This window comes from Streptomyces sp. OR43, assembly GCF_008042275.1.
Taxonomy (GTDB): Bacteria; Actinomycetota; Actinomycetes; order Streptomycetales; family Streptomycetaceae; genus Streptomyces.
Window position 1 is genome coordinate 4,492,337 of sequence record NZ_RDBK01000043.1, and the last position, 57,671, is coordinate 4,550,007.

The 57,671-nt window shown below is 70.3% G+C and carries 48 protein-coding genes and 5 pseudogenes (1 of these 53 cut by a window edge); 31 read left to right on the forward strand and 22 right to left on the reverse strand.

Annotated elements, in window-relative coordinates; genetic code table 11:
• Window positions 1–154: 154 nt before the first annotated feature.
• Complete coding sequence (locus EAO72_RS39275; protein ID WP_410090560.1) at window positions 155–904, forward strand: glycoside hydrolase family 75 protein; 750 nt, start codon at window positions 155–157, stop codon at window positions 902–904.
• 18 nt (window positions 905–922) lie between these two features.
• On the opposite strand, the gene map is transcribed toward EAO72_RS39275, so the two are convergent.
• A complete protein-coding gene (map, locus tag EAO72_RS39280; protein WP_148021761.1) occupies window positions 923–1,690 on the reverse strand; it encodes a type I methionyl aminopeptidase in 768 nt (255 codons plus the stop codon).
• Window positions 1,691–1,731: 41 nt separating this feature from the next.
• On the opposite strand from map, the gene EAO72_RS39285 reads away from it, so the two are divergent.
• The 3 genes from EAO72_RS39285 to EAO72_RS39295 all read left to right on the forward strand — a co-directional run bounded on the left by EAO72_RS39285 (window position 1,732) and on the right by EAO72_RS39295 (window position 3,956).
• Window positions 1,732–2,001, forward strand: coding sequence for a helix-turn-helix domain-containing protein (locus tag EAO72_RS39285; protein WP_148021762.1), 270 nt, complete (start codon window positions 1,732–1,734; stop codon window positions 1,999–2,001).
• Between the two features lie 37 nt (window positions 2,002–2,038).
• Window positions 2,039–2,419 carry a PPOX class F420-dependent oxidoreductase gene (locus tag EAO72_RS39290; RefSeq protein WP_148021763.1) on the forward strand — a complete coding sequence of 127 codons (381 nt, stop codon included), beginning with the start codon at window positions 2,039–2,041 and terminating at the stop codon, window positions 2,417–2,419.
• 208 nt (window positions 2,420–2,627) lie between these two features.
• On the forward strand, window positions 2,628–3,956 hold the full coding sequence (locus EAO72_RS39295; protein ID WP_187285352.1) for a hypothetical protein: 1,329 nt from the start codon (window positions 2,628–2,630) through the stop codon (window positions 3,954–3,956).
• Between the two features lie 8 nt (window positions 3,957–3,964).
• On the opposite strand, the gene EAO72_RS39300 is transcribed toward EAO72_RS39295, so the two are convergent.
• On the reverse strand, window positions 3,965–4,576 hold the full coding sequence (locus EAO72_RS39300) for a sugar O-acetyltransferase (protein WP_148021764.1): 612 nt from the start codon (window positions 4,574–4,576) through the stop codon (window positions 3,965–3,967).
• A gap of 121 nt (window positions 4,577–4,697) precedes the next feature.
• Here EAO72_RS39300 and EAO72_RS39305 point away from each other — a divergent pair, with 121 nt between their 5' ends.
• Window positions 4,698–5,186 carry a DinB family protein gene (locus tag EAO72_RS39305; protein WP_148021765.1) on the forward strand — a complete coding sequence of 163 codons (489 nt, stop codon included), beginning with the start codon at window positions 4,698–4,700 and terminating at the stop codon, window positions 5,184–5,186.
• A gap of 102 nt (window positions 5,187–5,288) precedes the next feature.
• Here EAO72_RS39305 and EAO72_RS39310 read toward each other — a convergent pair whose 3' ends face one another.
• A complete protein-coding gene (locus EAO72_RS39310; RefSeq protein ID WP_148021766.1) occupies window positions 5,289–5,930 on the reverse strand; it encodes a maleylpyruvate isomerase N-terminal domain-containing protein in 642 nt (213 codons plus the stop codon).
• A gap of 260 nt (window positions 5,931–6,190) precedes the next feature.
• A pseudogene (locus tag EAO72_RS43640) lies at window positions 6,191–6,351 on the reverse strand (transposase); the annotation flags it as partial.
• Between the two features lie 175 nt (window positions 6,352–6,526).
• Between EAO72_RS43640 and EAO72_RS39320 the strand changes: the two are divergent.
• On the forward strand, window positions 6,527–7,369 hold the full coding sequence (locus EAO72_RS39320) for a nitrilase-related carbon-nitrogen hydrolase (RefSeq protein WP_148021768.1): 843 nt from the start codon (window positions 6,527–6,529) through the stop codon (window positions 7,367–7,369).
• Window positions 7,366–8,649, forward strand: coding sequence for an aspartate aminotransferase family protein (locus EAO72_RS39325; protein ID WP_148021769.1), 1,284 nt, complete (start codon window positions 7,366–7,368; stop codon window positions 8,647–8,649). The genes EAO72_RS39320 and EAO72_RS39325 overlap by 4 nt, the downstream gene beginning before the upstream one ends.
• Window positions 8,650–8,708: 59 nt before the next feature.
• Here EAO72_RS39325 and EAO72_RS39330 read toward each other — a convergent pair whose 3' ends face one another.
• Window positions 8,709–9,659, reverse strand: a complete 951-nt coding sequence (locus EAO72_RS39330) for a hypothetical protein (RefSeq protein ID WP_148021770.1) — start codon at window positions 9,657–9,659, stop codon at window positions 8,709–8,711.
• A gap of 365 nt (window positions 9,660–10,024) precedes the next feature.
• Here EAO72_RS39330 and hydA point away from each other — a divergent pair, with 365 nt between their 5' ends.
• The 3 genes from hydA (at window position 10,025) to EAO72_RS39345 (ending at window position 13,922) form a co-directional block, all read left to right on the forward strand.
• On the forward strand, window positions 10,025–11,425 hold the full coding sequence (gene hydA / locus EAO72_RS39335; protein ID WP_148021771.1) for a dihydropyrimidinase: 1,401 nt from the start codon (window positions 10,025–10,027) through the stop codon (window positions 11,423–11,425).
• A gap of 11 nt (window positions 11,426–11,436) precedes the next feature.
• Window positions 11,437–12,453 (forward strand): TIGR03842 family LLM class F420-dependent oxidoreductase, encoded by a 1,017-nt coding sequence (locus EAO72_RS39340; RefSeq protein ID WP_148021772.1) that lies wholly within the window; start codon window positions 11,437–11,439, stop codon window positions 12,451–12,453.
• A gap of 584 nt (window positions 12,454–13,037) precedes the next feature.
• Window positions 13,038–13,922 (forward strand): hypothetical protein, encoded by an 885-nt coding sequence (locus EAO72_RS39345; RefSeq protein WP_148021773.1) that lies wholly within the window; start codon window positions 13,038–13,040, stop codon window positions 13,920–13,922.
• Window positions 13,923–14,154: 232 nt separating this feature from the next.
• Here the strand turns inward: EAO72_RS39345 and EAO72_RS39350 are convergent, their stop codons facing one another.
• A complete protein-coding gene (locus EAO72_RS39350) occupies window positions 14,155–15,138 on the reverse strand; it encodes a GNAT family N-acetyltransferase (protein WP_148021774.1) in 984 nt (327 codons plus the stop codon).
• A 42-nt stretch (window positions 15,139–15,180) separates the two neighbouring features.
• Window positions 15,181–16,184 (reverse strand): annotated as a pseudogene (locus EAO72_RS39355) (transposase).
• Between the two features lie 67 nt (window positions 16,185–16,251).
• On the opposite strand from EAO72_RS39355, the pseudogene EAO72_RS39360 reads away from it, so the two are divergent.
• Window positions 16,252–16,707 (forward strand): annotated as a pseudogene (locus EAO72_RS39360) (LLM class flavin-dependent oxidoreductase); the annotation flags it as partial.
• A 94-nt stretch (window positions 16,708–16,801) separates the two neighbouring features.
• On the opposite strand, the pseudogene EAO72_RS43645 reads toward EAO72_RS39360, so the two are convergent.
• Window positions 16,802–16,936, reverse strand: a pseudogene (locus EAO72_RS43645) (TIGR03842 family LLM class F420-dependent oxidoreductase); the annotation flags it as partial.
• Window positions 16,918–17,154 carry a hypothetical protein gene (locus EAO72_RS42355; RefSeq protein WP_187285354.1) on the reverse strand — a complete coding sequence of 79 codons (237 nt, stop codon included), beginning with the start codon at window positions 17,152–17,154 and terminating at the stop codon, window positions 16,918–16,920. The gene EAO72_RS42355 and the pseudogene EAO72_RS43645, both read right to left, overlap by 19 nt.
• 125 nt (window positions 17,155–17,279) lie before the next feature.
• On the opposite strand from EAO72_RS42355, the gene EAO72_RS39370 reads away from it, so the two are divergent.
• From EAO72_RS39370 to EAO72_RS39380, 3 genes are all read left to right on the forward strand, one after another.
• Complete coding sequence (locus tag EAO72_RS39370; protein ID WP_148021775.1) at window positions 17,280–18,488, forward strand: cytochrome P450; 1,209 nt, start codon at window positions 17,280–17,282, stop codon at window positions 18,486–18,488.
• A gap of 65 nt (window positions 18,489–18,553) precedes the next feature.
• Window positions 18,554–19,762, forward strand: a complete 1,209-nt coding sequence (locus EAO72_RS39375) for an FAD-dependent oxidoreductase (RefSeq protein WP_148021776.1) — start codon at window positions 18,554–18,556, stop codon at window positions 19,760–19,762.
• 160 nt (window positions 19,763–19,922) lie between these two features.
• Entirely contained in the window at window positions 19,923–21,074 is a 1,152-nt protein-coding gene (locus EAO72_RS39380; protein WP_222724145.1) for an epoxide hydrolase family protein, read from the forward strand.
• A gap of 96 nt (window positions 21,075–21,170) precedes the next feature.
• Here the strand turns inward: EAO72_RS39380 and EAO72_RS39385 are convergent, their stop codons facing one another.
• Window positions 21,171–22,664, reverse strand: coding sequence for an MFS transporter (locus EAO72_RS39385; protein ID WP_148021777.1), 1,494 nt, complete (start codon window positions 22,662–22,664; stop codon window positions 21,171–21,173).
• A gap of 166 nt (window positions 22,665–22,830) precedes the next feature.
• On the opposite strand from EAO72_RS39385, the gene EAO72_RS39390 reads away from it, so the two are divergent.
• The gene (locus EAO72_RS39390; protein ID WP_148021778.1) at window positions 22,831–23,799 is read left to right on the forward strand and encodes a helix-turn-helix transcriptional regulator; all 969 of its coding nucleotides are present in this window, start codon (window positions 22,831–22,833) and stop codon (window positions 23,797–23,799) included.
• Window positions 23,800–23,883: 84 nt separating this feature from the next.
• Window positions 23,884–24,954, forward strand: coding sequence for a winged helix DNA-binding domain-containing protein (locus EAO72_RS39395; RefSeq protein WP_261991776.1), 1,071 nt, complete (start codon window positions 23,884–23,886; stop codon window positions 24,952–24,954).
• Window positions 24,955–25,051: 97 nt separating this feature from the next.
• Here the strand turns inward: EAO72_RS39395 and EAO72_RS39400 are convergent, their stop codons facing one another.
• From EAO72_RS39400 to EAO72_RS39420, 5 genes are all read right to left on the reverse strand, one after another.
• Window positions 25,052–25,486: a nuclear transport factor 2 family protein gene (locus EAO72_RS39400; protein WP_148021779.1), complete on the reverse strand. Its 435-nt coding sequence runs from the start codon at window positions 25,484–25,486 to the stop codon at window positions 25,052–25,054.
• A 63-nt stretch (window positions 25,487–25,549) separates the two neighbouring features.
• Window positions 25,550–26,275 (reverse strand): AfsR/SARP family transcriptional regulator, encoded by a 726-nt coding sequence (locus EAO72_RS39405; RefSeq protein ID WP_187285355.1) that lies wholly within the window; start codon window positions 26,273–26,275, stop codon window positions 25,550–25,552.
• 601 nt (window positions 26,276–26,876) lie between these two features.
• Entirely contained in the window at window positions 26,877–27,107 is a 231-nt protein-coding gene (locus tag EAO72_RS39410; protein WP_148021781.1) for a DUF6059 family protein, read from the reverse strand.
• A complete protein-coding gene (gene ccrA, locus EAO72_RS39415) occupies window positions 27,107–28,453 on the reverse strand; it encodes a crotonyl-CoA carboxylase/reductase (protein WP_148022292.1) in 1,347 nt (448 codons plus the stop codon). The genes EAO72_RS39410 and ccrA overlap by 1 nt, the downstream gene beginning before the upstream one ends.
• On the reverse strand, window positions 28,453–29,490 hold the full coding sequence (locus EAO72_RS39420) for a ketoacyl-ACP synthase III family protein (protein ID WP_261991777.1): 1,038 nt from the start codon (window positions 29,488–29,490) through the stop codon (window positions 28,453–28,455). Before EAO72_RS39420 ends, ccrA begins: the two co-directional genes overlap by 1 nt.
• Window positions 29,491–29,678: 188 nt before the next feature.
• Between EAO72_RS39420 and EAO72_RS39425 the strand changes: the two genes are divergently transcribed.
• The 9 genes and pseudogenes from EAO72_RS39425 (at window position 29,679) to EAO72_RS39465 (ending at window position 45,315) form a co-directional block, all read left to right on the forward strand.
• A complete protein-coding gene (locus EAO72_RS39425; RefSeq protein ID WP_222724146.1) occupies window positions 29,679–30,659 on the forward strand; it encodes an acyltransferase domain-containing protein in 981 nt (326 codons plus the stop codon).
• 74 nt (window positions 30,660–30,733) lie between these two features.
• Window positions 30,734–33,619, forward strand: coding sequence for a type I polyketide synthase (locus EAO72_RS39430; RefSeq protein WP_187285357.1), 2,886 nt, complete (start codon window positions 30,734–30,736; stop codon window positions 33,617–33,619).
• Between the two features lie 76 nt (window positions 33,620–33,695).
• A pseudogene (locus EAO72_RS39435) lies at window positions 33,696–39,767 on the forward strand (type I polyketide synthase); the annotation flags it as partial.
• Between the two features lie 82 nt (window positions 39,768–39,849).
• Window positions 39,850–40,629 carry an SDR family NAD(P)-dependent oxidoreductase gene (locus EAO72_RS39440; protein WP_148021786.1) on the forward strand — a complete coding sequence of 260 codons (780 nt, stop codon included), beginning with the start codon at window positions 39,850–39,852 and terminating at the stop codon, window positions 40,627–40,629.
• 70 nt (window positions 40,630–40,699) lie between these two features.
• Window positions 40,700–41,653 (forward strand): aromatase/cyclase, encoded by a 954-nt coding sequence (locus EAO72_RS39445; RefSeq protein ID WP_148021787.1) that lies wholly within the window; start codon window positions 40,700–40,702, stop codon window positions 41,651–41,653.
• A gap of 53 nt (window positions 41,654–41,706) precedes the next feature.
• Window positions 41,707–41,964 (forward strand): acyl carrier protein, encoded by a 258-nt coding sequence (locus tag EAO72_RS39450; RefSeq protein WP_148021788.1) that lies wholly within the window; start codon window positions 41,707–41,709, stop codon window positions 41,962–41,964.
• A 35-nt stretch (window positions 41,965–41,999) separates the two neighbouring features.
• Entirely contained in the window at window positions 42,000–43,205 is a 1,206-nt protein-coding gene (locus tag EAO72_RS39455; RefSeq protein WP_187285358.1) for a 3-hydroxyacyl-CoA dehydrogenase NAD-binding domain-containing protein, read from the forward strand.
• 37 nt (window positions 43,206–43,242) lie between these two features.
• Window positions 43,243–44,400 (forward strand): acyl-CoA dehydrogenase family protein, encoded by a 1,158-nt coding sequence (locus EAO72_RS39460; protein WP_148021790.1) that lies wholly within the window; start codon window positions 43,243–43,245, stop codon window positions 44,398–44,400.
• 297 nt (window positions 44,401–44,697) lie between these two features.
• Window positions 44,698–45,315, forward strand: a complete 618-nt coding sequence (locus EAO72_RS39465) for a response regulator transcription factor (protein WP_148021791.1) — start codon at window positions 44,698–44,700, stop codon at window positions 45,313–45,315.
• 124 nt (window positions 45,316–45,439) lie between these two features.
• Here the strand turns inward: EAO72_RS39465 and EAO72_RS39470 are convergent, their stop codons facing one another.
• Genes EAO72_RS39470 through EAO72_RS39485 form a run of 4 tightly spaced genes read right to left on the reverse strand, consistent with a single transcriptional unit; the run spans window position 45,440 to window position 49,912 of the window.
• Complete coding sequence (locus EAO72_RS39470) at window positions 45,440–46,657, reverse strand: ketosynthase chain-length factor (RefSeq protein WP_148021792.1); 1,218 nt, start codon at window positions 46,655–46,657, stop codon at window positions 45,440–45,442.
• Complete coding sequence (locus tag EAO72_RS39475) at window positions 46,657–47,922, reverse strand: beta-ketoacyl-[acyl-carrier-protein] synthase family protein (RefSeq protein WP_148021793.1); 1,266 nt, start codon at window positions 47,920–47,922, stop codon at window positions 46,657–46,659. The genes EAO72_RS39470 and EAO72_RS39475 overlap by 1 nt, the downstream gene beginning before the upstream one ends.
• Window positions 47,919–48,767 carry an LLM class flavin-dependent oxidoreductase gene (locus EAO72_RS39480; protein WP_148021794.1) on the reverse strand — a complete coding sequence of 283 codons (849 nt, stop codon included), beginning with the start codon at window positions 48,765–48,767 and terminating at the stop codon, window positions 47,919–47,921. Before EAO72_RS39480 ends, EAO72_RS39475 begins: the two co-directional genes overlap by 4 nt.
• A 17-nt stretch (window positions 48,768–48,784) precedes the next feature.
• Window positions 48,785–49,912, reverse strand: coding sequence for an acyl-CoA dehydrogenase family protein (locus EAO72_RS39485; RefSeq protein ID WP_148021795.1), 1,128 nt, complete (start codon window positions 49,910–49,912; stop codon window positions 48,785–48,787).
• Between the two features lie 243 nt (window positions 49,913–50,155).
• On the opposite strand from EAO72_RS39485, the gene EAO72_RS39490 reads away from it, so the two are divergent.
• From EAO72_RS39490 to EAO72_RS39505, 4 genes are all read left to right on the forward strand, one after another.
• A complete protein-coding gene (locus EAO72_RS39490) occupies window positions 50,156–50,623 on the forward strand; it encodes an SRPBCC family protein (protein WP_148021796.1) in 468 nt (155 codons plus the stop codon).
• 37 nt (window positions 50,624–50,660) lie between these two features.
• Complete coding sequence (locus EAO72_RS39495; protein WP_148021797.1) at window positions 50,661–51,194, forward strand: flavin reductase family protein; 534 nt, start codon at window positions 50,661–50,663, stop codon at window positions 51,192–51,194.
• Window positions 51,191–52,114 (forward strand): MBL fold metallo-hydrolase, encoded by a 924-nt coding sequence (locus EAO72_RS39500; RefSeq protein WP_148021798.1) that lies wholly within the window; start codon window positions 51,191–51,193, stop codon window positions 52,112–52,114. The genes EAO72_RS39495 and EAO72_RS39500 overlap by 4 nt, the downstream gene beginning before the upstream one ends.
• A gap of 90 nt (window positions 52,115–52,204) precedes the next feature.
• Window positions 52,205–53,260 (forward strand): 3-oxoacyl-ACP synthase III family protein, encoded by a 1,056-nt coding sequence (locus EAO72_RS39505; RefSeq protein ID WP_148021799.1) that lies wholly within the window; start codon window positions 52,205–52,207, stop codon window positions 53,258–53,260.
• Window positions 53,261–53,346: 86 nt separating this feature from the next.
• Here the strand turns inward: EAO72_RS39505 and EAO72_RS39510 are convergent, their stop codons facing one another.
• Window positions 53,347–54,120, reverse strand: a complete 774-nt coding sequence (locus EAO72_RS39510) for a hypothetical protein (protein WP_148021800.1) — start codon at window positions 54,118–54,120, stop codon at window positions 53,347–53,349.
• A 202-nt stretch (window positions 54,121–54,322) separates the two neighbouring features.
• On the opposite strand from EAO72_RS39510, the gene EAO72_RS39515 reads away from it, so the two are divergent.
• Together EAO72_RS39515 and EAO72_RS39520 are read left to right on the forward strand one after the other, a co-directional pair.
• Window positions 54,323–54,685: a hypothetical protein gene (locus EAO72_RS39515; protein ID WP_148021801.1), complete on the forward strand. Its 363-nt coding sequence runs from the start codon at window positions 54,323–54,325 to the stop codon at window positions 54,683–54,685.
• Between the two features lie 186 nt (window positions 54,686–54,871).
• Window positions 54,872–56,323, forward strand: a complete 1,452-nt coding sequence (locus EAO72_RS39520; RefSeq protein ID WP_148021802.1) for an amidase — start codon at window positions 54,872–54,874, stop codon at window positions 56,321–56,323.
• Here EAO72_RS39520 and EAO72_RS39525 read toward each other — a convergent pair.
• Together EAO72_RS39525 and EAO72_RS39530 are read right to left on the reverse strand one after the other, a co-directional pair.
• Entirely contained in the window at window positions 56,320–57,126 is an 807-nt protein-coding gene (locus tag EAO72_RS39525; RefSeq protein WP_148021803.1) for a class I SAM-dependent methyltransferase, read from the reverse strand. The genes EAO72_RS39520 and EAO72_RS39525 overlap by 4 nt on opposite strands.
• On the reverse strand, window positions 57,123–57,671 hold the 3' portion of the coding sequence (locus EAO72_RS39530) for a carboxymuconolactone decarboxylase family protein (RefSeq protein ID WP_148021804.1). The gene runs 435 nt beyond the window's last position; 549 of the gene's 984 nt are visible here — the last part of the coding sequence; its start codon lies beyond the right edge, outside the window; its stop codon occupies window positions 57,123–57,125. The genes EAO72_RS39525 and EAO72_RS39530 overlap by 4 nt, the downstream gene beginning before the upstream one ends.

Genomic DNA, 57,671 nt, shown 5'->3' on the forward strand with positions numbered 1-57,671 from the left:
GAAGGGCACCCACACGGTGCGTATGCGAACGCTTGCCCTCGCCACGGTCTCCGGCGCCGCGCTGCTCGCGGCCGGATCCCTGACGCCCGCGGCCCGGGGCGGTTCGGTCCTGCGGTCCGACGTGTTCACGCCTGCGCCGACAGCGCGTCCGGTGGTGGTGGACCTCACTCCCGCCGCCTATGCCCGYCCGGCAKCCGCTGCGGCCGGGACCGCCTCGCCCCACTCTGCGGGCGACCCCGCCCCTGCCGCTGACACCGCTGCGGCCGGGACCGCCTCGCCCCACCCTGCCGGCGGCGCCGCTCCTGCCGATGCCGGCGAAGGTGCCGTGGGCGCGGCCGAGTTGCTGGCCAAGGTCGCCGCGTGCAAGCCGGTCTCGAACGGCTCCTACCGTACGGACGAGAGTGCCTCGCCCTCCGTTCCGGTGTGCGGCATGAACGGAGCCGTCTTCTGGAAGGCCGACCTGGACATCGACTGCGACGGCCAGGTGACCAAGGCCTGCAACGTGGACACCGATCCGTGGTTCCAGGGCGACACCGCGTTCCACACCTCCGGCGACCGGCCGCTGAACGCGGAGGAACTCCCGTACGTCGTGGTGCCGAGCCGCAGCTCCCTCTGGGACTTCAGCGACTCGGGGATCAAGGGCGGCGGTGTCGTCGCCGTCGTCCACGCGGGAAAGGTGGAGTACGCCGTCGTCGGCGACACCGGACCCGCCGGGATCATCGGTGAGGCCTCCTACGCCACCGCCGAGGCGCTCGGGATCAACCCGGACCCGAAGGCCGGCGGCGTGGATTCCGGCGTCACGTACATCCTGTTCAAGGACTCCGTCGTCTCGCCGATCGAGAGCCACAGCGCGGCGGTGACCGCCGGGGAAGGCCTTGCTCGGGCGTTCCTCCGCGACAACTGACGAGGGTGGCCCGTTCCCTCAGAGGGCCGTCAGGATCCGGGGGCCGTCGTCCGTGATGGCCACCGTGTGCTCGGCGTGCGCGGCCCGGCTGCCGTCGTTCGTACGCAGCGTCCAGCCGTCCCGGTCCGGGTGGTATCCGTCCCGGCCGCTGCCGATCAGCATCGGCTCGATGGCCAGCACCATGCCGTGCCGCAGCGGCATTCCGCGGCCGGGCCGTCCCTCGTTGGGGACGCCCGGGTCCTCGTGCATGGACCGGCCGATGCCGTGGCCGCCGAATCCGTCCGGGATGCCGTAGCCGGCCGTGCGGCAGACCGTGCCGATCGCGTGCGCGATGTCACCGATCCGGTTGCCGACGACGGCCGCCGCGATGCCCGCCTCCAGCGCCTCGAAGGCCGTGTCGACGAGACGGGTGTCCTCGGGCCGGGCGCGGCCGACGATGAAGCTGATCGCCGAGTCCCCGCACCAGCCGTCAAGCGTCGCGCCCGCGTCGATGCTCACCAGATCGCCGTCACGCAGCCGCAGGTCGTTCGGGATGCCGTGCACGATCGCGTCGTTCACGGAGGCGCAGATCACGCCGGGGAAGGGGGTCGGCGCGAAATGCGGCCGGTAGTTCAGGAACGGCGATCCGGCGCCGGCCTCGCGCAGGACCCCGTGGGCCACTTCGTCGAGTTCGCGGAGTGATACGCCGACGGTCGCCGCCTCCCGCGCGGCCGTCAGCAACTGCGCCACGACGCGGCCGGCCTCGCGCATGGCTTCGATCGATGTGTCTGTCTTGAGCTGCACCATGCCAATTACTATACCGGTCCGAGCGGTATTAGAATGACGGCATGGTTCGAACTCCTCTCACCCCCGAAGAGCGCCTGCGCGGCGAACGGCTCGGCCGGCTGCTCCGTGAGGCGCGCGGTCGCCGCAGCATGGCCGACATCGCAGGATGCGCCGGAATCTCGGCCGAGACGCTGCGCAAGATCGAGACCGGCCGGGCGCCGACTCCGGCCTTCTTCACCGTCGCGGCACTCGCCGGGGCGCTCGGCATGTCCATGGACGAACTCCTTGCGCGGTGCGCCCCGGAGCCGGAGATCGTTCCACTCGCCGGGTAACGGGGCGAAGGGCGGGGGCCCTGAGTAGGGTTGGGGCATGAGCCTCCAGGACTTCGCCCGCAGCGAGTACGTCAGCCTCACCACCTACCGGAAGGACGGCACTCCGGTCGCCACGCCGGTCTGGGCCGCGGCTGACGGGAACGAGCTCTTCGTCTGGACCAAGAGTGACTCGTGGAAGGTCAAGCGGCTGCGCAACGACAGCCGCGTCCGCGTCACCGTCTGTGATGTGCGCGGCCGGATCGCAGAAGGCGCGCCGAGCGCCGAGGGGACCGGCAGGCTGCTCGACGAGCAGGGTACGACCGGTGTGCGCAAGGCCATCGCCCGGAAGTACACCTGGAAGTACTGGCTCCTCGACTACCCGGCGATGATCGTCCGGCTCGGCAAGCGGCCGCAGACCGGGATCGCCATCTCCTTCTGAGCCCGCGGCCGGTGCGTCGGGGGCGCTTGAGTCCCGGCCCGTGCGTCGGGGGCGCTCGAAACCCGGCCGGTGCGTCAGGGGCGCTCGCGTCAACTTCCGCGCTCCTCCCGGACCTTGGTCGAAAAATGCGCGTAGCCGTCCCGTAACACGACTGCGGTCGAATGCCTGCGGACTGGAAGGTTCCAGCCGACGGCGGCCGAGGGCGACGATGACGGTGCATCAGCATGCTGTGTCCATAGGGGAGTTCGCACACCATCTGCGGGAGGTGGCGGCGCTGCTCGATCCCGCGCGGGGTTGGTACGGAGTCTTCTGCCGACGGGACCCCGAGGGGATGCGGGCCTGTCTGTCCGGGGCCGAGATCCCGCCCTGGGACGTCATGGAGTCGCTCTTCGCGGACCTCGCCGCGGTGCGTGGCGCCGCGTTCGCGGAGCGCGCCTCGGTGCGGGCGGCCGAGCTCTACGCCGCCTCCGCCGCCACCCATGACCGCCGCCCCGGCGGGCAGCGTCAGCTCGTGGAGCGCCTGGAGCTGATGCTGCGGGAACAGGCGAACGCGGCCGGGCGGCTGAACGCGGCCCGGACGGGCGGCGAGGCGGGCGGGGCGGACGCGGAGGCGGTCGCCTGGGCCCGCGACGACCACGCCCGGGCGTCGGCCCGCTGCATGGAGCTGCGCAGAAGACTGGCGGCGGTCTCGGCGCCGCCGGACTGGTTCCGCGCGGAAGGGGCACCGGTGCCGGAGTCACCGGACTCCCCGGTCACGGCCCCGCCACAGCAGCCCGTGGGCGTACGTGAGGGCGCCGAACCGTCGCCGGTGCGCCTCGCGGGCGGGCGGTCCCGTACGAAGCCGCGGGGCGCGCGATTCGCCGGGCTGGAGGTCGAGGAGGAGGCCCCGGTGGCCGCTGCCCCCGTCCTGCCGGTCCCGCCCGTGGCGGCCGCCCAGCCACGCGGCGCCCGATTCGGCGGTGCTCCCCGCACGGAGAGCGACCCGTCGCCTGCCCCGGCGGCTCAGGACCAGGCCGCGCTGCAGTCCGTGCGCGCCACGGTCGCGACCCTGGTCCGGCTGCGGACGGAGGGGCTCAGCGGCGAGGCCCACGGCGTGCTCTGCGAGGCGGCGGGCCGGCCCGCGGAACTGTTGCCGGTCCTGGCCGTCGAACTCCACCGGGCGGGGCTCGGCGCGGACTGGTCGACCCTGCTGTGGGAGGTGTCCTCGCTGCCCCCGGCCGAGCTGGCGGCCGCGGCGGACGCACTGGCCGGGGCGGGGCGCCCGGAGGACTGCGAACACCTGCTGCGCCAGGGCGTCGCACGGCCGCCCGCCGAGATCGCCGATGCCGTGATCGCCCTGGACCGGGCCGGCCGCGGCCCCCAGGCGCAGGCGCTGCTCGGCGCCTTCGTCCGCGTACGGACACCGCAGGACGCGGCCAGGATCGCGGAGAGCGACCCGCGCCGCCTCGTCCCGCACCTGCTGGCGGCGGCCCGCACGGTGTCCGGGGCGCGGGAGCGGGACATCGAGCACGCCCTGCGTATCGCGGGTATCGGTTAGACGTCGTTTCAGCTGATCTCGCTTGCGGCGGTGCGTGTGGTGAGGTCCTCGTCCGTGATGTGGCGGACCACCCGGCAAGGTGTTCCGAGTGCCACGGTCATCGGCGGAATGCTGCGGCTGACGACGCTGCCGGCGCCGATGACGGATCCGTATCCGATGCGAACGCCGGGCAGGACCACGACGTTGCTGCCGATCCAGACCTTGTCCTCGATCACGATCGGCTCGGAGTAGCGACCGAAGTCGGCCCGGCGCGCGGGATGCACCGGATGCCCCGTCGTGGCCAGCGTCACGCTGGGAGCGATCATGACCCCGCTGCCTATACGGATGTCCACGTCATCGACGAACGTCAGATTGACGTTCCCGAAGAAGTCGTCGCCGATGTGGACGTTGCTGCCGAACCCGGCGTGGAACGGCGGCAACAGTACGGTGCGTTCACCGACCGAGCCGAGGATCTCGGTGAGCAGCGACCGGCGCCTCTCCGGATTGCCCGGGGGCGTCAGGTTGTACTCGAAGATCTGCTCCGTGCGGCGCAGAGGTGCCTGAAAGGCTGCTTCCGACTCGGTGTAGACGAGCCCCTTGGCGATGCGGGCGAGCACTTCTTCGTTCTGAAGATCCGTCACAGTGGAACACTCCGTTATCAGACTCCTGGGCACTGATTGACGCGCCCCTGACCATTCGTGCCATCGACCCTCAATGCCGGCTGCTGCCTCGGTTGTCAGTGGCTACTGCGACCATGCGCCCATGAACTCAGACGGCACGGAAAAGAAGACGCTGTTGGCCTTCCTCGCAGCACAGCGTGCCAGCGTGCTCGCCATCGTCGACGGGCTTGACGCACAGGCACTGACCACGGTGGTTCTGCCCTCCGGCTGGACACCCCTCGGACTCATAGAACACTTGGGACACGCCGAGAGGCACTGGTTCCAGGAGATCGTGACCGGAGAGGCCGAGCCGTTGCCATGGCCCGATGACCATGCCCCCCTGACGACACCGCGAGAGCCGCAGGTGGTTTTCGCCTTCTATGACGACCAGTGCCGCCGTTCCGATGCCGTGATAGCCCGCACGCCATTGTCCGCACCCCCACAGGGCCGCCATCCCGAACCGCTGGGAGACGAACTCGCCGACCTGCGTGGGATCGTCCTGCATGTCATCGAAGAGACCGCGCGTCACGCCGGGCATCTGGACATCGCCCGCGAACTGCTCGACGGGCGAACAGGACTTGGCCCTCGCTGAGTACCGGGCTCGTGGCCTGGCCCGGAATCCAGCCCTGCTATCGCCACGCGCCCTGGCAGGGCCTCGACGCGCAGCCCTCAAGGCCGGAACGGGCATCCTTGCTCACAGCACGCGCAAGGACTGCTCGGCGTCACGTTCACGCCTGGCGAGCGCGTGGAGCACGGCCTGATCGCCGTGCCGGTCACGGGCAGCTGCGACAAGGACATCGACTGCGACAGCGAGCGTGGCTTCGGGCGTCTGGCTCTGAACGCCCACGCTGAGAACGAGGTCATCCAGGTGCACGGCCAACTCGACGCACCGGGTTTGGAGGTAGCCGTCGAGCAGCATCTCCTCTCCGGGCCGGTGGAGGACGGCCACTCGCCGATCCGCAGGCTCCTGGCCCAGCCGTTGCGCCAGTGTCCGCCATGCGGCGTGCGTCTGCTCAGCCACGGCGGCGGGGCCGGCGGCTGCTGTCACCTCGCTCCGGGCACGCACGCCGACGTTGAGTGCGGAGTCCGGCAAAGACGTGCCGACAAGCCGCGCGTAGTAGCGCACTGGCGATACCGGATCCGCTCCGACCGTCTCGCCGTCGAGAAACCATTCGACCTGCAGGACACTGCGCGCAAGGTGGCCGGCCAGTCCACCCACCGTCATCCCCGGCAGCACGGAGTCCCTGCCCCAGCAGAGTGCCACCTCTTCCGTGGCCAGCAGGTGCACAGCCCGCTCGGCTCCCAGAAGGTATGCATTGCGTATCTCCTCAGTCATGCGAGGCATCCTGCCCGCCCCTGGATCGCGCGCGACAGGGGTGGCCACATGCTGGAATCTGTGACCGGAATATGGACAGGGGTGAGGGGCGGGGTCGAAGCCCCGTCCTTGTCTGCGAGGCACCGGGTCGCGCCGGCCGTGCGCGTCCCATCAAGCATCACCCGGCGGGGTAGTCGCACGCGAACCGATGCTCACCATAGAGCAACGTCCTCCGAGGAAGACCCGGTCCGCGCCGGTCGGCGAACAGGCCCCCCGTCCGTGCTCCACTGGACGAACCGTCGGCAGACCGTCTGCCAGGCCGGGCCGAACACCGGCGGGAGCTGCCTCCGCGTACACCCCGAGGTGGCCACGAAGACGTCCGCCGCCAGAACCTCACGGTCGCCGGCCCGGCGACGGACCCGCCCTGAGGACGTCCTGGGGCCATCCGGCCCAGCCCTGGCAATGGACCGCACGGGTGTGAAACGTGATCGACTCCGCCGGTTCACGGCGATGGTCTTGCCCCGCCGTGTGACGGGGCTTACGTTCTCCTCTACGCCCGTGTCTACGGGCGTAGAAACGCGAAGAGGCTCTCTGACGCCGCGTCGAAGGAGCAGCTCATGTCCCACGTCGTACGCGCCGCACTCGTCCAGGCGACCTGGACCGGCGACACCGAATCCATGATCGCCAAGCACGAGGAACACGCGCGCGAGGCCGCCCGGCAAGGGGCGAAGATCATCGGGTTCCAGGAGGTGTTCAACGCCCCCTACTTCTGCCAGGTGCAGGAGCCCGAGCACTACCGCTGGGCGGAGGCCGTGCCCGAAGGCCCGACCGTGCAGCGGATGCGGGAGCTGGCCCGCGAGACCGGCATGGTGATCGTCGTCCCGGTCTTCGAGGTCGAGCAGTCCGGCTTCTACTACAACACCGCAGCCGTGATCGACGCCGACGGCTCGTACCTCGGCAAGTACCGCAAGCACCACATCCCGCAGGTCAAGGGGTTCTGGGAGAAGTACTACTTCAAGCCCGGAAACGTCGGCTGGCCCGTCTTCGACACGGCGGTCGGCAAGGTCGGCGTCTATATCTGCTACGACCGGCACTTCCCCGAGGGATGGCGGCAACTGGGACTCAACGGAGCCCAGTTGGTCTACAACCCGTCCGCGACCTCGCGCGGCCTCTCCGGCTACCTCTGGCAGCTGGAGCAGCCCGCGTCCGCCGTCGCCAACGAGTACTTCATCGCCGCGATCAACCGCGTCGGCCAGGAGGAGTACGGCGACAACGACTTCTACGGAACCAGCTACTTCGTCGACCCGCGCGGCCAGTTCGTCGGTGAGGTGGCCAGCGACAAGGAGGAGGAACTCCTCGTCCGTGACCTGGACTTCGGCCTTATCGAGGAAGTCCGGCAGCAGTGGGCCTTCTACCGGGACCGCCGCCCCGACGCGTACGAGGGGCTGGTGGAACCGTGAGCGGACTGCACCACCGCCACCTCGCGGTCAGCCCCGACTGGCTGGCGCTCTACTACCGGCACCCGCTGGAGATCACCCACGGCGAGGGCCGCCATGTCTGGGACGCGGACGGCAACCGCTACCTCGACTTCTTCGGCGGCATCCTCACCACGATGACCGCTCACGCGCTGCCCGAGGTCACCAAGGCGGTCAGTGAGCAGGCCGGGCGGATCATCCACTCCTCCACGCTCTATCTGAACCGGCCGATGGTCGAACTGGCCGAGCGCATCGTCACGCTCTCCGGCATCCCGGACGCCCGGGTCTTCTTCACGACCTCCGGCACCGAGGCCAACGACACGGCCCTGCTGCTCGCCACCACGTACCGCAGGTCGAACCAGATCCTGGCGATGCGCAACAGCTATCACGGCCGGTCCTTCTCCGCCGTCTCCATCACCGGCAACAACGCCTGGTCGCCGACGAGTCTGTCGCCGCTCCAGACCCTGTACGTGCACGGGGGCGTCCGCAGCCGCGGACCGTACGCGCACCTGGGCGACGGGGAGTTCATCGCCGCCTGCGTCGCGGACCTGGAGGACCTGCTCGGCCACACCCGGTCGCCCGCCGCGCTGATCGCCGAACCCATCCAGGGCGTGGGCGGGTTCACCTCACCGCCCGACGGCCTGTACGCGGCGTTCCGCGAAGTCCTGAACCGGCACGGCATCCTGTGGATCTCCGACGAGGTGCAGACCGGCTGGGGGCGTTCCGGCGAACACTTCTGGGGCTGGCAGGCGCATGGGAGGAACGGCCCGCCGGACATCCTCACGTTCGCCAAGGGCATCGGCAACGGCATGTCGATCGGCGGAGTCGTCGCCCGCGCCGACGTCATGAACTGCCTGGACGCCAACTCCATTTCGACGTTCGGCGGCTCCCCGGTCACGATGGCCGCCGGCCTCGCCAACCTCTCGTACCTCCTCGAACACGACCTCCAGGGCAACGCCCGCCGCGTCGGCGGACTGCTCATCGAGCGCCTGCGGGCGATCGGCGCGGCCTCGGAGTGCGTGAGGGAGGTGCGCGGGCGCGGCCTGATGATCGGCATCGAGCTCGTGAAACCGGGCACAGACGAGGCGAACCCCGAAGCGGCCGCTGCCGTGCTCGAAGCGGCACGGGAGGGCGGCCTGCTCATCGGGAAGGGCGGTGGCCACGACACCAGCGTGCTGCGCATCGCGCCGCCCCTCTCGCTCTCCATCCCGGAGGCGGAGGAGGGCGCGGGAATCCTCGCCGAGGCGCTGCGCTCGGTGGGATGAGGAAGGTGGTGCGGTGCCCGGCCGGACACCGCACCACCGCGCCTGGCGGGGCGCCCGCGTTAACCGACGCGCTCGAACGTCACGGAACCGCCGAAGTTCTCGTCGTCGGTGCCCCACAGGCCGAGCCGTCCGGGCAGGAAGGCGATGGCCTCGATCTTCCGGTTGTCCTGCCGGGTGAAGCGGCTCAGCGGCGTGAGGGTGTGCCGGGGCTTCATCCGCAGTACCGCGTCGTTGGCCCGGTTCACGGTGAGCCGGCCGGCGTCGTAGACGGCGGAGGCGAACGGCCCGTCGTTGACGTTGGGGTCCGAGGCCGACGACACCAGTACGGTGCCGTCGTCGAGCACCTTCAGGTCGCTGATGTGGCGCACCTCGTCCTGGTCCGGGAACGGTACGGCGAACTCCTGCCGCGCCGAGACCGTGCCGAAGGAGAGGCCGTCCGGCCCGACCCGTACCGAAGCGGCGTGCACGACGGCCTGCTGCGCACCGCTGCCCCGCGTCGCCCACACGGCGAACGTCCGTCCCGACCGGGCGCGGTGCAGCGCGAAACTCTCGTAGTTGTCGCCGTCCTGCCGGCCCGGTACGGCAACGGGATCCTTCTCGGCCGTCGCCCGGCCGTCCGCGACGACCACGTGGTACGCCTCGCCCCTGCTGGCGAGGGCGATGTAGTGGCCGGGGCGGCCCGGCACCGCGTCAAGGGCCTCCAGGTCCGCGGGCAGTACGCCGAGCCAGGGGAGCTCCGCGACGGCGGGAGCCTGTCCGGGCCGCAGGCGTACCGTCGCCAGCCTGCTCTCCCGGTCGCCCTTGTTGTCCCGTACGACGACAGCATCGGCCAGGCCGGGACCCGCGGGTGCCCCCTCGACGAGCGCGATGCCGCTCACGCCGCCCTGGAGCCCGGAGCCGACCCGCTGCCATCCGCCGGGGGCGGAGGGGGAGGCGGCGGTGGCGCTCAGGGGTGCGGCGGCCAGGGACGCGCAGAGCGCCGCCGCGACGATGATTCCGTTTCTGATCATGGAGCGAAGCTAGGCGGCGGCCCGGGGCCCCGGCCGGAGCGCAGCCTCCCGTCGCCCCAGGTTCCCCCGCGAGGGCCCGGCTCATTCGCCCGTACGGGCCGGGCCGGTCCCGTACCGCGGAGCACGCGTATACGAAGCGGGGCCCGCCCCGCCCGGACGGCGGAACGGCCCGCGGACGGCCCGCGGACGGCCCGCGGACGGCCCGCGCGCTGGGCCGGTCGAGTGCCCGACGGGTGAAACAGAAACGTCTTCAGCGGTTAGCGGCAGCGGTATTGCCACAGTAGGTAACCCACTTCTACGTTCTTCATCACGCACTTTGTCTACGTGCGTAGACCGACCCGTTCCGCCACAGTGAGGAGGGGTACATGAGCCGCACCGTCATCCACGGCGGCCTCGTCGTCACCGCGTCCGACGAGATCCACGCCGACGTACTCGTCGAGGGCGGCCGCATCGCGGCGCTCGCCGCGCACGGCACCGAAGCCGCGGCAGGCTGGACCGCCGACCGGACCATCGACGCCACCGGGAAGTACGTCATCCCGGGCGGCGTCGACGCGCACACCCACATGGAGATGCCGTTTGGCGGCACCTACGCGGCCGACACCTTCGAGACCGGCACCCGCGCCGCGGCCTGGGGCGGCACCACCACCATCGTCGACTTCGCCATCCAGTCCGTGGGGCGCTCCCTGCGCGAAGGGCTCGATGCCTGGTACGCCAAGGCGGACGGCAAGTGCGCCATCGACTACGCGTTCCACATGATCCTCGCCGATGTCAACGAGTCGTCGCTCAAGGAGATGGACCTGCTGGTCGCGGAAGGCGTGACCTCGTTCAAGCTCTTCATGGCCTACCCCGGCGTCTTCTACAGCGACGACGGGCAGATCCTCCGCGCCATGCAACGGGCCGAGTCCAACGGTGGCCTGATCATGATGCACGCCGAGAACGGCATCGCCATCGACGTCCTCGTCGAGCAGGCCCTCGCCGCCGGCCGCACCGACCCCCGCTACCACGGGGACGTACGCAAGGTGGCGCTGGAGGCAGAGGCCACGCATCGCGCCGTCCAGCTCGCCCGCGTCGCCGGCGCGCCGCTGTACATCGTGCACGTCTCCGCCGACGAGGCCCTCGCCGAGATCGCCGCCGCCCGCCACAAGGGCCTGCCCGTCTTCGGCGAGACGTGCCCGCAGTACCTCTTCCTGTCCACCGACAACCTCGCCGAGCCGGACTTCGAGGGCGCCAAGTACGTCTGCTCCACGCCGCTTCGGCCCAAGGAGCATCAGGACGCGCTGTGGCGGGGGCTGCGGAACAACGAACTCCAGGTCGTCTCCACCGACCACTGCCCCTTCTGCTTCTCCGGCCAGAAGGAGATGGGCCGCGGCGACTTCTCGAAGATCCCCAACGGGATGCCGGGAGTCGAGAACCGGATGGACCTCCTGCACCAGGCGGTCGTGGACGGCCACATCTCGCGCCGCCGCTGGATCGAGATCGCGTGCGCCTCCCCGGCCCGGATGTTCGGCCTCTACCCGAAGAAGGGCACCATCGCGCCCGGGGCCGACGCCGACATCGTCGTCTACGACCCGGCGGCCCGGCAGACCATCTCCGCCGAGACCCATCACATGAACGTGGACTACTCGGCGTACGAGGGAAGGCAGCTCACCGGCCAGGTGGAGACGGTGCTCTCGCGCGGCGAGGTCGTCATCGACCGCCGCACGTACACCGGCCGCGCCGGCCACGGCATGTACACCCCCCGCGCCACCTGTCAGTACCTCAACTAGGAGCACCTGGCATGGACTTCGGACTCGTCCTGCAGACGGACCCGCCCGCCTCGGCCGTCGTCGGCCTGATGCGACGTGCCGAACGCAACGGCTTCCGCTACGGCTGGACCTTCGACTCGGCGGTGCTCTGGCAGGAGCCCTTCGTCATCTACAGCCGCATCCTCGAACACACCGAACGCCTCGTCGTCGGCCCGATGGTGACCAACCCGGGCACCCGCACCTGGGAGGTGACCGCCTCCACCTTCGCCACCCTCAACGACATGTACGGCAACCGCACCATCTGCGGTATCGGCCGCGGAGACTCCGCGATGCGCGTCGCCGGACGCAGCCCCAACACCCTGGCCCGCCTCGGCAAGGCCATCGACGTCATCCGCGACCTCGCCGAGGGACGGGAGGCGCTCGTCGACGGACAGCCGGTCCGGATTCCCTGGGTCAAGGACGGCAAGCTGCCGGTGTGGATGGCGGCGTACGGTCCTAAGGCCCTGGCCCTCGCCGGGCAGAAGGCCGATGGCTTCATCCTCCAGCTCGCCGACCCGTTCCTGACGGAATGGATGATCAAGGCCGTGCGTCAGGCCGCCACCGATGCCGGCCGCGACCCCGACGCCCTGACGATCTGCGTCGCTGCCCCGGCCTACGTCACGGCCGACGACTCGCCCGAGGCCATGGCGCATGCCCGGGACCAGTGCCGCTGGTTCGGCGGCATGGTCGGCAACCATGTCGCCGACCTGGTCGCCAAGTACGGCGAACACTCCTCGATGGTTCCCGAGGAGCTGACGGTGTACATCAAGGGCCGGCAGGGCTACGACTACTCCCACCACGGCCGCGCCGACAACCCTGACACCGCCTTCGTCCCCGACGAGATCGTCGACCGCTTCTGCCTGCTCGGCCCCGCCGAGGCCCACATCGAGAAGCTCCGCCATCTGCGCGACCTCGGCGTCGACCAGTTCGCCGTCTACAACATGCACGACAACCGCGAGGCCACCATCGACGCCTACGGAACCGACATCATCCCCGCGGCCAACGCCTGACGCGGACCGGCTGGACCTCTGTACGGTCGGCGCGACGTGGTGCCGGCCCACCGAAGAAGGGGCCACCGGTGCGCCCTCGGAAGTCCTCTCGCGGACTTCCGAGGGCCTGCATATCGCGCCCGTGCTGTCGGCGCTGCGATCCGCGCCGGCCGAGCGCTTGGCGAGCCGGAAGCGGCCGCCGCTGGGAGACCAGTGAGCCTGTGGTGACTGCTACACGGCCCCCCAGTCACCCTCCCTTGATCCACAGGACGAGGAGAGTCACGAGGCCGGCACCTACAGCAGAAGCCGCCCCCCGGAGCGCACTCATCGCCAAATCCTGAACGGCCTCGGCCCTCCGGCCGTGCATTGGTCCAGTCGCCGCGCTGGGCTGGTCGGGCGGTAGTGGCCTAGGGTCGTTCACGGTGTTGGTCATCGGTCTCCCTTTCAGAGCCTGGGCAACGCTGCAGGGGTCGCCGTCGGTCATGCCGCCAAGCTCCGGCCGCCGGTGAACCCCTGCCTCGGGCCTTCGACCCTACGAGAGAGAGATCGCCGAAGGGCACCCCAATGGGCCTCATCCGACGCTTGGTTCGGTGTAATTTCCACAGGTGATGATCTCTGGACCGGGCACCATCGATGACCTGGTGCACGATGCCGCTCTTGCAGGACACACGGTCACCAAGCGCCTCGTACACGACTGGGTATCGCTCGGGTTGCTGGACCGTCCGCAGCGACGACGCACGGGCCCTCACGGCTCGGACAAGGCGTTGCACTCAATCCACCAGCGCAAACTCTTTCAGCTTCTCCTCGAAGCGCGAGTGGCCTCCTCGCGAATCCCTCACCTCGCAAGGATTCCTCTGACCATCTGGATGTACGGAGAATCAGGTGCTGTTCCCACCCGGCAGGCCCATCGTGCGCTTGTGACCCATGTAGGAGACCCGAGAGGCAGCAAGCCCCGGGCGTTGGAGGCCGCCCGCTTCCTGATCGCGCCGCTGGACGATTGCCGCCTCGGAACCGCGCACCTTCGACGCGCGTTCCTCCACGCAGTACGCGATGCTCTCTACACTGGCAACTTCGACGGAACCCGCCTCCTCGCCAAAGCCCGGCCCTTGTTCGAACCTCCCGAGCTGCACCGGCAAGTCGTCTACTCCCGCGGTCTTACAGCCGCAGCTGCACCCGAGTCTCTGATCTTCGAGGTGCGAGTCAAAATGCTCGGGGGCAAGGCGATCGCGGACGGGGCAATCAGCCTGGGGGACCTCGAAACCATGCGTGAGTTGTTGCTTTCGATGCCGCCCGCTAGCCGAGAGGGAATGCTCGACGACGACGGGCTGCCGACGGTGCAGGCGATTGAGACTTCCGGCAACAGAATGATGTTCTCGCTGGGAGCGCAAGCACTCAGCAAGCACTGGTCAGAGTCGGCCCCCAGCGCACACCGCGGTTCCGGCACCGGGGAGCAGCGTGCCGCGGCACCGGGTGCCCCAGATTCGCCTTAAAGACGGGGTTTCTGGCCGCGATGCCGGTGACCCACCGATCCTGAGGATCCGGTCCTGACAACACGTCCTCCAGGCCGTCCACGCCTGTGGCGCCTGAGAACGGCTCCGACTCGACGATGTATCCGACGGCTTCAAGCGCTTGGCGGTCTTCCAGTCGCTTCCGGGTCACAGACGGTTCGGCCGAGCTATTGTCAAATCCTGTGGATGACCGGACAGCCCGATGGCCGGTCGATCAAGCAAGCGGCTTGCGGTAGCGGACGTATTCGTTCTGCCGCCGGAACCCCACGCTCTCGTAGAGGTCGTAGGACCGATGTGGATTTGCCGTGCCCGTGAACAGCCGGGCGGTCGTTGCACCCTGTTCGCGAAGGCTTTGCAGCCCGTCCAGCAGCAGGGCCCGGCCGATTCCGAGGCGTCGCTGGTCCGTCCGAATACTCAGCTCTTCTACCTCGCCCACGGTGTGGTCGTGACGGCGGATGGAGCAGAGGGCGACGCCGACCATGTCCTGCCCGTTCCAGGCAGCCCTCCAGCATGCCGGGTCGGCGGTGTCGACGAAGTCCTGGAACGGCCATCTCTGAGTGAAGCCGCTGTCCGCGTACGAATCGACGACCGTCCTCCAGGCTGCACCGTAGTGGCTTGTCCCGATCGGCCCCGTCCGTATCCCGGCCGGCAGTTCGTCGCCCGGCTCGGGCATCTGCTGCAGATCGCCCAGCTCCAGCTCGACCAGACTGAAGACACGTCGGTAGCCGGCTGCACGCAGAAGTGCCGTGGCATCCTGCTCGGAGGTCGTGGCGTTCGCGCCGATCACTGCCGTCCGCGCCGTTCCATGCTGTTTGACGAGCTGGCGGATCCGCGCTTCGGCCCAACTCAGCATGGCTGACCCGATGCCCTGGCCGCGATGCTCGGGCAAGAGGTAGCCGCGGTGCAGGTATAGCCACGTATCGTCCCGCTCCTGCCACCACCGGATCGTCGAGTAGCCGACGACGCTCCCGTCGCACACCACCAGGATCTGGTTCTTGGACGGCTCCTCCAACTTGGCAGAAGCTTCCGCGATCTCGGCCGCTGTCGGGAGCCCTTCCACAACCGAATGGGCATCGACCCGGTCCCGTTCAGCACACCCTCGCCGCACCGCGGCCATGGCGCCGTGGTCTTCGCCGCCGCGATACGGCCGGAACCCGAAGCCGACCGGAAGGTCCTGTCCTGCCGTGCCATCCAACATGACCGGATGATCTCGAACTTCGAGGCAGGCCCGCCACCCTATTCACGCCGCGGTCGTCTGCGGCCGTTCAACGAGCAGGCCGCGTTCGAAACGGGCCCCGGCGCGGACGAGGGCAACGAGGTGGGGTGCATTCACGGCTCGCCGGCGGGCCTGGGCGGCCTCGACGAGCTTGAAGACCATCGCCAGGGCGGCGGCCCGGGACCCGGCACCCTTGGTGACCTTGGTCCGCAGACGGACGGTCGCGAAGGTCGACTCGACGGGGTTGGTTGTCCGCAGGTGGATCCAGTGCTCGGCGGGGAAGTCGTAGAACGCCAACAGTTCGTCCTCGTCATCGACGATCTTCTTGACGGCCTTGGGGAACTTCGCGCTGTACTGCTTGGCGAACGTCATGACCGCGGCGACCGCGTGCTCGCGGTCCTCGGCGTTGTAGATGTCCTGATCAGCTCCTTGGTTCCGTCCGCGCGCACGCCCATGACGACCAGGACTGCGGCCTTCGCCTCCTCTAGCCGGATGCGCAGGTGGATACCGTCGGCCCAGACGTAGACGTAGTCCGTGGCCGACAGATGGTGCTCGCTGAACGCCTGATGGTCGGGCTGCCACTGGGTGGTCAGCCGGGTGACGGTGGCCGGGGACAGGCCAGCCGAGGAGCCAAGGAACTGCTCCAGCGCGGGCACGAAGTCCCCCCTGGACAGGCCGTGGAGGTAGAGGAGCGGCAGCACCTCGCTGATCTTCGGGGACTTGCGGCACCACGGCGGCAGGATCGCAGAGGAGAACCGTTTGCGCTCGCCGGCTGCCTCGTTGATGCGCTTGTCGTTGATGCGTGGAGCCTTCACCTCGATCACCCCGGCCGCGGTGGTGACCTTCCTGGGCTGGTGGTAGCCGTTGCGGGCCACCAGGCGGCGCCCGCTATTGTCTCCCTGGTCGGGCAACTCGGCTATGTAGCAGTTGACTTCAGCCTCCAGGGTGGCGGCCGGCATCCGTCTCGCGCCCTCGCGGACGATGTCGTCGATCAGGGAGCCGGTCAGCCAGGCCGCCCGCCCGCGCAAAGGCTCAGGAGGAGGGCGGCCGCCCGCGTTCAACAAGGATCGTCACAAGAAACGCAATACCGTCGAGCGGGCGGTGAGGGACGCGGCGGCCGAGGCCGGGCGCGATCCGGACTCCGTGACCATCTGCGTCGCCGCGCCCGCCTACGTGGGTGACGACCTCGGCCACGCGCGCGAGCAGTGCCGCTGGTTCGGCGGCATGGTCGGCAACCACGTCGCCGACCTGGTCTCCCGCTACGGCGAGCACTCCGGCCTCGTCCCCGAGGCGCTGACCGCGTACATCGCCGGACGCTCGGGATACGACTACAGCCACCACGGCCGCGCCGGGAACCCCGACACCACCTTCGTCCCCGACGAGATCGTCGACCGCTTCTGCCTGCTCGGCCCGCCCGAGGCGCACATCGAGAAGCTCAAGGCCCTGCGGGACCTCGGCGTCGACCAGTTCGCCGTCTACAACATGCACGACGCCCGCGAGGCGACCATCGACGCCTACGGATCCGAGATCATCCCGGCGCTCACGGACTGAGCGCGCCGCCCTGCGGCCGGTGCCGGAGACGGAAGGACGGCGTCGGCCGCACCGGGGTGCTGCGCCGCGTGGAGGACGTCAGGCCGTATGTAAGCGGGCCGAGCAGGCAGAAGCGGTCGACGATCTCGTCGGGGACGAAGGTGGTGTCGGGGTTCCCGGCGCGGCCGTGGTGGCTGTAGTCGTATCCCGAGCGTCCGGCGATGTACGCGGTCAGCGCCTCGGGGACGAGGACCTGACGGCCACGACCGGCTCGTGCCAGTCGATGTGGTGCTCGGACCTGACGGCCACGACCGGCTCGTGCCAGTCGATGTGGTGCTCGTGCATCCACAGCGTCCTGCGTCCATCGCTGGCGGGCTTCTTGAAAGTGCGGGCGATGAAGTAGTTGCGCACCATGCTCCGGAGCGGGCCGCTCAGATTCCCTTCGATGTTGCGTTTCCCCTGTGCCACGACCGCCTCCACCCGCGTACGGCGGGCGTCCTCGAACCGGCGGAACGCATCGCGTGACCGGCCGCGGCCCACAGCACCGCACGTGGGCGCGGCAGTTGCGCGCCCGACGACGTCAGGAGTGCATCGTGACCACCGACGGTGTCAACGGCAGTGTCGACAGCCCCACATTTCCCTTCGGACGGCGTTGCCCGTTCGACCTGCCGGAGGAGTACGCGAAGCTACGCGAGGAGCAGGTTGTTCCCCAGCTGCCCATGGCTGCGGGCGGTCGGGCGTGGATCGTCACGAGGTACGAGGAAGTACGGTTCGCCTTGTCGGACTTGGGTCTGAGCAGCGACCGAAGGAACGCCAACTACCCCTCACCCATTGCGATTCCCGCCGCCATGCGCACCAACGGATCCATGCTCAGCATGGATCCGCCCGAGCACACCGCCTTCCGCAAGCTGGTGAAGGCGGAGTTCACCTTGCAGCGGGTGCACGGAATGCAACAGCAGGTTCAGCGACTCGTCGACGAGCACCTGGACCGTTTCGTCGAGGGGGGCGGGCCCAAGGACCTCGTGTCCCGGTTCGCGATGCCGCTCACCCTGGCGGTCATCGGGGAGCTCCTCGCGGTGCCTGAGCCGGACCTGGGGCGGCTCTACGACGCCACCCGGGGCATGTTCGACTACGCCCGCACACCTGAGGAACGCAAGGAGGCCATCGACTTCCTCGACACGTATTTCGAGGAGTTCGTCGCCGCCAAATACGAAGCGCCGGGTGACGACATGGTCAGCCGGATCATCGCCAGGAACCCGGATCTCACGCTCACGGAGATGGTGCACCTGACCCGGCTTCTCCTCAACGGCGGCCACGACAGCACGGCCAGCATGATCTCGTTGGGTGTCCTGACGCTGCTCCAGCACCCGCAACACTTCGCGGCATTGCGCGACGCCCCGGAATCGGCCGAGGCCGTCGTCGAAGAACTGCTGCGCTACGTCAACGTCACTGACCTGGCGACCGCACGTGTCGCCGCGACTGATCTGGTCATCGGCGGCAGCAGGATCGCCGCCGGTGACGGCGTCTATCCGTCCACGGCCGCGGCCAACCGCGATCCGGAGGTTTTCGAGGCCCCCGAGGAGTTCCGCCCCGAACGGCCCAGGAACCACAAACACCTGGCGTTCGGCTTCGGCCGCCATCTCTGCCTCGGAGCGGACCTCGCCCGGCTTGAACTGCGGCTCGTCTACACGGCTCTCGCCCGCCGGCTCCCGGCGCTGCGGCTGGCCGTGCCCCCGGAGGAGGTCCAGGTGCTGGACGGCGGATTCGTCTACCGGCCGGCCGCGCTTCCGGTGACCTGGTAGCCACGCGTCCCCACGCGTCCCCACCCGTCCTCCGACCGTCCTCCGACCGAAGAGAGGTACCCAGATTGCCGCGCGCCCTAGTCATCGGCGGTGGCATCGCGGGCCCCGTCACCGCGATGGCACTGCAGAAGGCCGGCTTCGAGACGACCGTCTACGAAGCCTACGAACGGAACGCCGACGGAGTCGGCGCCTTCATGAACATCGCCCCCAACGGACTCAACGCCCTCGAGTGCCTGGATCTCGCCCAGGTGGTGCGCGAGGCGGGCTTCGACACCCCCGCGATGGCGTTCTACCGCCACGACGGCCGCCGGCTCACCGCCGACATCGCCTTTGACCGGGTCCGCGGGACCGGGAACACGACGGTCCAGCGCTCCGACCTCTATGTGGCCCTGCGCAGGGAGACCGAACGGCGCGGCATACCGATCGAGTACGACTCACGCATCGTGGACGCCGAAACCGTCGACGGGACGGTGCGGGCGACCTTCGCCGACGGCCGAAGCGCCGAGGGTGACTTCCTCGTCGGCGCGGACGGTCTCAACTCGCGGGTCCGGACGATCATCGATCCGGCCGCCCCCGACCCCCGCTACGTGGGTGTCCTGAACGCCTGGGGTCTGCTGCCCGACTACCCGACCGACGAAGCGCCCGGTGTCATCCGGATGTTCTTCGGCCGCAAGTGCTTCTTCATGTACACGCAGTCTCCCGGTGGTGAACTGCGCTGGTACGCGAACCCGCCGCGCGAGGTCCGGCCCGACCCTGCTTCGTTCAGGGGCGGACCGGCCTGGCGGGACGAGCTCGCGGGTCTCTTCGAACGGGACAGGATGCCGGTCGCCGACATCATCAGGGCCACTCCGGACGTCCCGGCGCCCTTCCTGAACTGCGACCTTCCAAGTCTGAACCGCTGGCACCGCGACCGGATGATCGTCATCGGTGACGCGGCCCACGCGGCGTCGCCGACCTCGGGGTCGGGGGCGTCGATAGCGATGGAGGACGCGGTCACACTCGCCAAGTGCCTTCGCGACAACGCCGCACCCGACGATGCGTTCCGCCGGTTCGAGGACGCCCGCCGTACGCGGGTGGAGGCGGTCGTGGCACAGGGGAAACGCAACATCGAAGGGAATCTGAGCGGCCCGCTCCGGAGCATGGTGCGCAACTACTTCATCGCCCGCACTTTCAAGAAGCCCGCCAGCGATGGACGCAGGACGCTGTGGATGCACGAGCACCACATCGACTGGCACGAGCCGGTCGTGGCCGTCAGGTCCGAAGCCCGCGCCTGATCCTCCGGACGCGAGGACGGACTCGCAGCTGCGGGGGACGTCGTGGAGTTCGTCCCCCGCAGCTGATGGGCCACCCCGGCCGTACACCCGAACGGGTCAATCTTCCTGACGCACCGGAACTGCGGACAGCAGGTGTCCGCAATGGCGCCATGCTCGAAGAGTGAACGCAATCACCCCCTTTCGTGTAGATATTCCTCAAGCTCTTCTGGACGAACTCGACGACCGGCTGGCCCGCACCCGCTGGCCGGACGAACTGCCGGACGCCGGCTGGTCGTACGGCGTCAACAAGGACTACCTGGCCGCGCTGGTGGAGTACTGGCGCTCCGGCTACGACTGGCGCCGGCACGAGGCCCGGCTCAACCGCTTCCCCCAGTTCACGACCGAGATCGACGGGCAGAACGTGCACTTCCTGCACGTCCGGTCCCCCGAAGCCGAGGCCGTGCCCCTGGTGATGACGCATGGCTGGCCGAGTACGGTCTACGACTTCCAGGAGGTCATCGGTCCGCTGACCGATCCCCGCGCGCACGGCGGTGACCCGGCGGACGCGTTCCATGTGGTCGCCCCCTCCGTTCCCGGGTTCGCCTTCTCCGGACCGACCCGGCAGGCCGGCTGGGGCATCAAGCGCACGGCACGCGCCTGGGCCGAACTCATGCGCCGGCTGGACTACCCGCAGTACGGAGCCCACGGCGGTGACTTCGGCAGTCTCGTCTCGCCCGAGGTGGGGCGGGTGGATCCCGAGCACGTCCTGGGGGTCCACGTGCATGCACTGGTCAACGCCTCCACCCCCAGCACGCCGGAGATACTGGCCGCTCTGACGGAGGCCGAGCAGGCGCAGGCGCGTCTCAACCAGCAGTGGTGGCAAGGACATTCCGGCTACGCGACGCAGATGAGCACCCGGCCGCAGACCCTGGCGTACGCACTCAACGACTCCCCGGTCGGGCAACTCGCCTGGAACCTGGAGTGGTTCGTCGACTGGGATCCTTCGCGAACCGACCAGGCCCCGGTGGACCGTGACGCCATCCTGACCGACGTTGCCATTCTGTGGCTTACCGAGACGGCCGGATCCGCTGCGCGGATCTATCTGGAGAGCGGTCACGAGGCCTGGGGATCCCGCCCGGAGCCCTCTCCGGTTCCGACCGGGGTGGCGAACTTCATCGGTGACCGGGCCATCCGGGGACTGGCCGAACAGACGAACAAGATCACTCACTGGTCGCGCCATTCCACCGGCGGACACTTCGCCCCGCTCCAGGCTCCGGACGATCTCGTCGCGGACATCCGTACGTTCTTCAAAGGGTTGCGGACGGAAAGGTAGGCCCGGTGCCGGAGGCGCCGGCCCCCTGCCCGTGACATGACGACGGCCCGCCGGCACCGGCGGGCCGTCGTCATGTCACGGGCAGGGCCGTTGCTGTCAGCTCTTGGCGGCTTCGCCCTGGGCGGAGTCGGCGGGCTTCTTCGCCCCCCAGCTCTGTTTCGCGGCTGCCAGCTCGGCCGGGGAGACGCCGGGGACGGCGAGACCCGCGATGATGCCGACGAGCGGGAAGACCGTGGCGATGAGGAATGCCTGCTGGTACCCGTCCGCACTCGCACCGGCGGAGAGGCTTCCCGCGTGTCCGGCCACGACCGCTGCCAGGACGCTCAGCCACAGCGCGCCACCGACCTGCCGGCTGGCGTTGAGGAGCCCGGAGACCAGGCCGGCCTGGGTGTAGGGGACATTGGCAGTGCCCGCCATGGTGACGGTGGCCGAGACGAATCCCTGTCCGGCGCCGAACAGGATGGACGGGCCGAGCAGGTCATGGACGAAGCCGCCGTCGGTGGAGACGAAGGACAGCCAGATCAGCGCAACCAGCGAGAGGGCGCTGCCCGTCACAAGGACGGGCTTCGGGCCGAGCCTGGTGATGAGCTGCGGTGCCAGGCCGCGGGCCGTCACCACGATCGCCAGGGACAGCGGCAGGTAGGCCAGCCCGGTCTTCAGCGCATCGAATCCGTATACGAACTGCATCAGCAGGGTGAACAGGAACAGCACGCCCACCAGGGCCGCGCTGGTCGTGAAGTTGACGACGTTGGCCGCGGAGACGGACCGGTTGCGAAAGATGCTCAGCGGTACGAGTGGCTGCCGGGCGAACTTCGCCTCGTTGACGAGGAAGAACGCTACCAGGAGGACACCGACGACCAGCGACACGATGGTAACGGCCGAGTCCCATCCCTTGTCCTGGGATTCCACGATGCCGAGCACGACGGCCATCAGCCCGGCTGTCACGGCCATCGCGCCGATCATGTCGATCCGCCTGTCCGCCCGCTCGTCGCGCGATTCGGGGACCACGGAGAGGACGAGAGCGATCAGAGCCACGCCGATCGGGACGTTGACGAGGAAGATCCAGCGCCAGGACAGCCACTCGGTGACGACACCGCCGACCAGTGCGCCGATGGCGCCGCCGGCGGCCGCCACGGCACTCCAGGTGCCGAAGGCCCTGGCCTTTCCGCCCGGGTCGGTGAAGGACGTGAACAGTACGGTCAGAGTGGCGGGAGCGAGTACCGCTCCGCCGAGTCCCTGGATACCGCGGGCGATCAGCAGTGAGGACGGGCTCCACGCCAGGCCGGCGACCAGACTGGCCAGGGTGAACAGGGCGAGGCCGAGGGCGAAGACCCGTCGCCGGCCGAACAGGTCGGCCAGGCGGCCGCCGAGCAGCAGGAAGCCCGCGAACACGATCGTGTAGGCGTTGATCACCCATTGCAGGGTGCTCGCCGAGAAGTGCAGGGAGTCCTGAATCGGCCGGAGAGCCACGTTCACGATCGATGCGTCGAGCACCACCATGAACTGCCCGACACAGCAGGCGAGCAGGACCAGCCCCAGTCGTGACCGGGCGCCGCCGGTCGTCGGAATCGAATCGTCGGTGGCGGTCATCTGATGAGATCACTCCTAGGGTCTCGGGCTCGGACACGGGAAACCTAGAAGGAATGGAGGACAGGCATGGACCTACATGAGACCCCGGCGGACGACTGGCGGCGCAGGGCCCGCCTGTTCGGATTTAGGACCCGCAGCGTCCTCCATCGCGACTAGGCTCGCAGGCATGCTGGAGACCTCGGCACGCCTGCTCCGCCTGCTCTCGTTGCTGCAGACCCGGCGCGAATGGACGGGAGCGGAGCTGGCGGGACGGCTCGACGTCACCACGCGTACCCTGCGCCGCGACATCGACCGGCTGCGTGAACTGGGATACCCGGTCAACGCGAGGATCGGTGTCGGTGGCGGATACCAGCTGGGAGCGGGTGCCGAGATGCCACCGCTCCTCCTGGACGACGAGGAGGCACTGGCGGTGGCGTTCGGATTGCAGTCGACCGCGGCCGGGCCGGTGAGCGGCATCGCGGAGCCGTCTCTGCGGGCCCTCACCAAACTGCGTCAGGTGATGCCCTCGCGGCTGCGGAACCGCCTGGACGCACTTGAGGTCGATGTCGTTCACCGCCCCCAGGCCGCGTCCGCCGTCGGGGCGCAGGCGCTGGCCACCGTAGCCTCGGTGTGCCACGCCAGGGAGCGGCTGCGTTTCGACTACAGCACGCGGGACGGGACGTACAGCCGGCGGGAGGTCGAGCCCTACCGTGTGGTCCAGGCCGACGCCCGCTGGTATCTCGTGGCCTGGGACCTGGGACGGGGGGACTGGCGTTCGTTCCGGGTGGACCGGATGACACCCAAGATCCCCACGGGACCGCGGTTCGTACCGCGGGACCCGCCCCGGGGAGGAGCGGCGGCGTTCGTGTCGCGGGGGTTCGAGAGAGCCTTCACCCAGGCGCGGGCCCGGGTGAGGCTGCACGCTCCGATCGACCGGATGGCCGGCAGGGTGCCCGAGAACTGGGGCGCCCTGGAAGCCGAGGACGCGGATACCTGTGTGGTATCGCTGCGCGGGGAGTCGCTGCGGGACATCGCTCAGTGGCTGGCCGTCTTCGAGGTGCCGTTCACCGTCATCGACCCTCCCGGACTGATCGACGCCTGCCGTGAGTTCGCACGCCATCACGCGGAACTGGCCTCCCGGTACGACGATGCCTGAGTGCGGGAGCCGCTGTGTCGCCGGTCCGTGCCGGACGGCCGCCGGCCGGTTCCGTAACGCCATTCCCCTACTTCGAGGAGCCGCGTGACCCTGTTCACCGACCGTGCGCTCAACCGAGCCACTCTGGCGCGCCAGCATCTGCTGGAGCGCACCGACATGACGGCCCTGCGCATGATCGAGCACCTGGTCGGCATGCAGGCCCAGTCGCCCTATCCGCCGTACACCGGACTCTGGAGCCGGTTGCGGGCCTTCCGCCACCAGGAACTGGCCGGTCTGCTGACGGACCGATCGGCGGTCCGTCTCCTGCTGCACCGTGGCACGGTGCACCTGGTGAGTGCGAGTGACTGCCTGACGCTCCGGCCGGTGATGCAGCCCGTCATCGAGCGGATGTACGTGACGGCCAGGGCGGTTCGCGAGGCAGGGGATCCCGCGGTGATCGCCGAGCACACCCTGGAACTGCTCGACAAGGGGCCGATGACGCCCAGGGAGCTGGGCGAGGCGCTCGGCGAACGAGTGCCGGACGTGTCGCCCCGGCTGCTCGCCGATGTCGCACGGGCGCGGCTCGCGCTGGTGCAGGTGCCGCCGCGCGCGGTGTGGGGGGCGGGCGGCGTGACCCGGTACGCCGCCGCGGAGGCCTGGCTGGGCGAGAAGCTCCTGGCCGCCGGGCTGCCCGACGTGATCCGCCGCTACCTTGCCGCGTTCGGGCCGGCCACGGTCGCTGATGTGCAGGCCTGGTGCGGGCTGACCAGGCTGCGGGAAGTGACGGACGCGATGTCCGGCCTGGTGCGACTGAGCGGGGAGCACGGTGCCGAACTGCTGGACCTCCCGGACGCTCCCCGGCCCGACCCCGGGGTTCCGGCTCCGGTACGGTTCCTTCCGGACTTCGACAACGCCGTCCTCTCGCACGCCGACCGCGGCCGGATCGTCGCCGAGCAGCACCGCAAGAGCCTCTTCCTGCGCAACGGCATCGTGCCCGGCTCCTTTCTCGTCGACGGAATGGTGGCCGGGACCTGGCGGGCCGACGCCGGGGTGGTCACCCTCAGCCCCTTCGGCCGGCTGACGGCTCCTCAAATCGGTGAACTGGAGGAGGAGGGAACGCTGTTGGCGGGCTTCCTGGCCCCGCCCGGGAAGAGTTCCGGTGTCCGGATCGCTTGAAGGAGCAGTCGCCCGCGGTGTATCCGCACCCTGCCGCGCCCCGCTTCGGCAGGAGAACCTGCCCGCCGAATCGGGGCACAGAGGCCCGTCCCACCGGTCAGGCGGGCGCATCCGTGACGACCAGGCGGCTCTTGATGAGCCACGACGTGCCGTCGGGCACCAGGACGTCCTCGCAGGTCGTGCTGGCGCGCAGGGCCGGTCCGTCCGCGGCGGTGATCTGGAAGACCAGGGCGTAGCTGCGTACGCGCAGGCCGTCCCCGTCGGCCGAGATGTCCGCCATACCCAGCCAGTGGCGTCGCGCGATGCCCTGCGCCCGCAACTGCTCGACGGTGTGGGTGGCGCCCGCGATGATCTCCTCGCGCCCGCGGGCGGGTTCCGGACGGGAGCCGACGGCGAAGGTGCCGTCCTCCGTGAAGAAGGATGCCCACTCCTTGATGCGGCCGTCGTCCAGCAACTGCATGTGGTGGGCGTAGAACTGCTCAACCCCCGCCCGCACGCGGGCGTCGGTCCCAGGCTTCGTCTCCGTGGTCATGGCGGTCAGGCTCCTTCGGTCTCGTTGTCCCGGGCCGGTGGCCCGGCCGGGTCAGAGCTTCGCCTACGCGCTTCGAGAACCGATCGAAGACGCCATGGACTGGAGCGGATCGATGGCCCGGTCGTGCAGTACCGCGTCCTGGATCCTCCGGAGTTCGTTGGAAGGGCTGAGACCCAGTTCCTCGGACAGCACGCGGCAGGTTCTGGAGTAGGCCTCCAGCGCCTCGTGCCTTCGGCCGATCCGGCCCAGGGTGAAGACGAGCAGGCCGTGGTACCACTCGTTGTAGGGGTGCTCGACCGTGAGGGACCGCAGTTCCGCCACCATCTGGTGGTGACGGCCGAGTTTCAGGTCCGCGCCGATGCGGAGGTTGAGAGCCTGCATGCGCTGCTCCTCCAGGGCGGCGATGTATCCCTCCAGCACCGGGCCCGGTTCCACGTTGGCGAGCGCCGGCCCGGGCCACATCTCCAGAGCCTCGCGAAGCTTGAGGGCGGCCAGATCTGGCCGGTCGGCTTCCATGAGCCGGTGCGCATCGGCGGTGAGGCGCTGGAAACGGGTACCGTCGATCTGCTCGGGCTCGACCAGTAAGGCGTAACCCGGCGGTTTGGTGATCAGGACGTCCTTACCGGTGCCCGAAGAACGATCGCCCTCGATGAGCCGCCGCAGTTGGTAGACGTAGGTCTGCGCGGTCGTCGCGCCGCTGCGGGGCGGGTTGTCCTCCCACAGCTCCTTGATGATCGTTTCGAGCGAAACCACGTGGTTGGCGCGGACGAGCAGCAAGGCGAGTGTCACCAGGGCCCGGGGCGCGGTCGGAGCACACGGACGGTGGTCATTCCAGACTTCCAACGGACCTAGGATTCTGAACCTCAACATGAATAGAGCCCACTTCCCGATCAGCTTCAGGACGTCCCGAATATAGAAAGGGATGGGGAGTTCATCGCAAGAGATCATGCCGAAGGACGCCGAGGGCGGTTCATCGGATACCGGAACTGACCCCAGGGGTGGCCTCGGGCGTATCTTTCGACCGTGCCCGTGTGCCTCAGGGATCCCCCGCCGGGACGTTTGAATGCGCCCGCTCCGGATTCTGTTTCGGTGCCCACCGGACATATCCGGTCAGCCTTTCCTGCGGAGCGATGTATTTGAACTCTATAACGGTTTCGGTCTGTCCGAATGGGTTGGCACAGAATTCGTCATCATTTAGCAAAGTTCCCGGCATCGAGCTCGTCCGGGGGATCGGGCGCCTCCTCCTCGAAGAGAGCGGCGATCGCCCGCGTGATCTGGGCCCTGGCGGCGGCGACGCTCGCGGGCGGGAACGCGCCGGCCTCGCGTCGGGGACCGTCCGGGCGGACCCCGGCCGGGGCGAACCAGGGTCCTGTCCTCTGCGGCCGGCCGGTCACGTCAGAGACCGGAATCGGCGGTCGGCCATGAGCTCGGCCCACAGCAAGGACTCCGCCGCACCGAGCGGCAGGTCGGGGCGGAGCCGCTCCGGGTGGCCCGGCGCCGGCCCGTCCGTACCGGCGGGACCGGTCAGCGGCGGTGTCACGTACATCGCCCCGCAGGCGATGAGGGCCCGGCCGACCCAGCCCCGCCCCAACCCCGCCAGCGCGTGGCGGACCCGTCCCATCAGCCGACCCGGAATCGGTTGATGGCGTCCTGGTGGCGGGCCCGCAGACCGGGATCTGTAACCCCGAGTCCTTCGGCGGGTGCCAGCGTGAGCACACCGACCTTTCCCTGGTGCACGTTGCGGTGCACGTCGTGGACGGCCTGGCCCACGTCGTCGATGGGGTAGGTGCGGCTGACCGTGGGGTGGACCACCGCGCGGCGGACCAGATCGTTGGCCTCCCATGCCTCGCGGTAGTTGGCGAAGTGCGTCCCGATGACGCGCTTGAGGCTCATCCACAGGTAGCGGTTGTCGAACTCGTGCGTGAAGCCGCTGGTCGAGGCGCACGTCACCACGGTGCCGCCGCGACGGGCCACGAACACACTTGCCCCGAAGGTCTCCCGTCCCGGATGTTCGAAGACGATGTCGGGGTCACGGCCACCGGTGAGTTCGCGGATCTTCGCACCGAGCCGCTTCCACTCAGCCGGGTCCTGGGTGTGTTCGTCCCGCCAGAACCGGTACCCCTCACCGCCGTGGGTACTGCGGTCGATGACCAGTTCGGCGCCCATGGCCCGGCAGACAGCGGCTTTCGCGGGGCTGGACACGACACAGACCGGTGTCGCGCCGGCGGCCAGCGCGAGCTGAGTGGCGTAGGAGCCCAGACCGCCTCCCGCCCCCCAGACGAGCACAACGTCACCGACTTTCATCCCCGCGCCGTTGCGGGACACCAGCTGCCGGTAGGCGGTGCTGTTGACAAGCCCCGGAGCCGCCGCCTCCTCCCAGGTCAGGTGGGCCGCCTTCGGCATCAGCTGATTGGCTTTGACCAGCGCGAGTTCGGCCAGACCGCCGAAGTTGGTCTCGTATCCCCAGATCCGCTGCTCGGGGTCGAGCATGGTGTCGCCGTGCCCGTCGGGATGTTCCAGCTCGACCGACAGGCAGTGCGCGACCACCTCGTCACCCGGGTTCCAGGCGTTGACGCCCGGACCCGTGCGCAGCACGACACCGGACAGGTCGGAACCGAGGACGTGGTAGGGCAGATCATGACGGCGGGCCAGTTCGGACGTCCGGCCGTAGCGCTCCAGGAAACGGAAGGTCGGTACGGGCCGGAAGATCGAGCTCCAGACCGTGTTGTAGTTGACGGACCCGGCCATGACCGCCACCAGGGCCTCACCGGGGCCGAGTTCGGGGACCGGGACCTCCTCGACGCGCAGGCTTTTGCGGGGGTCCCGATCGCGGTCCGCCATCCCCGCGAACATGCCGGCCTCCTCACGCCGAATCGTCACCGCCCGGTAGTGGTCGGGCAGCGGAAGAGCCGCGAAATCACGGCGGGAACGGCTGCCGCTCACGACGGCGTCGCGGATCTCGTTGATCATCGGGTTCCTCCGGGGCTCATCGGCTCGTGCAGGATGTCCAGCACCGCGACGGACCAGGCGAAGCCGGCCCCGGCGCTGACCAGGACACATGTCTGCCCCGGCGCGAGTGCGCCGGTCTCGGCGAGGTGGGTCAGCCCGGCGATCTGATCGCCCGCTCCCAGGTGTCCGACGCCACTGCCCCACGACCATGTGGTCCGGGCCGGGTCGATGCCCAGCGGCCGGAAGAACTGGAAGTCCATCTTGGGGTGGCCCAGGTGCGGCAGGACGAACCAGTCGACGTCCTCGGCGCGGACCGCGGCCTCCGACAGTGCTTGACGGAACGCCTGTTGCTGGCCCGACCGGATCCGGTCGATCACCGTGCTGACGCCGGAGTCCCGCAACATCTGTGCCCGGTGCTTATCGATGCTGATGGGCGACCGGATGCCCAGAGGGACCTCACCGAACGGGTCGTCGCCGCGCCCCATGCTCTCCAGTCCCGGATCCGAGATCGTCACCAGACTGCGGAGTCCGGCGAACCCCGCCTCGGATGACAGGACCATCGCCGTCCCGCCGTCGCCGCACACGGTTCCCGGGTCGGTGTTCCAGCGGTCGAACCCCGGGAGACAGAAGCGGTCCCCGGTGGTGATCAGTACCGTCTTTCGTCCCCGGCCGGCCTCGAGGTACGCCGCACCGAGCTCCAGCGCCGCCATTCCGCCGTTGGACAGCTGGCGGACTTCGCTGGACAGGCAGTGGTTGCCCACGGCCACCTGCTGGACGTACGAGGCCGGCGCCCACAGATCGTGCCCCTGGAAGTAGGTGCACGCGTGCAGCACCAGGGAGATGTCCTGCGGCGCGGCCCCCGACCGGTCGATCGCCCGGCGCGCCGCGCGGGCCGCCATCTCCGGCCCCGAGTCCACGGAGACGCACACCGAACGCATTCTCATGCGCCGGGCCGTCCGCTCGTCGCACAGGCCCGCCTCCTGGGCCTGTGCGATGTCCATCGGTGCGGGCAGATCCAACCCCGTACCGGCTATGTAAAGGCCTTCGATCCTCAACGCTTCTCCTCCCGGCCGACGGACACATCCGTGATCGCGGTGAGTCTGGGGCCGGGCTGTCGCGCTCGGTTCGAGAACGGGCGGAGAAGCCGCTGCTCGAATCATCCTCCGATGAATCTCCGACGAATCTTGAAACCTTCACCGTCCAATGCATTCATCGCGACGAGAGGCGGGCGGATGAGATGGTGATGGACGAACACCCCTTGCGGGTCGCCCTGCTCTTTCCCGGGCAGGGAGCCCAGTACCCGAGAATGGCCGCCGGGCTGTACGGGCGGCTGGACGTCTTCACCGAGGCCATGGACGAGGCCTTCGAGCTGCTCGGCGAGGAGGGCAAGCCGCTTCGGGACATCTGGCTGTCCCCCCGGCCGCATGCGATGTACGACGATGTGACCATTGCTCAGCCGTTGCTGTACGCGGTCGACCTGGCCCTCGGCCGGCTGGTTCTGAGCTGGGGGATACGGCCGGTCGCGTTGCTGGGTCACAGCGTCGGCGAGCTCGCCGCCGCGACCCTGGCCGGGGTCCTCGAGGCCGAGGACGGCTTCCGGCTGATGAGGGGCCGGATCCGGCAGTTCGCCGATACACCGGCGGGCGGCATGTTAGCGGTGGCGGCCTCGACGGCGGAGGTGGAGGACGTCCTCGGTGACGGTGTCCACCTGGCCGCGGTCAACGCCCCTCGGCAACTACTGCTGGCAGGGCGCCGCGAGGACCTGGACCGGGCGGAGGCCCTGTTGCGGAAGAGAGGTCTGGTGTGCCGGGACGCCCGGGCCAGGCAGGCCTTCCACAGCCCGGTCGTCGAGGCCGCGGTCGCCGCGTCGCTGCCGGACTGGCGCTCCACGCCCCTCAGTCCGCCCGGACTGACGGTCTACTCGGCCTACACCCGTACGGTGCTGGATCCCCGGACAGCATGTGATCCGGTGTTCTGGGCCCGGCAGGCCGCGGAGCCGGTGCTCTTCGCGCCGACGCTGGACCGGTTGCTCACTGATCAGGACTGTCTGCTGGTCGAGGCCGGCCCGGGCAACGGTCTCACCATGCTGGCCCGCCGCCACCGCGCAGTGGTGCGGGGCCGCAGCAGGGTGCTGCCGTTGCTGCCCGACCGGCAGCTGGGGGACGAGGCCGACCTCGCGTCGGTGCTCGCCGTGCGGGACAGGTTCCGGCATTCGCCTGTCTGAGCGGGCGCAGACGCGCCCTCCCGGCCCGTGCGACAGCCGACTGCCCTGTCGCGACTATCCAACGGAGGATGAAAATGCAGGCAACACAGCTGCCACCGACACCGCCGGCCGGTGAAGCCGTCGCTGTCGTCGGGCTCGCCTGCCGGTTCCCCGGCGCGGCCAACAGCGCCGCGTTCTGGCGGCTGCTCATCGAGGGCCGGGACGCCGTGGCCGCACCTGTGGACCACCGGGCCGGCCGTGCGGCCGCGGGATACCTGACCGGCGTGGACCTCTTCGACGCGGAGCTCTTCGGGATCTCGGCGCGGGAGGCCACCGCCATGGATCCCCAGCAGCGGCTCCTGCTGGAGCTTGCCTGGCAGGCGATGGAGGACGCCCGGATAGCCCCCGACTCGCTGCACGGATCGGACACGGGGGTGTTCGTCGGGGCGTGCGCGGACGACTACGGGCTCCTGTCGCGGGCCGCCGGGAGTCCCGCCATGTCGCCGTACACCCTGACCGGTACCGGCAGGGCGTTCCTGGCGAACCGGCTCTCGTACACCTTCGGTCTGCACGGCCCGAGCCTGACCACGGACACCGGTCAGTCCTCGTCCCTCGTGGCGATCCACCAGGCTGCCGAGAGCCTGCGGCGGGGCGAATGCGAACGGGCGCTCGCAGGCGGGATTCAGCTCAACCTCGCCGCCGAGAGCGACGCCGCGGTCGAGGCGCTCGGCGCGCTGTCCCCGACGGGGCGCTGCCGCACGTTCGACGCACGGGCCGATGGCATCGTTCGCGGTGAGGGGGGTGGCGTCCTGGTTCTCAGGACGCTCAGCCGGGCGATGGAGGACGGCGACCGGATCTACTGCACCCTGCTCGGCGGCGCGGTCAACAACGACGGCCACGGGGCGGGTCTGACCGCCCCCGGTCAGGAGCCCCAGCAGCAGGTGGTCAGCCGGGCGTACAAGCACGCCGGCGTGGAGCCGCGCGACGTGGCGTACGTCGAACTGCACGGCACCGGGACCAGAGCCGGTGATCCGGTCGAGGCCGCGGCACTGGGCTCGGTGCTCGGATCGGGCCGACCTGCCGGGTCCCCGCTGCTCGTGGGTTCGGTGAAGACCAACATCGGCCACCTGGAGGGAGCCGCGGGGGTGGCCGGCTTCGTCAAGACGGCGTTGAGCCTCTTCCACCGGGAAGTCCCGCCGACCCTGCACCATCAAACGCTCAACCCGGCCATCGACCCGCAGGCGCTCGGTCTGCGGGTCTGTGTCAAGCGCAGCCCGTGGCCTGCCGGCCGGCCACTCACGGCCGGCGTCTCCTCGTTCGGCCTCGGCGGTACCAACTGCCATGTGGTACTGGGTGAGCCCCCCCGGGCTCCGTTGCCGCAAGGCCGAACGCTGCCCGGGACGTTGCCCTGGGTGCTGTCCGGACACACGGCCGCGGCGCTGCGCGGGCAGGCTGCGCGGCTGGCCGACCTCGTGGAGGACGACACCACGGTGGATCCGGCCGCGCTGGGGCTGTCCCTCGCCTCCACCCGGGCGCGCCTGCGGCACGGTGCCGCCGTGCTCGGGGGCGACGCGGCCACGCTGGCCGCCGCGCTACGCGCCGTGTCCCGCGGCGAGCGGGCCGAGGGGGTGCTGGGCGGGCTGCGGGGCAAGGGCGCCACCGCCTTCCTGCTGCCGGGCCAAGGCATGCAGCGACAGGGGATGGGGCGTGAACTCCACCGGGCCCACCCCGCGTTCGCCCGATCCTTCGACGAGATCAGCGCGGCGATGGAGCCGGCGCTCGGCCTGAGCCTGCGCGAGGTGATGTGGCATCGCGACGACTGGCTCGACCGGCTCACCTACGCCCAGCCCGCCCTGTTCGCGGTCGAGGTGAGCCTCTGCCGGCTGCTGGAGTCCTGGGGCATCACACCCGACTACCTCGTCGGACACTCGCAGGGCGAGATCACCGCGGCGCACATCGCCGGCATCCTGTCGATGGAGGACGCGGCTGCCTTCGTGGTCGAACGGGGCCGCCTGATCGGCACACTGCCGGCCGGCGGGGCGATGGTCGCCCTGCAGGCGGAGGAGGCCGAGGTCCGGGCCGCGATCGAGGCGCGGGCGCCCGGGTCGGTCGGCATCGCGGCCATCAACAGCCCGCGCTCGCTGGTGGTGTCCGGCCAGGAGAACGGGGTCGATGCGGTCGCCGAGCAGTTCGGCGCGCTGGGCCGGCGGGTTCGGCGGCTGCGTATCGGGGTGGCGGGCCATTCGCCGCTGATGGATCCGATTCGGGAGGAATTGCTGGCGGCGGCACAGCGCATGACGTTCCATCAGCCGACCGGCCCGGTGATCGTGTCCTCCGTGACCGGGCAGGTGGGCCGGCCGGGCGAGCTGGGCACCCCCGAGTACTGGGCGGACCACCTGTGCGCGACCGTACGGTTCGGCGCCGCGGTGCGGACGGCACACGGGCTGGGAGCGCGGTTCTTCGCGGAGGCCGGGCCCGGTCACGGCCTGACCACCATGGCCGAGGAGGTCGCGGGCGGAGGCGGCGAGGTGTTCACGACGCCGCTGGCCACCACGGACGAACTGGGCGGGGTGGCGGAAGTACCGGCCGCGGCGCACCTGTTCGGCCGGCCGGTGGACTGGCGGGCCGTGTACGGCTCCGGCGTGCCACTGACCGATCTGCCGGCTTACGCGTTCCAGCGGAGGCCGTACTGGCTGGGTACCGCCGAAGGTGCGCCGGCGGCCACCGGCGCTCCCGCCCGCCCCGCCGATGTGACCGGACTGGTCCTCGGGCTGACGCTGGAGGTCCTGGGCCGCCCCCGGGGCACCCGGCTGGATCCGGACCAGTCCTTCAACGACATGGGTATCGACTCGCGGATGGCCCTCACGCTGCGCAACCGGCTGGCCCAGGACCTCGGCGCTCCGCTGCCCGCGACCCTGCTGTTCGACTTCCCCACTCCGGCCGGGCTGATCGAAGCCCTGAGGCCGGAGTTCTCACGGTAACGGCCGACCGAATCTCCCATTCCAGAAGGGCACTGCCGAAGCGATGACTGAAGCCGATGATGTGCGGCCGTATCCGGACGACGCGATCGTGGTCGTCTCCATGGGCTGCCGCTATCCCGGGGGCGTCCGGTCTCCCGAGGATCTGTGGCAGCTGACTCTCACGGGCAAGGACGCGGTCTCCGGTTTTCCGGACGACCGGGGCTGGGTGCTGGAGGACGTGTATGACCCGACGCCCGGCACGGACAACAAGTCCTACACCCGCAACGGTGGGTTCCTGGACGACGCCGACCGGTTCGACGCTCGCTTCTTCGGCATCTCCCCGCGCGAGGCGGCGGGGATCGACCCGCAGCAACGGCTGCTGCTGGAGGTGGCCTGGGAGACGTTCGAGCGGGCCGGGCTCGACCAGCCGACGCTGCGCGGCAGCAACACGGGCGTCTTCATCGGCGCGATGGCGCAGGACTACGGTCCCCGGCTGCACGAGGACAGCCAGGGGGCGGGCGGATACCGGATCACCGGCAGCACCACGAGTGTCGCGTCCGGGCGCATCTCGTACTTCTTCGGACTCCAGGGGCCCGCGCTGACAGTCGATACGGCGTGCTCCTCCTCGCTGGTCAGCCTGCACCTGGCGGCACAGGCCCTGCGCGGGGGTGAGTGCGATCTCGCCCTGGCCGGGGGAGCGGCCGTGATGCCGACACCCGGCCTGTTCATCGACTTCAGCCGGCAGAACGGTCTGTCCGCCGACGGCCGGTGCAAAGCGTTCTCCGACGACGCCGACGGCACCGGTTGGGCGGAGGGAGCCGGTCTCCTGCTGCTGGAGCGTGCCGCCGACGCGGTCGCCCGTGGCCACCGCGTCCTGGCCGTGTTCCGGTCCAGCGCGGTCAACCAGGACGGCGCCAGCAACGGGCTGACGGCACCGAACGGCGCTGCCCAGCAACAGGTCATACGGCGCGCACTGGAGCGGGGCGGCCTGCGTCCGTGCGATGTCGACGCCGTGGAGGCGCACGGGACCGGGACGCCCCTGGGCGACCCCATCGAGGCGCGGGCACTGGCCGCCACGTACGGCGCGGAGCGCACCGGGAGGGAGCCGCTGTGGATCGGCTCCCTGAAGTCGAACATCGGTCACGCCCAGGCAGCCGCCGGCGTCGGCGGAGTGATCAAGATGGTCCAGGCGATGTCCGCGGGGATGCTGCCGGCGACGCTGCACACACGCAGGCCCAGCCGGCACGTCGACTGGGAGAACTCCGGCCTGGCGCTGCTCACCGAGGCCCGCCCCTGGCCGGCCGTGGGGCGTCCGCGCCGCGCCGCGGTCTCGTCGTTCGGCATCAGCGGCACCAACGCGCACGTGATTCTGGAGGAAGCGGCACACCGGCCTCCGGACCCGCAGGCGGCCGACGGCCCGTACGTGTGGCCGGTGTCCGGCCCGACGGCTGAGTCCCTCGCCGTCCAGGCCGCCGCGATCGGCTCCTTCGTACGCGGCCCCTCCGCCCCGCATCCGGGGGACGTGGCCCGCACCCTGGCCGCCCGGACCCGGTTCCGTCACCGGGGCGTGGTGATCGCCGACCGCAGGGAGGACCTGCTGGAAGGGCTGGCGGCACTGGCCTCGCGGGAACCCGTCCCTCCCGCTCCCGGCCGCTACAGGTCCCCGGCACTCACCCGTGGTGAGGCGGCCGGTGACGAACGGCCGGTGTTCGTCTTTCCCGGCCAGGGCTCGCAGTGGCGTGAGATGGGCCTGGAACTGATGGAATCGTCGAAGGTGTTCCGGGAGTCGATGCAGGCCTGTGCCGACGCTCTCGCACCGTACTGCGACTGGGATCTGCGGTCGGCCCTGCGGGGCGAGACCGCCGATACGGTGGACGTCGTGCAGCCCATGCTGTTCGCCGTCATGGTGTCGTTGGCGCGGCTGTGGCAGTCGTTCGGTGTCGAGCCCGGTGCGGTGGTGGGCCACTCCCAGGGCGAGATCGCGGCCGCGCACGTGGCGGGCGTACTGAGCCTTGCGGACGCGGCCAAGGTGGTGGCCCTGCGCAGCAGGGCGCTGCGGACGGTGGCCGGCAGCGGTGGCATGGTCTCCGTCCCGCTGCCGCTCGCCCGAACCCAGTTCGTGCTGGACGCCCTCGGCGGCCGGGCGAGTGTCGCGGCCGTCAACGGCCCGTCGATCACCGTGGTGGCCGGTGAGCCCGCCGCACTCGACGAACTGCTCGCGGCCTGTGCGCGCGAGGACGTCGAGGCACGCCGGGTCGAGGTGGACTACGCCTCGCACACCTCGGACATGGAGGTCCTGCGCGAACGGCTCGGCGCCGACCTGGCGGAGGTGACGGCGGACCCCGGCACGGTCCCGATGTACTCGACCCTCACCGGCAAGATCGCCGACACCACCACGATGGGCGGCTCCTACTGGTTCGAGAACCTGCGCAACACGGTGCGGTTCGATCCCGCGGTACGCGAGCTGGTCCGGGACCGCAGCCGGGTGTTTCTGGAGATCAGCCCCCATCCGGTGCTCACCTTCGGGGTGCAGCAGACGCTCGACGACATGGGTGCCGAGGGGGCGGTCCTCGGCAGCCTGCGGCGTGGCAGCGGTGGGATCGGGCAGTTCCTCGCAGCGGCCGCCGCCGCTCATTGCGCCGGCGTCCGCGTGGACTGGTCCGCGGCTCCCGGGCAGGGCACGGCCACCGCCCTGCCCTCCTTCCGCTTCGACCGCAGCCGGTACTGGCTCACCGCCGCGCCGGTGCGGTCCACCGGAACGGGCCCGGCCCTGCTGACCGGCGGAGTCGATCTGCCGTCCGGACAGTGCGTCCTGACCGGTGAGATCTCCACCGACCGGTTCCCCTGGCTCGCGGACCATGTGGTGGACGGCGCGACCCTGCTTCCCGCGACGGCGTTCCTGGAGGTTCTCGCGGAGGCCGGGGACCGGCTCGGCTGCGCCGCTGTGGCGGAACTGACCCTGCGCAGGCCGTTGGAGGTCTCGGACGGAACGGCCGTGGAACTGCGGGTTCTGACCGAGCCGGCGCATGGGGAGGGTCTGCGCGCGCTGACGGTCGATTCACGGGTCCGGGGAACGGAGACCTGGACCCGGAACGCGGACGGCGTGCTGGCCGAGCGGAGCTCAGCTCCGGGGATGGCGCCGGTGGCATGGCCGCCGCCCGGCGCGACCGAGGTGGACGTCGAGGACTCCTACCGACGGCTGGCCGAGCGGGGCTACCACTACGGTCCGGCCTTCAAGGGCCTGAGGGCCATGTGGGTACGGGGCACGGAGGTGTTCGCCGAGGTGGCGGCGCCCCCCGGAGCACGGGAAGGCAGCGGCTTCGCCGGTGTCCATCCTGCGCTGCTCGACGCGGCGCTGCATCCCGCCGCCTTGCGGCAGGACGGCGGCCTGCTGATTCCGTTTACCTGGCGGGACGTCACGCTGCTGCCCACCGGGGCGTCCACCCTGCGGGTGTCGGGCCGGATCGAGCGGGGGCACTGCTCGATCCTGGTCACTGACGAGAGGGGGGCGGTGGTGGCCAGCGTCGGTTCGCTGACGTTGCGGCCGCCCGCGGGAGCCGACCGGGGCAGTCTGCTGGATGTGACCTGGCGGCCGCTGGCCGCCGGTGACGCGCTCGGTTCGGAGGCATGGTCCTCGCTGGGCTCCCGTGAACTGGGCGGTCTGCGCGACTACTTCGATCTGGACGCGGTGCCGCAGCCGGCGCCGGAGGTCGTCGCGGTCGCGTTCGACGGGCAGGGAACGCTGCCGGGTGGGGCTGCCGATGCGGCCGCCGAGGCTCTGGAGACCCTGCAACGCTGGTTGCTGGACGCCCGCTTCGCATCCTCGACCCTGGCGGTGGTCACACGGGAAGCCGTCTCGGTCACCGGCCGGGAACAGGTGGCGGGACTGGCCGGATCGGCTGTCTCGGGTCTCGTCCGGGCCGCACAGACGGAGCACCCCGGACGAGTGCTGCTCATCGACGTGGACGCCGACCCGTCCTCCCTCGTCGCGTTGCCCACGGCGCTGGCGTGCGGGGAGCCGGAGGTGGCGGTACGCGCCGGCAAGCTCTATGGGCGGCGGCTGACCCCCTCGGCAGCCTCCGAGCTGAACAGCCCGCCGGACAACGTCAGCTGGCGGCTCGACGTGACCGCGAAGGGGACCCTGGACAATCTGGCGCTGCTCGCGCACCCGGAGGCCGATGCGCCGCTCGGCCCGCACGAGATACGGATGGAGGTACGGGCCGCGGGGCTCAACTTCCGTGACATCGCGGTCGGTCTCGGGCTGGTGGCCAGCGAGAAGACCATGGGCAGCGAGGGCGCCGGAGTCGTGACCGAAGTCGGCACGGAGGTCACCGGGGCGGCTGTCGGCGACCGGATGTTCGGCATTTTCGAGCGCTCGCTCGGTCCGGTCGCCGTGGCCGACGAGCGCATGGTCCGGCCCGTTCCGCCGGGCTGGTCGTTCGCCCGTGCGGCCGCCGTCCCGATCGTCTTCGTCACCGCCTACCAGTGCCTGGTGGAGGTGGCTCGCGTGAAGGCCGGTGAGTCGGTACTGATCCACACCGCGACCGGTGGTGTCGGCATGGCCGCCATCCAGCTGGCCCGGCACCTGGGCGCGGAGGTCTTCGCCACCGCGGGCCCCGGCAAGCACGATGTGCTGAGGAAACTGGGCATCCCCGAAGACCACATCGCCTCCTCACGGTCGCTCGGCTTCGAACAGCGGTTCCGCGAGGCCACGGGCGGCCGGGGCGTGGATGTGGTGCTCAACTCGCTGGCGGGGGAGGCGACCGACGCCTCCCTCAGGCTGCTCGCACCGGGCGGCAGGTTCGCCGAGATGGGCAAGACGGATATCCGCGACGCCGGACCGGTCCTGGCGGAGCACCCGGGGATCAGCTACCAGGCCTACAACATCCTCGGCATCGCACCCGACCGGATCGGAGAGGTTCTCGACGAGCTGATCAAGCTCTATGCGAGCGGGGCACTCGGTCATCTGCCACTGACCACCTGGGACGTTCGGGAGGGCCCGCGCGCACTGCGTGTCCTGAGCCGTGCGGAGCACCGGGGCAAGATGGTCCTCACCATGCCCCGGTCACTCGAGCCGGAGGGCACGGTGCTCATCACCGGAGGCACAGGAGCCCTGGGCGGACTGGTGGCCAGGCATCTGGCGACCGCGTACGGAGCCCGGCGTCTGCTGCTGGTGAGCCGACGGGGCGAGGCAGCCGAGGGCGCCGCCCAGCTGGTGGAGGACCTGGCGGCCCTCGGCGCCGAGGCGACCGTCGCAGCCTGCGACGTGAGTGACAGGCAGGATCTCGCGCGGCTGATCGAGCAGTACCCGCCGGCTGCCGTCGTCCACGCGGCCGGCGTCCTGGACGACGGCCTGCTCACCCACATGACGGCCAAGCAGCTCGCGCGGGTCATGCGGCCCAAGGTCGACGCCGCATGGCACCTGCACCGGCTCACCGAGCATCTCGACCTCTCGGCCTTCGTCTTGTTCTCATCGGTGGCAGGGGTTCTGGGCGAGGCGGGTCAGGGCAACTACGCCGCCGCCAACGCGTTCCTGGACGCGCTGGCCCAACACCGTCGGGCTCTGGGCCTGGAGGCGACCTCGCTCGCGTGGGGCTTCTGGGAACAGCGTGGCGGCATGACCGCGCACCTCTCCCAAGCCGATGTCGACCGGCTGCGGAGGTCCGGGATCGCGCCGCTGGCCACCGGTCGCGCGCTGGAACTCTTCGACGCGGCCCTGGCCTCCGGCAGGGCACTGGCCGTACCGGTCCGGCTGGACCTCTCCGCCGTTCGGGGCGAGCCGGCGGGGAAGGTGCTGGAGGAGCTGCTCCCTGAGCGGACCGGGGCCGGTACGCCGCCCGCCGCGGAATCGCAGGCCCGGGTCACGGCAAGCGTGCCCCACGGGTCCGGCGTCGACGCACTGCGGCGATCCTCGCCGGCCGATCAGGCAGCGGACTTGATGGCACTGGTGCGCCGGCAGGCCGCCGAGGTCCTCGGCTACGGGAACACCGACGAGATCCTGCCGGACCTGAGCTTCAAGGAGCTGGGGTTTGACTCACTCCTCGGCGTCGACCTGCGCAACCGTCTCAACGCGGTCACGGGGCTTCGGCTGCCCGCCGAGGTGGTGATCCAGAACCCGACGCCCGAGCTGCTGGTCGGCTTCATCAGGTCCCGTCTGGCGGAGCTGTGACCCGCGTGCACAAAGAGTCCTGGATCGGGGCTCGACGACAGCCTGACACGGTTCTGGCGCGGCTACCCAAGGAGGACTACTGATGGACCACCAGCATGCGAACACCGCCCTGGTCACCGGTGGGACCAGCGGCATCGGACTGGCCACGGTCCATGAGCTGGCCTCGCGCGGCCTGAAGGTGTTCCTCTGCGCACGGGACGGCGACCGGGTCGCCACCACGGTGGAGAAGCTGCGATCGGAGGGATTCGACGTCGCGGGCACCGCGTGCGACGTGCGCAGCGAGGACGACATCCTGCGGACCGTCGAGGAGGCCGGCGCGTTCGGCGAAGTCGGCATCCTGGTCAACAACGCCGGCCGCAGCGGGGGCGGCGTGACGGCGCAGATAGCGGACGACCTCTGGCAGGAGGTGCTGGCGACGAATCTGACCAGCGTCTTCCGCATGACGAAGGCCGTACTCAACGCGGGCCTCCAGGAGCGGAGCCGGGGCCGGATCATCAACATCGCGTCGACGGCGGGCAAACAGGGTGTCGTCTACGGCGCACCGTACTCCGCCTCGAAGCACGGTGTCGTCGGCTTCACCAAGGCCCTCGGCCTGGAGCTCGCGGGCACCGGCGTCACCGTCAACGCGGTGTGCCCCGGATACGTCGAGACGCCGATGGCACAGCACATCCGGGCCGGATACGCAGAGCACTGGCAGATCACCGAGGAAGACGTGCTGGCCAGGTTCAGCGGCAAGATCCCGCTGGGCCGCTACTCGACCGCGGAGGAGGTCGCCGGGCTGGTCGGCTACCTGACGACCGCCACCGCAGACGCCATCACGGCCCAGGCCATCAACGTCTGCGGCGGACTCGGCAACTTCTGAGCCGGCCACGCGCCGGCCGCGGGCAGCCGGCCCGATACCCAGTCAGCACACAACGAGGAGGGAGACATCAGTGCACACCACCCGGGTGATCCACCGGATCGACGTCCCTGCACCGGCGTCAGTGATCTACGACATCATCGCCGACGTCGGTTCATGGCCCCTGTACTTCCCGCCGACCGTCCGCGCCGAGCGGGTGTCGGGGGACGCGAGCGACGAGTACATCCGTATCTGGGCCCTGGCCAACGGTGAGTTGCGGACCTGGATCTCCAGGCGCCGGCTCGACCGGAGCGCCCTGCGTATCGAGTTCACGCAGACCGAGCCCCGCCCTCCGGTCGCCGAGATGGGCGGAACCTGGCAGATCGAGGAGCGTGGCGAAGGGACGTGCCAGGTCTCCCTGGAGCATTCCTACCGGGCCACCGAGGACGACCCGGCGAACCTCGAACGCATTGCCCGCGCCGTCGACACCAACAGCCAGTCCGAACTGGACGCTCTCAGGGCGGCTGCCGAACGGCACGGGAACGAACACGAGGTGCTGGTCGCCTTCGAGGACTCCGACACGGTCACCGGTTCCCTCGAGGACGTGTACGACTTCGTCTACGACCTCGCGAGGTGGCCGAACCGCATCCCGCACGTGCTGCGCATGGAGGTCACCGAGAACGTCCACGGGCTGCAGTACATGGAGATGGACACCAAGTCGCCCGACGGCTCGGTGCACACCACACAATCGGGCCGGGTGTGTGTGGAGCCGGAGTCGATCGTCTACAAGCAGACCCGGCTCCCCGGACTGCTGCTGGCCCACACCGGTGAGTGGGCCTTCGAGGCCGTGGGGGAGGGGCGTGTACGTGTCATCTCCCGGCACCGGGTGATTCTCGACGTCGACGCACTTGCCGCACTGCCCGTTCCCCCCGCGTCGCCGGCCGAGGCCCGGACGGCGGTGCGCAACGCACTCGGCGCCAACAGCAGGGCGACCATCACCGCCGCCCAGGCGTACGCGGCGGCCGGCGGCTCCGCCGGGCGCCGCTGACCAGACGTATCCCTGCACCACTCCACCACGACGGACGAGAAAAGGTGAACACTATGGCTGAGATGACACTCGACGAACTCAAGGGCTTTCTGCTGCGTGCGGTGGGCGAGGACGACTCGGTCGATCTCGCGGGGGACATTCTCGACCAGGGTCTGACCGACCTGGGCTTCGACTCCCTGGCGGTCATCGACACGACGAGCAAGGTCGAGCAGCACTACGGAGTCAAGCTCCCGGAGGAGGTCGCCTCCGGTGTGACGACGCCCCGGGAGCTTCTGGACGCCGTCAACAACGCCCTTTCCGCAGCCGCGTGACCGCGGCCGCCCCAGGTGAGAAGAGGATGCCGGACATGACCCGGCCCTCCCGCACACCGGCCGAGGCCGGCCGTGAGTCGACCGCGAGGGCACTGGTCCTCGGTTACCTCAACCGGGCGGCGGCCCTGCACGGGCAGGGGTATGCCGACCGCGCGGCCCTGGACACCGCCATGCGGCTGGGCTGTGGGCTGCCCGAGGGGCCGTTCGAGATGATCGGCCGGCTCGGGGCCGACGCGGTACACAGGTCCCTGACAGAGTTGTGGGTGGCGACCGGCGACGAGGCCTACGCCCCGGCCCCCTGGTTCCGGGAGCCCGGCCGCCCGGCCCCGGAAACCCCTTCGCCCACCACCGGGCCCGGGAATGCCGAGGCGGCGCCCGTCCGTCGCCTGGGCATACTCGGATCGGGCACGATGGCCCGGGGGATCGCCGAGGCCGCAGCCCGCAACGGCGTCGCAACCGTCTTGGTGGCGCGCTCCACGGACAGTGCCGAACGGGCCAGAACCGGTGTCGGGCAGTCATTGGAGCGATCGGTGCGGCGGGGCAGGACGACCGCCTCGGCCGCGGCCGAAGCGGTTGCTCTGCTGGATTTCACCGTTGCCCGGRGCGCACTCGGAGACCGCGACCTCGTGGTCGAGGCGGTGGCCGAGGACGAGCAGGTGAAACGGGAGGCCTTCGCCATGCTCGGCGCCGTGTGCGCTCCGGGCACCGTCCTGGCGACGACCACGTCCAGCCTCTCGGTCACCGCAGGAACGGCTTCGGCCGGGCGGCCCGGTGAAGTCCTTGGGCTGCACTTCTTCAATCCGGCACCGGTGATGAAGCTGGTCGAGCTGATCCGTACCCCGACGACCACCACGGCGAGCACCGCGACCGCGCGGGCGTTCTGTGCCGCGCTCGGCAAAGTGGTGGTCGACTGCGGGGACCGGGCGGGCTTCATCGTCAACTTCCTGCTCTTCCCCTATCTGGCACGGGCGGTCCGGCTGCTGGAGAGGTGTGCCGACGGACCCGCAGAGCGGTACGGGGAGGCAGCGCGGATCGACGAGGCGGTGGTCGCCGGCTCCGGCTTCCCCATGGGGCCGTTCGCGCTCCTGGACACCATCGGCCTGGACGTCTCGGTGGCTATCCTCGACCGGCTCCACCGGGAGTTCGCGGATTCCGACTTCGAACCGCCGGCGCTGCTGCGCCGGATGCTGGACGACGGCTGCCTCGGCCGCAAGAACGGCCGGGGCTTCCGCGTCCTGTGACGGCGACCGACACGCACGTGGCCACCCAGGAGTGATGATGAGTGCTGACCTGCTCGACCGGGTACGTGATTTCGCCGGTGCGGAACTCATGGACCGGGCCAACTACTTCGACACCCGGCCGGAGGTCCCGGTTCCGGCCTCGGCCGCACTGCACCGGGCTGGGCTCGCCAACTGGTGGCTGCCCGTCGAGTACGGCACCGCCGGTGCCTCGCTGGAGACGAGCGTCGACATCGTCTCCGAACTCGCCTACGCGGACGCCGGTTTCGCGTTCTCGTCGTTCCTCTCGATCCTGGGCACGACGATTCTCCGACTTTTCGCGGATCCGTCGACGGCGGCGGAGTACCTGGGCCGGATGGCCCGGGACGGCGGTGTCTGCGGCATCCTCGTGAGCGAGGAGGCGGCGGGCAGCGAGCTGGGCCGCACCGCTACGACGTACACCGTCCGTGACGGCAGCCTGCTGCTCAACGGCGACAAGTACTTCTCCACCAACACCGACGCGGCGGACTTCCTTCTGGTCGCCGCCCGTTCGGTTCACGACGAGTCGGTGTTCAGCGTCGTCCTCGTGCCGCGGGACACTCCCGGCGTGGAGATCGTCAAACGCTGGGACATGATCGGTATGCGCGGTTCCGGCACCTACCAAGTGCGGCTGGACAACTGTGCCGTCCCAGTGGAGAACCTGCTGCCAGGACACGGCCTGCGTCATCTCGAGGCCGGTCTCAACGCCAGCCGCATCCTGATCGCGGCGACCGCCATCGGCGTCTCACGCCGGATCCGGGACCTCGCGATGGAGTACGCGACCACCAAGACGGTCAAGGGCGCCCCGCTGATCGGCAACGCGGTCTTCGCCGGCAAACTGGGGCAGATCGAGATGTACATCGACGTGATGCGCAACCAGTGCCGAGCCGCGGCCGCGCAGTTCGACGAGGCGGTTTCCTCGGGTGATCCGGGCGGCACGCTGTACCGCACGGGCACGCTCAGGTCGGCCCTGGCGGCGAAGATGTACTGCGGACAGGCCGGCTGGGCGGTGGCCACCATCGGCTCGGAGATGTTCGGCGGGCTCGGGTACACCGAGGACCACCCCATCGGCAAGCTGGTCCGCGACCTTCGCTACGTCGGCCTGGTCGAAGGCGGCGACGACGTCGTCCGGGATCTGCTTTACACCCGATATGTGATTCCGGTGGCCAGGCGACGCTGACCGAATGTCGTCCTGCCTTCACCCGTGGCACACGGCCGCAGGTGTCCCCTGACGCCTGTGGTCGTGTGCTTTGTCGGTGATTGTTTCCGGCGTCCGCCGCAACAACTCCTTTAAAGAAGGCTGTATTGCGGTTCGAGCCCTCTCTATGCCAAGCTGCTTGGATAGAATGTCCGATTGCACGACGAGCGCCCTGGGGGAAAAGGTGCTTTGTAGTGACACGTATCTTAGATGGGGCAGTTCGGGTCGCAGTTCAGAGAGAATTGAAGGTTTTGACGAGGTGTCCAGGGGAGTAATCCCATGGACGTAGTCGTGGCCAGCAGGAACATGTTGCTCCTGGAAGGACTGTGCCGGCTCCTCCGTGACGAGGAGGACATGAGGATCGTGGGCGCGGCGGGGACCGCGGAGCGCGCCCTGAGCATGGTGGCCGCCGAGGGCCCCGACATCGTCGTCGTCAGCAGTGATCTTGGAGATGTCGCGGTCGCGGCGATTCCCGAGCGCGTCCGGGCGGCCGGGTCCGGCACCAGGGTGGTGGTGACCGGTGCGGAGATATCGCCACCCCATGTGCTTGAACTCGTACGCCTGGGTATTTCCGCCTATCTGCCCGTGAGTGCCACTCATGAGGAATTGAAGGCGGCAATGCGCTCTGTGGTAGCCGATTCGGACCGGGTTACGATATCTCTCACGCGTGACGAGGTAAGGCGGATATATGGCTCTGAGCAAGGGAGTCTGACCCGACTGGAAGTGGATATCCTCGGAATGGTGGCGGCCGCCATGACCAACGGTCAGATCGCCAGTCGGCTCTCGTTGAGCGAAGCGACCGTAAAGCGCCATCTACGCAAGATATTCCGACGGCTCGGAGCGGTGTCACGCCTTGACGCGGTGAACAAAGCGAGCGACGCGCACATTCTCGTGTAGCGGCAACCCGGTCCCTCGCGGGCTGCCGCTCCACGTCTTCCGCAGTCTGTTCAGCGCTCGGTCGGGCGGAGGTCGAGAGCTCCCCGGACCGAACTCCCGCAGGGCGTGCCCCGGGGGTCGGCCGTCAAGGGCGCGTCACCACCACCGCGGAGGCGAACCCCCCGCGGCCGCGGGCCAGAATCAGCGCCGCACGGATGTCCAGCGACCGGCCGGATCCGGTGACCAGGTCGATCCGGGGATCGATCCGGCCCGGAACCACATTGACCGCCGGTGGCACCGTGCGGTCCCGGATGGCCAGCAGTGCCGCCGCGACATCCAGCGGGGCCCCTCCGGAGAGGAGCCGTCCGGTCATCGTCTTGGGGGCACTCACCGGCACGCCGCAGTCCCCGAAGAGTGCGGAGAGCACCGTGGCCTCGGCACGGTCCAGCGAAGGGGTGGCCGCCGCGTCCGCGAACACCACGTCGATGTCCGAGGCCGTCAGACCGGCGTCCGCCAGCGCGACACGGGCGGCGCGCAGCAGGCCGTCGCCGCCGGACTCCGCCGGCGCCGGGTCGAACGCGGATCCGTAGCCGGCGATCGTCCCGTGGATCCGGGGGGCCTGCCGGCTCTCGGCGTCGGCGCGGCTCTCCAAGATCAGTATGGCTCCGCCCTCACCGATCACGTGCCCGGCCGCGTCCGGGTCGAACGGCAGATAGGCGCGGTCGGGATCGGTCTGTGTGCTCACCTCCCGGGCGGAGGACTGGATCGCCGCACCGTAGGGGCAGATGAGGCCGTCCATGCCGCCTGCGGTCATCACCGCTACGCCCTTGCGGACCCGGCGCCGGGCGAGGGCGAGGGCGTCCAGGCCTCCCGCCTGCTCGGAGATGACCACGCCACCGGGGCCTCGCATGCCGTTCCTGATGGAGATCTGGCCGGTGTGGACAGCGTAATACCAGGCGAAGGACATATAGGCGCTCACCGACTCCCAGCCGGTGCCCCAGAGTTGCTGAAGTTCACGCTGGCCGAACTCCAGACCGCCGGTCGAACTGGAGACTGATACCCCCATGGAGAACTCGGGGAGTTCTCCGGGCCGGATCGCCGCGTCCTCCAGGGCGAATGCGGAGGCGAAGAGCGACAAACGGGTCAGCCGGTCCGTCTGCGGCATGAGCTTCTTGGTGAACGCCTTCTCGGCCTCGAATTCCGGGATCTCACCCGCCACGCTGACCGGATATCCGGCCGCGTCGAACCTGCTGATCGGGCGGATGCCCGACACCCCCTTCAGGGTCGACTCCCAGAATGCCTCGGCCCCGACACCGTTGGGTGCGGTCACGCCGATTCCGGTTACCACGACGTCCTGCCTCATCACACGTCACGCTCCGCATCCGCCAACACCATGGCGCTCTGGAATCCGCCGAACCCGCTGCCGACGGTCAGTACCGCGTCCAATTGCTTCTCCCGGGCGGTCAGAGGCACATAGTCCAGGTCACAGGCAGGATCGGGTTCGTGCAGGTTGGCGGTGGGGGGCATCACCCCGTGCCGCATCGCGAGGGCGCAGGCCGCGATCTCGATCGAGCCGATCGCACCGAGCGAGTGCCCCACCGCCGCCTTGATCCCGCTCATGGACGTCCCGTACGCGTGCCGGCCCAGGCTCCGCTTGACCGCTGCCGTCTCGTGCAGGTCGTTCTGCTTGGTGCCCGACCCGTGGGCGTTGATGTAGTCGATGTCCTCGGGGTTGACCCTGGCCTCGGCCATCGCCGCGTTGATGGCTTCCGACATCTCGCGGCCGTCGGGTTTCAGCCCCGTCATGTGGAAGGCGTTGCAACGGGTGCCGTATCCGGCCACCTCGGCGTAGATCCGGGCGCCGCGGCGTACCGCGTGCTCGTACTCCTCCAGCACCAGGACGGCCGAACCCTCTCCGAGGATCAGACCGGTGCGTGTGCGGTCGAACGGGCGGCAGGCGGTGGCCGGATCGTCGTTCCGTGCCGAGGTGGCCTTGATCACGTCGAAACAGGTCAGGGTGATGGGCGAGAGAGGCGCGTCGGTGGCTCCGGTGATCATGATGTCGGTGTCGCCGTCGCGTATCAGCTCGGCCGCGTAGCCGACCGAGTCGATGCCCGAGGTGCAGCCCGTCGAGACCACGGTCGCGGGGCCCAGGGCTCCGGTGCTCAGCGCTACCTCAGCGGCGATCGAACTGGGCAGGAAGTAGTCGTACAGGTGCGGGCCCGCGAAGGCGGGGTCGACCAGCCAGTCCGCCCCCGAGTTGCTGAGAACGGCGTACTCCTGCTCCATCGTGGTCGTGCCGCCCACCGCGCTGCCGATGGCCACGCCGGTGCGCTCGGCGCTCAGCCCGTCGATGCGCAGCCCGCTGTCCTCCAGGGCCTCCGCAGCCGAGACCATGGCCAGTTGGGACACCCGGTCGGTGCGGCGGATCTGCTGTCGGGTCAGCCCGAGCGCCAGAGGGTCGAAGTCGCATTCGGCGGCGACCCTGCAGCGGTGCCCCGAGGCGTCGAACTGCGTGATCGTCCGCGTTGCCGTCGCTCCGCTGCTGAGCAGGTCCCAGAAGGGCTTCTTACCGATGCCGCCCGGTGCGGTGACGCCGATCCCGGTGATCACGGCCCTGCGGGTCATGGGGACTCCTTCACGGCGGCAGCGAGCATGTCGAGCTGCCGCACATCGGTCGAGCACGGAATGAAAGTGAGTTCGTCACAGCCGGCCCGCCGATACGCGACGACCGCCTCCGCGACCGCCTCGGGCGTCGTCAGGGCACTCGCGGCGATCCACTGCGCCACCGGGCCGGCGAACGCGTAGTAGGAGCCGAGGTGCCGCCGGGCCTCGTCCGCCCCGTCCGGCCCCAGTGAGAAGTACGTCTGGGCGACCAGCCTCGGCCGGCCCTCCCGGCCGTGTGCCTTCCAGAACTCCAGCGCCTGACCCGCCCGCTGCGCGAACTGCTGCGGCGGGGCGACGACGACGGTGCCGGCCGCGTAGCGTGCCATCCGTACCAGGGCGGCGTCGCTGCGTCCGCCGACCAGGAGCTCGGGCCGGTCGTCGTGCAGCGGCGGGCCGAACGACGCGTCGCCCCACAACCTCGTCAGCTCCTCCAGCAGACGGTCCAGGTCCCGGCCCCGGCTGTGGAATTCGGTGCCCGAGACCTCGTGGTCGTCCGCCCGGATACCGGCTGCCACACCGACGACGAGCCGTCCCCGGGACAGCCGGTGGATCGTCGCGGTCTGTTTGGCCAGCAGGGCGGTGTTGCCCCGGTAGGTGGGGATGAGCACCTGGGTGGAAAGCCTGATGCGCTCGGTCACCGCCGCTGCCGCGGCCAGCGCGACCAGCGGCTCGGCCCCGTCGCACACCAGCCGGTCGAGCACCGCCAGACCGGAGAAGCCGTACGCCTCCGCACCCTGGGCCCACGCCCGGAGCCGTTCAGTGGTCAAGCCGCCGGTCATCGTCGGCAGGCCGACGCCGATCTCCATGGCCCTGTCCTTCCCTGTCACTTGTTCTTGACGGTGAAGTCGGTGAAGGCCGTCGCCGCGCGCTCGAAGCGCAGCGCCGCGTGCGTGGAGGCCACCGACATGTCACGCCAGTGGCGTTGCAGCGGGCTCTTCGCGTCCTGGCCCCCCGTGCCGGCCGTCCGCATGAGCTCCTGTGCCGAAGCGACCAGCAGCCGGCTCACGTGCGCGGTGTCCCTGGCGTTGCGGACGCCGTGCAGACGGGCCTCTCCGGCGTCGAGTGCGGCGGCCGCCCGTTCGGTGAGGAAGGTGGCGGCGTCCAGATCGGCGGCGGCACGGGCCAGGGCCACGTCGTTGACGGCTGTTCCGCCGCCGGGGACGCCCGGCTGCTCCGCCCCCCGCTTGTCCGCCACCAGAGCGGCGTACGCCTCGAGCATTCCGCCTGCCGAGCCCAGGATCGGGGCCACACAGGTGAGTCCGCCCACTGCCATCAGCGGCACGTTGTGCTGCGTGCGGTCGGAGACGTCGTTGACTCCTGCGGCGACCTCGGCCAGCGCGACGGTCCGGTGGGCCGGGACGGTGACGTCGGACAGCACGACCGTGTGGCTGCCGGTGCCCCGCATCCCGACGGTGTCCCACGTCTGCTCGACGGTGAAGTCGGCCCGGGGTACGGCGAAGAAGCGCGGCGGTTGCGTACCGGGACCTGGCCGGGGACCCGCCAGCAGTGCCCAGTCCGCGAACAGGGCGCCGCTGACGTAGTTCCAGCGCCCGTTGAGGACGAACCCGTCGCCGACGGCCTCCGTCCGGCCCGACGGCACGAGACCGGAGACCCACAGAGTGTCCGGGGTATCGCCCCAGAACTCCTCCTGCGCTTCGACCGGCAGGTGGGTGCAGAAGCGAGCGGAGTAGGCGAACATCGTCCCGCACCAGGCGGCCGAGGCGCAGGAGCGGCCGGTCAGGGCCGCCGCCCTGGTCATATCGGTGAAGGTGCCCTCGCTGCCACCCCACTTGGCGGGGACGAAGTGCCGCGCGAACCCGGCCGAGGTCAGCGCCCGCACCACCCCCGCGTCGAGCTCGCCGGTCCGGTCCGCCTCGGCCGCGTGAAGTCCTGCCGGCTCCGCGGCACGGCCGGCGCGGGACACCAGGTCGTTGGTCAGCGTGTCTGTCACGTCTTCTGCTTCCTTCGTCCGTACCGATGTCCGGGACGGCGCGGTCCGGGTGTCCGGCTCCGCTCCGCATCCGCAGGGTGCAGGCCGCGGTTCGACATCCGATCCAGGCACGCTGGAACCCGACGGCGTGGGCGGGCCGTCCGGCTCCGCACCGCTGGGCTGCTTCGAGCGGCCCTCTACGGGACCTTGAACGCGGCACACGAGGGTGACCCGGGTCAGGACCCCACACAGCGAGGAGGGCTCATGCCCGAACAGCCGATCCCGGACGTACGGAAGTCGGTGACCGTCCGGGCCTCCGTCGAGGAATGCTTCAAGGCGTTCACCGAGCGCCTGTCCGACTGGTGGCCGCCCTCCCACGTACTGGTGCGGAAGGAGCGGGCCGGTCTCGCCTTCGAACCGGGCGTGGGCGGCCGCTACTACGAGTGGGACGTCGAGGGAACGGAGGTCGACTGGGGCCGCGTGCTGGTCTGGGAACCTCCCTTCCGGCTGGCCATGACCTGGCGTGTCAACGGCCGGTTCGAGTCGATTCCCGACGACGAGCGGGCCAGCGAGATCGAGGTGGAGTTCAGGCCGGTGGACGCGCGTACCACCGTGGTGGAGCTGGCCCACGTGAAGCTCTACCGACACGGCGACGACGCGATGCGTATCTTCACCGCGCTCGACGGGCGAAGCCCCGGCGAGACCCTGGAGCGCTTCGCCAAGGTGCTGTGATGCGCGTCGACCCGCCCGCAGAGACGGAGTTCGTGACGTGACCGAACCGGGCAACGCCCTGCTCGTCGAGCCCGATGCCGCAGCGCTGCGCACCGCGATGGGGCGCTTTCCGACCGGGGTCACCCTGCTCACCCAGGGCTGTGGGCACGCAGCTCTGGCGCTGACCGTGAACAGCCTGGTGTCCGTCTCACTCGACCCGCTGCTGATCCTCGTGTCGGTCAAGCGGAGCGGACGGATGCGGCCGGGCGTGGTGCGGGCCGGGAGCTTCGCCGTCAACATCCTCACGCAGGCGCATCGCGACCTGTGCGCCGAATTCGCCCGCCCCGACCGGCCCGAGGGTATGCGGGTGATGCGCAGGACCGGCGCGGTCGAGGGCTTCACCGGCAACTCGGTGATGCCCTCGGCGGCGGCGGCACTGGAATGCGTGCTGCACGCCGAGGTGCCGGCCGGTGACCACGTCCTGCTGGTCGGACGGGTGACCGTGATCCATCCGGGTGCGCCGGACACCCGCCCGCTGGTCTTCCACCAGGGTTCGTTCTCCGGCCTTTCGCCCATCGAGGAGGTTTCATGAGCGCGCCTTCGCTCGCCCCTGCCGAGCCCACGCTGCGCGAGATCGCCGACGGGGTGTACGCCTTCGAGCAGCCCCCCGGCGGCTGGTGTCTCAACAACGCCGGCCTGATCACGGGCGGCGGCCGGGCGGTGCTGGTCGACACCGCGGCCACCGAGCGGCGAGCCCGCCGTCTGCAGGCGGAGGTGGAGCGAATCGCCCCGGGCGGTCCCGACGTGGTCGTCAACACTCACTTCCACGGCGACCACGTCTTCGGTAACAGCTTGTTCTCCCCGCGCGCGGTGATCGTCGCCCATGAGGGCACCCGCTCGGACATGGCCGAGGCCGGACTCGGGCTGCGCGGACTGTGGCCGGACGTCGCATGGGGGGATCTCGAACTCGTGGTCCCCGACCTGACGTTCCGCGACTCCCTGGTGCTGCGTGCCGGGGACCTGACGGTGGAACTGATCCAGGTCGGTCCGGCGCACACCGCAGACGACGTGGTGGCCTGGATCCCGGAGCGGAGAGTGCTCTTCACCGGCGACGTGGCCTGGTCGGGAGTGACGCCGTTCGTCCTGATGGGATCGGTCCGAGGCTCGCTCCACGCACTGGAACGGCTGCGTCGCCTCGGCCCCCTCACGGTCGTCGCCGGACACGGCCGGGTCGGCGGGCCCGAGGTGCTGGACGCCACCGAGACCTACCTGCGCCGGCTGGACAGATTGGCCCGCGAGGGGATCGCTGCGGGTGTGCCGGCGCTGGAGGCCGCACGTTCGGCCGATCCGGAGGAGTTCGGCGCGATGATCGACTCCGAGCGGCTGGTGGGCAATCTGCACCGCGCCTACGCGGAGCTCAGGGGCCTGGCTCCGGGCGCCCGGATCGATGTGGCGGCCTCCATGAGGGAGATGTTCGAGTTCAACGGCGGCCCACCGCAGTGCCACGCATGAGCCGTGCGGGTGCCGCGTCCCGCGCGGGACGCGGCACCCGCACACTCACCGCCCATCACCGCTCACGGAACTCGACGGAGGCGTTCGCGCATGCAGCGGTACGGAATCTGCGGCACCGGCTCGTACCTGCCCCCGATTCGGGTGTCGAACGAGCAGGTGGCCGCAGCCGCCGGGGTGAGTGCCGAGTGGATCGAGCGCAAGACGGGCATCCGCGAACGCCGGCACGCCCGCCCCGACCAGGCGTCGTCCGACCTGGCTGCGCGGGCTGCCCGCAACGCTCTGGAACAGGCGGGCGTCCGCGCCTCCGAGGTCGGCTGCGTGGTGGTCGCCACCTCGACCCCCGACCACCCGCAGCCGGCCACCGCCAACCTCGTACAGCATCTGATCGGGGCCGACCACGCGGCCGCCTTCGACCTCAACGCGGTATGCAGCGGCTTCGTCTACGCCCTTGAGGTCGCCCACGCTCTCGTACGGGACGACGGGCGGGCGCCGTACGCCCTGGTGATCGGCGTCGATGTGTACTCACGCGTCATCGACCACAGCGACCGCCGTACGGCTGTGCTGTTCGGCGACGGGGCGGGTGCCGTCCTGCTCGGTCCGGTGCCCGGGCACCAGGGTCTCGGAGTGACGCACCTGCGCGGGGTGGGCGCTGGGCACAGTCTGATCGTGGTGCCCGCGGGCGGCAGCAGACTGCCCGCTTCCGCGCGGACCGTCGCCGACGGTTCGCACTTCTTCAGGATGGACGGGCGCGGGGTGCGCGACTTCGTCACCGAACACGTTCCCCGTCTCGTCCACGAGGTACTGGAGGCCGGTGGCGTGCGGCCCGAGGACATCGACCACTTCGTCCCGCATCAGGCCAACGGCGTCATGCTGCTCGATCTCGTGCCCGCTCTCGGCCTGTCTGCCTCCACCTTGCGGACGACGCTGGGGCGGTACGGCAACACAGGCGCCGCCTCCATACCGGTCACCCTCGACGCGGCTCACCGCGAGGGCCTCCTCGCACCGGGTGACCGGACCCTGTTCGCGGCCTTCGGCGGCGGCATGAACCTGGCCGCCTCCCTCTGCACGTGGACCGGTCCTTCCCGCGCCTCTTCCCGTTCGCGCCCTTCGGCGGCAGCGGACCCCGGCTTCCGGGCGGCGCGCTGATCACGGACGCCGTGTCGTGTTCATTTCCGCTGAGGTCCGCCCACACGCCGGAGCGGTACGTCTGCCGGTGTGTACGTCTGCCGGTGTCACACCGGGCTCGTCGTCCGCCCCAGCAGCGCGCTGACGTCGAACGAGTCGGCCGGCGAGGGCGTGGTCCTGGGCACCGGTTCGTCGAAGGCGGAGAAGCCCACGACCGCGTCCGCTCCGTTGCCCTGGATCGTGAGGCGCAGCGGATACGGCTTGCCGGTGGCCGCCACGTCCAGCGTCAGGGTGGAGCCGTCGCGCATCCTGGTCAGCGGAATGACGGACGCCTTGCCGAGCTTGGTCTCCGCGCCCTTGTTGAGGGTGCCCCTGTCGTCGTTCGCGTTGTCGCTGACCAGCTTCTGGAACGTGTTCAGGTCACAGGTCTTGGTCAGGGCGCTCAGCCGGGGGTCGTCGGCCGACCCCTTCATATAGCGGTCGCCCACGATCGCGGCGAAAGCGGAACCGCCGTTGGGGACCTGGTTCTTCCAGAAGTCCGCGTCCGGCTTGATCCAGATGTCGTCGCCCCGCTTCACGATCAGCGCCGAGCCCTGGCTGTTGCCGAGGTCCACCGAACCGTTGCAGTTGCCGTCCCGGTCCAGGGTGAGCTCCAGGGACATGGGCGTACTGCCCTTGCCGAGGTCCCCGCGCGTACTCAGGTGCAGGGACTGCGCGCTGAGCAGCGCGTCGCGGGAGCGGTCGGCGATCTGCTGCGCGGTGAGGTGGTCGATGTCCTCCGCGTGGGCCGTTCCGGCGCCGATGATTCCGCTGCCGGTGACGGAGAGAACGATCGCCGCAGTCCATGCGGCGGGGCGTGTGCCGAGGTGTGGACCGGTCACGTCGCCTCCTCGAAGGGTCGTGGCGGGACTGTCCGGGTCTGCGGCCCGATCTTCCGAGCGTACGCCGGGCGGGGGGTGGTCGCCCGGCGGCGTGGCGGCGCCCCACCTGGGTGCGTACACAGCGTGACGTTGTGTGCTGTGATCGGTTAAGGGGGCGGGGGACGGTGGTAGGAGCCGTCCTCGTCACGACCGAGAGGGAGACATGAAGATGTTCATGGGGAGCCGCTCCAGGGTTGCCGCACGGGCCGCCGCCGTCGCAGGGCTGACCGCGGCACTCGCCGTGTCCACGGGCCTGGCCACGGCGGCCTCGGCCACGGCTCCGGCGAAGACGCCGCCGGGACTTTCCTGCGAGACGGGCAAGCATGCCGTCGACGACTACACCGGCTACGCGCTCTGCCGCAACAACGGCTCGACGGCGCAGACCTTCTGGGTGCACCTCGTCTGCGGCTGGTCCCCGGACGTCGACGGTGAGCACGTCACGCTGAACCCCGGGCAGTCCGGTCAGTCGACCGCCCACTGTGCGGGGCTCGGTACCGGAATCGGTGAGATCACCGTTCAGCCGTAGCCGTAGCCGTAGCCGTAGCCGTAGCCGTAGCCGTAGCCGTCGACCGGGCAGCGCCCGGGCCCCCGTGGTGCCGTCCCGGGGCCCGGGCGAGCGGTTGAGCGATCGGCCATGGCTCGTTACCCTTCAGTAATTTCGTTCGGGCGGACAGGTGCGCGCACCTGACGGTACGAGGGAGGCGGGCAGCGCATGTCCTCAGTGGAATCCACCGGAACGGACGTCGGGGCCCCGGCCGGGCTGGCCGACAGCGCCCGGGCCCTCGCGGACGGCCGTACCAGCTCCGTCCGGCTGGTCACCGACGCCCTCGCCCGGATCGAGGCGAGCCAGGGCACCCTGAACGCCTTCCGGCACCTGCGCGCGAGCGCCGCACTCGCCGAGGCCGCCGAGGCCGACCGCCGGCTCGGCGCGGGGGAGCGGCTGCCGTTGCTCGGGGTGCCGGTCGCGGTCAAGGACGACACCGATGTCGCGGGGCTGCCCACGCATTTCGGGTGCGCGGGGGAGCTGCCCGCCGCGACCGCCGACAGCGAGTCCGTACGCCGGCTGCGCGCCGCCGGGGCCGTGATCGTCGGGAAGACCAACTCCTGCGAACTGGGCCAGTGGCCGTTCACCGAGGGATCCGCCTTCGGCGCCACCCGTAATCCGTGGAACACCGCGCATACCCCGGGCGGCTCGTCCGGCGGATCGGCGGCCGCCGTCGCCGCCGGCCTGGTGCCCGCCGCGCTCGGCTCAGACGGGGCGGGGTCCGTCCGCATCCCCGCCGCCTGGACCCACCTCGTCGGCATCAAACCGCAGCGCGGCCGGATCTCCGTGCACCCCCACAGCGACGCGTTCCAGGGGCTCACCGTCAACGGCCCCCTGGCCAGGACCGTCGCCGACGCCGCGCTGCTGCTGGACGCCGTCGCGGGAGCCCACCCCGACGACCCGCACCGCCCGCCGCCCGTCCGGGCCTCGGCCGCCGCCCGTCGCGACCCGGGCCGGCTGCGCATCGCCCTCGCCTGGCGCCCCCCGCTCACCCTCACCGGCGCGGCGCCCCACCCGGACGTGCGCCGCGCGGTCACCGAGCTCGCCGAGGCGCTGGCCCGGCTCGGCCACCACGTCGAGGAGGCCCGGCCCCGCTACGGGCTCATCGGCCTCGGCTTCCTGCCCCGCGCCACCGCCGGCATCGCCGAACTCGCCGCCCTGCACCCCGAACCCGCGCTCCTGGACCCCCGCACCCGCAGCGCCCTGCGCACCGGCACCCGGCTCGGCGGCCGGGTGGTGCGGGCGGCACGCGCGCGGGAGGTGCGCCAGCACCGGCGTATCGGCGCCCTGTTCCACCCTCCTCGCGGCAGGGCCGGAACAGGGTTCGACGTGCTGCTCACCCCGACGACCGCCCTGCCGCCTCCCCGGATCGGCAGGTTCGACGGACTGAGCGCCTGGCGCACCGATGTCGCGATGACCGAGGCCTGCCCGTACGCCTGGCCGTGGAACGTGCTGGGCTGGCCCGGAATCAACGTCCCCGCAGGCTTCACCCCCGGCGGGCTCCCCGTCGGGGCCCAACTGCTCGGCCCCTCCCGCAGCGAGGAACGGCTCATCTCGCTCGCCGCCCAGCTGGAGGCCGACCGGCGGTGGTACGAGCACCGCCCGCCGGCCGCACCTTAGGGAGTGTGCGCGGTCACCACCCACACGCCCGCCCGCAGCATGACCCCGCGCGGTGTCTCGTACGGCAGCAGGGCCTCGGTCATCGCGGTCCGTGTGGTGTCGGAGACGGCGAGACCGGGGGCGCGCGACACGAAGAACCCGACCGCGTCCGCCGCGTCCTTCCCCCAGCAGGTCTCGGCGTCCACGCCCGTCACCCCGATGTCCGTGAAGCCCGCCGCGCCCAGGACCTCGTGGATGTGTTCCGGCTCCGAGAGCGAGGCCATCGCCGTGGCCACCTCGTTCTCGGTGGTGTGGTCCCGTCCCAGCAACGAGGCCAGCAGGCCCAGTGCCTTGCGCTCCTCCCCGTCCGCCTGCGCGGGCTGCGGGCAGAGGAACGCCAGCCGGCCGCCCGGCCGCAGCGCCGCCGCGATGTTGGTGAACGCGGCGACGGGGTCGGCGAAGAACATCACGCCACCCCGGCTGATCGCCAGGTCGAACCCTCCGGGTTCGAACGCGCAGGTCTGCGCATCGCCCAGCCGGTAGACCACCTGCGGGAACTGTTCGGAATCGGTGAGCTCGCCGGCCCGTCGGACGAGCGGCGCCGAGATGTCGACCCCGGTGACCCGGCCGCCCGGCGCCCGCTGCGCCGCCATCCGCGTCGTGAGCCCGCTGCCGCAGCCGATGTCCACCACCCGGTCCCCGGCAGCGATCGCCGCCGCGTCGAACAGAGCGGCGTCGAACCCGTCCAGCATGGCGTTGTAGCGGTCCGGGTGGGCGGCCCAGTGCTGCCCGAGCGGTCCGTTCCAGGCTTCGGCGACGGTCATGCGTGCTCCTTCGTCTCCAGGGTGAGCGTGGCCTCGACGCGCCCCATGGCGCAGATCGCGCCGAATGCGATCAGATGGACCAGGCAGTGATCGGTGAACGGCGGTGCGAGCCAGGCGGCCACGTCCTCGTCCGTGATGCGGTACGGGGCGCGGGCCGCGAGGAGCGCCAGCCGGGCACCCGGGCGCCCGGCCCGGTCCGGGAGGTCCGCCCCGTGCAGCGGGAGCGGGGTGACACCGTCCCAGGCCGCCACCGACTCCCGTACGTACGCCGCGTCCTCGTCGCTCAGCAGCCCGGCACCCAGCTCCGCCGCGGTGCGCAGGGCCCCGTACGCCGTGCCGACGGCGGTGCCCGCCGCCCAGGCGGGTGCTTCGCCCTCCGTTTCGAGCAGCGGCAGGCTCAGACCCGTCACCAGCTCGCGGCGCACGGTCCGGGCCAGGGAGCGGCCCGCCGCACTCCTTACCGCACGGATCCGCTGGAGACCGCAGGGCAGCATGCTCTCGGCCAGCAGCGCGGAGACGATCCGGTTGATGAAGTGGAAGGTGAG

Bases quoted from the DNA above. Each gene is read 5' to 3' on its own strand.
- EAO72_RS39430 (WP_187285357.1), top strand. From the start codon at position 30,734: ATGCAGGCAACACAGCTGCCACCGACACCGCCGGCCGGTGAAGCCGTC.
- EAO72_RS39450 (WP_148021788.1), top strand. From the start codon at position 41,707: ATGGCTGAGATGACACTCGACGAACTCAAGGGCTTTCTGCTGCGTGCG.
- EAO72_RS39500 (WP_148021798.1), top strand. From the start codon at position 51,191: ATGAGCGCGCCTTCGCTCGCCCCTGCCGAGCCCACGCTGCGCGAGATC.
- EAO72_RS39460 (WP_148021790.1), top strand. From the start codon at position 43,243: ATGAGTGCTGACCTGCTCGACCGGGTACGTGATTTCGCCGGTGCGGAA.
- EAO72_RS39480 (WP_148021794.1), bottom strand. From the start codon at position 48,767: ATGGAGATCGGCGTCGGCCTGCCGACGATGACCGGCGGCTTGACCACT.
- EAO72_RS39425 (WP_222724146.1), top strand. From the start codon at position 29,679: ATGGACGAACACCCCTTGCGGGTCGCCCTGCTCTTTCCCGGGCAGGGA.
- hydA (WP_148021771.1), top strand. From the start codon at position 10,025: ATGAGCCGCACCGTCATCCACGGCGGCCTCGTCGTCACCGCGTCCGAC.
- EAO72_RS39525 (WP_148021803.1), bottom strand. From the start codon at position 57,126: ATGACCGTCGCCGAAGCCTGGAACGGACCGCTCGGGCAGCACTGGGCC.
- EAO72_RS39290 (WP_148021763.1), top strand. From the start codon at position 2,039: ATGAGCCTCCAGGACTTCGCCCGCAGCGAGTACGTCAGCCTCACCACC.
- map (WP_148021761.1), bottom strand. From the start codon at position 1,690: ATGGTGCAGCTCAAGACAGACACATCGATCGAAGCCATGCGCGAGGCC.
- EAO72_RS39350 (WP_148021774.1), bottom strand. From the start codon at position 15,138: ATGTTGGATGGCACGGCAGGACAGGACCTTCCGGTCGGCTTCGGGTTC.
- EAO72_RS39295 (WP_187285352.1), top strand. From the start codon at position 2,628: ATGACGGTGCATCAGCATGCTGTGTCCATAGGGGAGTTCGCACACCAT.
- EAO72_RS39320 (WP_148021768.1), top strand. From the start codon at position 6,527: ATGTCCCACGTCGTACGCGCCGCACTCGTCCAGGCGACCTGGACCGGC.
- EAO72_RS39310 (WP_148021766.1), bottom strand. From the start codon at position 5,930: ATGACTGAGGAGATACGCAATGCATACCTTCTGGGAGCCGAGCGGGCT.
- EAO72_RS39470 (WP_148021792.1), bottom strand. From the start codon at position 46,657: ATGAGGCAGGACGTCGTGGTAACCGGAATCGGCGTGACCGCACCCAAC.
- EAO72_RS39440 (WP_148021786.1), top strand. From the start codon at position 39,850: ATGGACCACCAGCATGCGAACACCGCCCTGGTCACCGGTGGGACCAGC.
- EAO72_RS39475 (WP_148021793.1), bottom strand. From the start codon at position 47,922: ATGACCCGCAGGGCCGTGATCACCGGGATCGGCGTCACCGCACCGGGC.
- EAO72_RS39305 (WP_148021765.1), top strand. From the start codon at position 4,698: ATGAACTCAGACGGCACGGAAAAGAAGACGCTGTTGGCCTTCCTCGCA.
- EAO72_RS39400 (WP_148021779.1), bottom strand. From the start codon at position 25,486: ATGACCACGGAGACGAAGCCTGGGACCGACGCCCGCGTGCGGGCGGGG.
- EAO72_RS39340 (WP_148021772.1), top strand. From the start codon at position 11,437: ATGGACTTCGGACTCGTCCTGCAGACGGACCCGCCCGCCTCGGCCGTC.
- EAO72_RS39505 (WP_148021799.1), top strand. From the start codon at position 52,205: ATGCAGCGGTACGGAATCTGCGGCACCGGCTCGTACCTGCCCCCGATT.
- EAO72_RS39385 (WP_148021777.1), bottom strand. From the start codon at position 22,664: ATGACCGCCACCGACGATTCGATTCCGACGACCGGCGGCGCCCGGTCA.
- EAO72_RS39330 (WP_148021770.1), bottom strand. From the start codon at position 9,659: ATGATCAGAAACGGAATCATCGTCGCGGCGGCGCTCTGCGCGTCCCTG.
- EAO72_RS39410 (WP_148021781.1), bottom strand. From the start codon at position 27,107: ATGGGACGGGTCCGCCACGCGCTGGCGGGGTTGGGGCGGGGCTGGGTC.
- EAO72_RS39515 (WP_148021801.1), top strand. From the start codon at position 54,323: ATGAAGATGTTCATGGGGAGCCGCTCCAGGGTTGCCGCACGGGCCGCC.
- EAO72_RS39490 (WP_148021796.1), top strand. From the start codon at position 50,156: ATGCCCGAACAGCCGATCCCGGACGTACGGAAGTCGGTGACCGTCCGG.
- EAO72_RS39465 (WP_148021791.1), top strand. From the start codon at position 44,698: ATGGACGTAGTCGTGGCCAGCAGGAACATGTTGCTCCTGGAAGGACTG.
- EAO72_RS39520 (WP_148021802.1), top strand. From the start codon at position 54,872: ATGTCCTCAGTGGAATCCACCGGAACGGACGTCGGGGCCCCGGCCGGG.
- EAO72_RS39390 (WP_148021778.1), top strand. From the start codon at position 22,831: ATGCTGGAGACCTCGGCACGCCTGCTCCGCCTGCTCTCGTTGCTGCAG.
- EAO72_RS39285 (WP_148021762.1), top strand. From the start codon at position 1,732: ATGGTTCGAACTCCTCTCACCCCCGAAGAGCGCCTGCGCGGCGAACGG.